Origin of the sequence: Photobacterium marinum (genome assembly GCF_000331515.1) — a bacterium.
In the GTDB taxonomy this organism is placed as follows: Bacteria; Pseudomonadota; Gammaproteobacteria; order Enterobacterales; family Vibrionaceae; genus Photobacterium; species Photobacterium marinum.
The window spans coordinates 57,672-115,342 of the sequence record NZ_AMZO01000021.1 but is presented as its reverse complement, the minus strand read 5'-3'; the positions used below and the strand labels follow the sequence as shown (position 1 = coordinate 115,342).

The following is a 57,671-nucleotide window of genomic DNA, read 5'->3' as shown; positions in this document are numbered from 1 at the left end:
ATGGTGCTGGCACTGTATGCTTTGCTGGAAACCAATGCCAGACCGACCGAACAGGAAATCCGTACTGCAATTTCCGGTAACCTGTGCCGCTGCACCGGCTACGGCATGATTGTCGAGGCAGCCCGGATTGCCGCGGAAAAAGGAGAGGGATTATGGTAGAGGTTTATCGCCCCGAAACTTTGGAGCAGGCGCTGGATAAGCTGGCTGTCGGAGAACATACCCTGTTCTCCGGCGGCACCGACCTGATGGTCAGGCATAGTGTCAGGCCGGGGATGAGCCCGACTTTTGACCGCGATGTGGTGTTCGTTGATGCAATTGATGAGCTAAAGCACATTACTGAAGCGGAGATTGAGCCGGAAGGCGAGGGCGCGCCTGACTGTGCACTGTTTATCGGTGCCGGAGTGACTCTGAGTGAAATTGAAAGTCATCCATTGGTTCCGGATGTGTTGCGTCAGGGCGTCGCCAAGATTGCCGCACCGGCTTTGAGAAACCGGGCCACTATGGCCGGGAATATCTGTAATGCCTCCCCGGCGGCTGACTCGCTGCCTGCACTGTACCTTCTGAACGCTCGCGTTGTGCTGTCGTCGCTTAAAGGCCAGCGTGAAATGGCTCTGGAAGATTTCATTATGGCACCGGGGCTGACTCAGTTACGTGCCGATGAAATGCTTACCCATGTGGTGATTCCAAAGCAGGATCTGCCAGAGAGTTTCTACCACAAAGTCGGTACGCGTGCTGCTAATGCGTTGACCAAAGTGTCTGTGGCCGGTCTGGCTAGAGTGGTAAAAGGTCGCACAGGTAAAGGCAAGGTGGTGGACTGGCGTGTAGCTTTCGGAGCCGTCGGCCCGACAATCGTACGTAGTCGCGAACTGGAATCACTGCTTGTCGGTCAGCCGACAGAAAAGCTGACGAAGCCGCGTTTCGTTGATGAAGTGGTGGGTATGTACAGCGAGATCATTCGCCCGATTGATGACCAACGCTCAACTGCCGATTACCGTCATCAGGCATCCATTAATTTGCTGCGTCGCTGGCTTAGCCAGTTAAGCATGCAATAGCTTTATCGTATCCTCTTGTTTCTTTTAAATATCTTTTGGGTTTGGGGGCTGTTTAGCCCCCGTTTTTTATATCGGCAATTAGCGTTTATCTTGAGGGCGCTTATTGGCGTTATTTTTTGAGTTTCGGTTATTGCGATTACCGCCGTTGCGCTTACTCTTCGGCACATAGTTCAGGATCGAAACAGGCACTTCTTTTCTTGGCGCAAAACCTTCAATTTCCTTACGCGTGATCAGGTGACCAAGACGGCTTTCGATTGCACAAAGGTTTTTGAAATCATCTTTTGATACGAACGAAATCGCTTCACCGGAAGCACCTGCACGACCTGTACGGCCAATTCGGTGAACATAGTCGTCAGCCGGGTAAGGCAGGTCGTAGTTAATCACACGGCTCAGGTTTTCGATATCAATACCGCGGGCAGCTACACCAGTTGCAACCAGCAAGTTAAGCTTGCCTGATTTAAAGTCTTCCAATAGCTGAGCGCGAACTGCCTGGCTACGGCCACTGTGGAAAGATTCAGCTTTAATACCTCGTTTTTCCAGCTGGCTGACCAGCTTAGCTGCACCATGCTTGGTTTCGATAAAGATCAGTGCCTGATCCCACTGATTCTCTTTGATCAGGTGGCTCAGCAGCGAAGATTTCTTATCTTTATCGACTGTGATCAACCATTGATCAATTTGAGGCTTAGCTTTGCTATCTGGTGTGATAGAAACTTCAACTGGGTTATAGATAGCCGTTTTTGCTAACGCGCGAACCTGTTTTGACAGCGTTGCTGAGAACAGCAGGTTCTGGCGATCTTCCGGTAAGCGCTCAATGATTTTGTTGATGTCTTCGATAAAGCCCATATCGAGCATTCGGTCGGCTTCATCAAGAACCAGCATTTCTACTTCTTCAAAATGAACTGCGCGTTGGGTGTACATATCCAGCAGACGTCCCGGCGTAGCAACCAGAATATCAACACCTTCAATTAGCTTTTGTTTTTGTTGCTTCGAGTCAACACCGCCGTACATTGCCAGAGAAGTCAGGTTCAGGTGCTTGCTGTATTTCGCAATATTATCTTCAACCTGAACAGCCAGTTCACGAGTAGGTGCAAGAACAAGCGCGCGAATACGTTTCTTGCGCTGAGTTTGACCTTCACGAAGCATTTCTAAAATTGGCAATACAAAGCTAGCGGTTTTACCTGTACCAGTTTGTGCTGCTGCGATCAGGTTTTTACCTGTTAACGCAACAGGAATTGCCTTCTCTTGAATTGGAGTCGGGGCTTTATAGCCAAGTTCATTTACAGCTTTTACGATTGGAGCGCTTAATCCAAGTTTGGAGAACGGCATGTAGAGTCTCAGGTTGGTAATGATACAAAACTGCTATAGCCGGCGGCGATAACAGAAGTAAGGTGGCGGATTCTATCACGATGGGAGCGAGAGGGGCAGGGGCTGTGATGCGGGATATTTAGTTTTGGTTATGAGGTTATGGTTTTGATGGCATACAAAAGATGCATGCTGAATGTCAGCTATTTGTGGTATTAATATTTAGTAATAAAAACCCATCCATGGGTTTTAATTGCTAAGGGTGATTATTTACTACTTATTGAGAGGATTCCCAGTTTATTTGGAACATCACTAAAGATATATCCCGTAGCAAATTCACCGTTTTCACCAAAAAAGTGTATTTTCAGGTCGCCATATCTACGGCCATCTTTGTTGGTCAAAATATATGAAAAGACACCGTTTTCATCAGTAACTAGATTATCGCAAGTTAGTTCTTCATATCCTGTCATTAGGCAAGCGGAACGTGGTGCATCAAATTGGATACTAATGTTACTTTTTTCAGCTTTAGGCTGAGCCTCTCCTATTTTTACCTCCGGAGTATAAAATATATCGCCATGATATGTTTTATTCCGTTGTCGGTTATGAAGCGCGTTATAACCTGAGAAAAATGTCGTATAAGCTTTGTCATCAAAGTGATGAAGCTTACTGCTTACAAGAACGTTGACGTATCCGGAGAAACCAATGACATTGTTTTTGTCATCACGCATAATTTGAATGACTTGACCTTGCTCATCTACTTGTTTTCTCACTGGATCATCGGTTTTAACGGAAGCAATTATGTTGCTACCACTGCCACTTAAATTGAGATGAACATAATCGCTAGACGATATCTCCCCGCTCTTATTTATGAACTTGTGAAAATAGCTAGGTAAATTAGATGTACTCATGGCCACATAGAAGCTAGGAGGAACATCCTCGATGTTTAGGTTAAAGTCAGTTCTCCTATCATCAAATTCGGCAGATATGACGGCACGGCCAATTTCTACACCATGAACTAAACCACTTTGGCTATCATCAACCATTGCGAAGCTGTCATCATCACTTGACCAGGAAACTTCATCCGAGATGTTTCTTTTTGTTCCATCGTTGAAGACGCCGGTTGCTATAAGTTGTAAGTTATAGCCTTTAACGACATTGTTGGCCTCATCAGACAATGAGGTAATAGTAATTTCATCCAAAGCAGTATCAGTAATTGTGACTGTTAATGGTTCACTTTCAATATCATGGTACTGTGCAGAGACTGTTGTACTACCTTCATTTATACCTTTGATAATACCGTTGTCCTCAACGGTAGCTACTGAGGTATTTTCAGTTGACCATATAACATCATGCGCTGATAGTTCACGCTCTGTAAGATCACTGAAGGTTCCGGTAACAGCCAATGGTTGAGTAAAGCCAGCAGGAATATTCAAATCACTTGATTCAGAGCTAATTCGAAGCTTAGTTACAACGGCATCTGTGACTGTGACTTCGACAGTATTGCTAGTAACACCGTGAAATTCAGCCTCGATTTTTGAGCGCCCTTTGTTAATTCCTTTTAAAACACCAGGTTGTATTTTCCTTGCAACAGCCCCCTCGCTGCTTGACCAGTGTAGAGCATCCCTTTGTAACTCTTGATGAGTATTGTCGCTGAATGTACCGGTTGCTACCATCGTTAGGGTAACGCCTTCAGGAAGGTTATTTGCATTACCTGATTTAGGTGTGATTTGTACATGTCTAATTTCAGCATCAGTCACCGTCACATCAATGGTGTTACTATCAATGCCATTAAACTGGGCCATTATGGCCGTCGTTCCTGCATTAACTCCTTTGAGTAGTCCTGCACTGGTTGTAGTTCCAACTCTTTGATCGGAGCTAATCCACTTAACTTGCTTTGAAACATCAAGTTTTGAGTAATCTTCGTAATAGGCTGTGGCGGTAAACTGCAAAGCAGATTGAAATGATATTTTAGGCTCTGAGATACCACTGATTGGTGAATAGGTTATATGTATTGAGGCAATTTCTTTTTTAATAGCATCTGTTGTTGTTATTGTGTTTGAGGTTGTTTGTTCTTGAGACGCTTCATTTAATGTTGGTGATACAGCACCATCTGATGATGAACCACCGTTACAACCAAATATAATTAATGAGCATAAAATGATAATTTTACGCAAGCAAAACTCCTTAATTAGTTAAATTTATTAGATTTATTTTTCGCCTGACTAGTTATTTAAATAACAAGGTAAAGGCTTGTGGAAAGTGTCACAATTGACCGAAGTGCAATTAGGCATTGTTTTTATTCTGTTTGCAAATGCGTTTCTGGTGGTTATTTGTGCGGTAAATTTTGGGGGAGTAATAAATGTTTTCTTAATATGCGCATCTCAAATGTTTTGAGTTCAAAGCAATATGGTGCTTTGGTATGTTCCAGTTTGATTTTTGTTGTTAATTAAAATGCGGTTTTACAGGGGAAGAGCATCTTGGCTATGCGTAAAAGTGCACATTTTTAATAATAATGCTCGATGACAGGTAGTTCTGTAAATTAATTTAATGATTAAAGCTCGAAATATATTGATGAATATATGTGCAGTTTTAACTATGAATTTATTTTGTTATTAACAATAATTAAAGCAAAAACGCGAACAGTATTTTAATGATTCTTGAATAGTGTCTGTTCTATATTTGAGCTCATTAGACTGATTATCAGCAATGCTGGAAGTTGTTGATTGAATTGTGAACGGCATATTGTGACTGAGATCTAACTTTGCCAGAACGAAAAGTGGCTTTCTGATATCGTTTGTTTGTTGGTTACTAGTGGTTGTGGCTGACGATTACACAGTACTGTGAATCGATAAAGGATGATATGTACTGGTTTCATGGAGAACGAGGAGAGCGGTTATGCGAGCGAAATTTCTGAAAACATTGTTAGTTCCGGTGTTTGTTACCGCTCTGGCGGCATGCTCTTCTAATCCGGTTATATACCATACTGAAGAACTCAGCCGGGACTATACCTATCTTGATATTAGCCAGAATGGCTCTTCATATATTGTTCAATCTCAGGTTGGCGGCGAACACCAAAGCATCTATAAAATTCTCGGATTTAAAGGTGAGCGTTTTACCATTTCGATTGAATCTCTTGATGGCGAGGCGATGCATTCTTTGGATGGTGACGGCTTTCGTGTCTTCAACTATTACTCGGATGAAGAGAAAAACATACGGGTAGAGGAGGTTGAAGTTACATCAATGGATACTTGGGTTACTTTTTCTCTCTATGCCCACCCTCAGGCAGAGTATAAACTGACTGTAACTAAGTTATAAATCAAAACTCGACAATTACAGCAAAGCTAATTAAATGAACATGAGAACTGTAGAGTCACTGAGGGGAATAATTTTTTCGGGTTATATCGAAAGCATTATATAACGGAAGATTCAAGTTAATTAAAAACGTCCGACTATTCATAATGAATGGTCGGACGTTTTTTTATTGGTTTTATTAAGCGTTACGCTGTTTCTTCGGCAAGGACAAGATTTTCTGCTGCTTCATCTTTCTCAGAAGACATCTTATCGATCATCAGAGCAATCACACCGTCACCGGTTACGTTACAGGCAGTACCAAAGCTGTCCTGAGCCAAGTGAAGCACAATTTGCAAGGCAATCATTTCTTCTGTGAAGCCCAGCATTGACCCCAGTAGGCCGACAGAAGCCATTACTGCACCGCCCGGTGCACCCGGTGCAGCTACCATTGTTACACCCAGCATAGCGATAAACGGTAGTGCTTCAAGCAGGCTTGGTACCGGGCCTGCGCCTGTCATGATGATTACTGCCACAGCAACGCTGGTGATACTGATCACTGAGCCTGACATGTGGATGTTGGCACACAGTGGCACGACAAAGTTAGCAATAGTGTTTGAAACGCCGTTACGTTTGGTTTGTTGTAGCGTAACCGGAATTGTAGCCGCAGAAGACATAGTGCCAACAGCAGTAAGGTAAGCTGGCATCATAGTACGCAGAATTTTCAGCGGAGATTGTTGCTGAACGATACCTGCGGTAATGAACTGGAAAGTCAGCCATACCCAGTGCATTGCGATAACTGCCAGCAGAACCAGGCTAAATGTTTGTAGTGTCGCGAATACTGTGCCTTTTACTGTCATGTCGGCAAACACGGCTGCAATGTAGAAAGGCAGAGATGGAATGATCACTTTGTTCAGGAACAGTTCGATGATGTCGCAGCCCTGGTTGCTGAATCGTCTTAGATCTTCTGAGCCTGTGTTCGATATACCTAGACCGAAAACGAAGGCAATGGTCAGCGCCGTCATAATGCTCATTAGTGGCGGGATCTTAAGTTCAAGGAACGGAGTCAGCACTGTTTTAGCTTCCGGCAAGGCACCTGCGCCGCTTAACAGCGTTGGATACAAAGTTTCCGCAACAGTGAAGGCAAGAAGACCAGCGCCCAGCGTTGATAAGTAAGATAAACCGACTGTTTTACCCAGTAGTTTTCCTGAGTTCTTAGGTAGGTTTGCGATTCCGCTGGTTACATAAAATAGAATTAGCAGAGGAATGGTAAACTTAATTAACTGGCTAACTAGTAATTTAATGGTAATTAAAAATTGAATTAATACCTCAGGAGCAAACATTCCCATTAGTATGCCAAAAAGAATTCCGGCGGCTAATTTAATAATTAAGTTCATTATATTCCCTCAAACTTGTTGTATATTCGTTTGTCTGAAATCAGCAGATTTCTGCAAAAAAACACCCGTCCCGGCCTCATATTGAATTCAGGCAGGCTTGAAATTTCAGCGTTCTGGCTGTCGTAATTAATTGCACGCAAAAAGGCGTACTAAAAAATATGTTGTGATTTGCTCAATAAAGTGAATCTGATTCAGTGATTAGGTGACTGAGTTTCCTTCTTTTTCTTTTAGTTAAACAGGTTGCATAAATTGTAAAGTGTCAGTTTATTCTGATCACCGGTAAAAGAATTCGCGGCATAAACCTTTGGCACCAAAATGAATTTCCCTTCCGGGGAAGTCAAAATAGGTTGTTACACGATTAATGCAACAAAAAATGCCAATATCATACAATTGAAGGTTGGTGGCTGAATATTTTCTAATTTAGAGGCTTTAAAGCGAATAAATTCCATAGCATGAGCAAATTATATGCAAAGAGTGCGTTATTTTGGGCTTTTAAAGCACTTAATGCTGAAAAGGTATAGATTGGGCGTTTTTGAACAATTTGTTTGTTTATTAATAAGTCTGATGATCTGGTCGTCTCAGAATGTGACGACTGATCGAGCAGTGAGCGACTATACTTCTCACCAACTGTCGACTCAGGACTAGCTGACTGTTTTTGTGAGCACTTCAGGGAAAATCACAAGGTGCTAGTTAGCACAAAGGCTGGAAATATATGTGTGTTTCAGCCCATGCCGCCTATGACTTACACATATAAGATTGTGCTGGAGTAGGTATTCACTCTACGGTTCAAAAGAAATATAAGGGGTAGAGATGGAATTGCTAGAAAGTTTCTTTGGCTTAATTGGTGATCTCACCTGGGGATGGGCATTGATACCATTTCTGGTTGTTTTAGGTCTTTTCTTCACTCTCGTCACAGGATTTGTTCAGTTTACCTTCTTTGGACGCATGTTCCGAGTTTTGTTAAACAAAAACCAAACCGCAGCCAAGGATGCTATTTCTGGCCGTGAAGCGCTCTTGCTGTCCGTTGGTGGGCGTGTCGGTGGCGGTAATATTGCCGGTGTGGCTGTCGCGATTACGCTTGGTGGGCCGGGGGCGGTTTTCTGGATGTGGGCAATTGCTCTGGTTGGTATGGCGACCAGTCTGGTGGAATGCTCTCTTGCCCAGTTATTTAAACGAAGAGAAGATGACGGATTTCGTGGTGGCCCGGCTCGAACCATCATTCATGGCTTGGGTAATGATTTCAGATGGTTGGCATATCTCTACACCGTGTGCTTGATTGCCTCTTTTGCTATCGGCTTTAATGCGTTTCAGGGAAATACTGTAGCAGGTGCAGCTCAGGACAGTATGGGTATTGAGCGTCTCTGGACTGGTATTGCTCTGGCTGTGGGGACCGGAATTATTATTTACGGTGGTATTAAACGTATTGCCAAAGTGGCTGATGTTATCGTTCCGATTATGGCGATTGGTTATGTAGCCATGGCTATAATTATTATTCTAATCAACATTACTGAAATCCCCGCAGTCATAGGGATGATTATTTCGAACGCGTTTGGTTGGGAAGAAGCCGTCGGTGGTGGTATGGGGGCGGCAATGGCGCAAGGTCTGCGCCGTGGCCTGTTTTCCAACGAGGCTGGTTTGGGCTCTGCGCCCAATGTAGCGGCAACAGCAGATGTTACTCATCCAGTAAGCCAGGGAATTACTCAATCACTCTCAGTCTTTATTGATACCATTTTGATTTGTAGTTGTACGGCTTTCATCATTCTACTTGGCGATGTGTATGTTCCAGGAGCCGAAGATATTGATGGTGTTGTACTGACTCAGCAATCGTTGGTTTCCCATGTCGGTAATTGGGCCCAGTATTTCCTGACCGTAGCAATTTTGCTCTTCTCAATTAGTTCGATCATCTATAACTACTACTTGGGGGAGAACGCCCTTACCTTCATGACCCACAGTAAGATTTCGCTGCATACACTTCGGATTATCGTGATTGGGATTGTTTTTCTCGGTGCTGTGGCCCCCGGCGCAACCGCGGTATTTTTCTTCTCGGATCCTATGATGGGAATACTGGCTATCGTTAACCTGTTGGCTTTACTTATGTTGTTCCCGACACTGATTCGGCTTCTTAAGGACTATAAGAAGAAGCTGAAAGAAGGGGCAGAGCATCCGGTATTCAATCCAGATGAGTTCCCTGATTTAGACATAGATCATGAAGCATGGAAATCAAAATAAAAGTCCACTTCATCGGAAGGATGTTTCTAACTAGGAATGGTCACGATAAATGAATACTTGATTTTTTTATGGGGTCAGCTTACGAGCTGGCCCTTTTTCTTTTCGAGATGAATTGATCTGACTAGCACCGAAAGTTCACTATCATGATTTTCAGATAGTCAGTATTTTTTCATGTCATGCTTTTCTATTTAAGATTGCTCTCATCAGGCAGTACTGCTTTTTGTCAGTAACCAGTTGAACACTGGCTCATATTAAAGGACAAATCCATGAGAAAAATTCCGAAGCTTGCTTTGTTAGGAGTCGCGTTGATGTCAGCACAACAGCCACAGGCAGCAGAGTATGCCGACACTATTATTACCAACGCGCTTGTTTATGCCGATAAAGAGGCTGATGCAATTGCTATTTCTGACGGCAAAATCATCTTTGTCGGTGACAGCAGAAGGGCAGGGGAGTATCGCACCTCAACAACTGAAGTTATCGACATGGAAGGGGCGATGGTGTTGCCGGGTTTTGTCGATAATCACAACCATGTGTTTGAAGCGGCTTCCGAAGTCGGTGGTAATTGCGAACTTAACGGCGATGCGACATTGGAAGAGCAGATATCGTACCTAAAACAATGTCGGAAGCAGGCTAAGGCAAATGAATGGGTAATGGGGTACGGCTTTACAATTGATTCAGTGCTTGATGAAGATAGTGAGCGTACACCGCTGGAAGTACTAGACGAGATTTTTCCGGATCAGCCGGTTGTATTGATGGAACAGACTTCTCACTCCATGTGGGTTAATTCGAAGGCGTTGAAGTTGGCTGGGATAAACAAAGATTCACCTGAACCTCAGGGCGGTAAGATCCTCAAAGATCGTGAAACCGGTCACTTAAACGGGATTCTGTTTGATAACGCGGGCGATCTTGTAATGGATCTGGCCTGGAACAGCCTGAAAGGGAAGTTTGATCAGAGCTATGACGGCCTGATGATCGGTCTCGAAGAAGCTGCTGCTCATGGTATTACCACGATCGGCGATGGCCGGATGTACTGGAAACGAGGCTGGTATGAGGTTTGGAAGGAAGCTCAGAAAAATGGTGAGCTGACAGCAAGGGTATCGCTGCGTCCATGGATTTATCCGCAGGATGGCCAGGTTTCGCAGCTTAAGTACCTAAAATCCATTCAGTCTCGTGATCCGGAATCACGATTGATTGTGGATCAGGTAAAGATGTACAGCGACGGGATCCTGATCAATGGTACGGCTAAAACATTGGCTCCTTACCTTTCAACGTATATTGAGGATGAACCATACGGAATTAACTATATTCCGCCTTCAGAGATGAAAAGCTGGCTGACGGAGCTGGATAAAATCGGCTATGGAGCCCATATACATGCTATCGGTGATGGTGGTATTCGCGAGTCGCTGAATGCTGTGGAATATGCTCGTCGGCAGGGATCAGATCGTGACTATACGTTGACACATGTAGAGATGGTTAACTCTAAGGATATCAGCCGATTTAAGCTTCTCGATGTGACTGCTGATTTTCAGGTTGGCTCTGATTATATAGCGCAGCATGACCATAGTTGGGCAGAGCCTTTCATCGGGGCAAAACGGGCTCGTTCTCTGATGCAGATAAGTAGAATTTATCAGGCTGGGGCGAATGTAAGCCTGAGCAGTGACTGGAACGTGCATGACATTAATCCATTGGTCGGTATTGCTAACAGCCTGAAAATGGGCAACACCGGGCTTCCGGGTGTTGAAGTGGCAATTGATGCTTATACAATTAATCCGGCGGTTAGCTTAGGGCTTGATGATATTATAGGTTCGATTGAGGTGGGTAAGTCTGCAGATTTGGTGGTGCTGGATAAAGACATCACTAAACTGAAACCGGAAGCAATCGCTAAAACTAATATTCTTATGACAATGCTACAGGGCGAGGTTGTCTTTGATGCTGATGATTAAGTTTCGTAACAAGAGCATCTGAATCACTGAAAGCGCCTAAGAACAGGCGCTTTCAGCTTATAATAGCGGATAGCGGATAGCGGATAGCGGATAGCGTGTAAGAGTAGTTGTAAGAGTTGTTGCTTAATGAATTACCCTAATTGCGACTGAGTATTGACGATTTCTTGCTTAAAATTGATTGTTAAAATACCCAAGACAAATGCACCAGCCGAACTTATATAAAAAGTAGATTGTAAAGTATCTATTCTCATCAATTGGACTGCGATTGGTGAAACAAATTGACCCAAGAAGTAACAACTAACAAAACCACTCATCAGTATTCCCCTGTTATTCAAATCGCTTCTGGAAGATATGGCCTTATTTATGGTTGGGAACGCGATACCTAAGCCGACACCTGTTAGTACTCCCCCGGTTATCATTACGGGCCAGTTTGAAGCGATCGCGATAAACAGGTGGCCTAGTGAGTAGTTAATGAATGCCAGGGCTATCAACTGGTACTCAGTATAGCGACGAAACAGCTTAGCCATTTGCATCGAAGCAATGGCGGAAGCAATACTAAACAGCGCAAGTGTAACGCCAGTTTGAGTTGGTGATGCGTTAAGTACATTAGTGACTATAAATGAGTACATTACAGGAATCTGATAGAACAGAAACATGCTGATAAAGCCCAAAAGATAGAATGGTATTATTGACTTCCAAGTGTCACTATCTACCGAAACCTTATGGCTTTCGACTGTTTTATTGGTATCTGGTATGAAGAAAATAGCGAGAATTAGAACAACTATTGCCAGTAAGTAGATAGAGAATGGCATTCGCCAATTGAGTTGAGCTAGGTAGCCACCAATGCCAACAAAAATCACGCCACCAAGATTCATCGCTGTCGCTTGATATGAAAGAAGTTTGGATGTCCCGTATCCCGAGCTCAGATCTGAAATAAGTGTTGAGCTTACCGTCATGATGAGAGAAACCGACACGCCTAATATAAATCGACCCAGCAACAAAAGTTGGAGCGAATCCATCCACAGTCCGGTACTACCTGCGGCGCCATATAGAGCTAGGGCAATAACCAGCAGCCATTTCTTGGCAATTGAATTCATTAGTTTTCCAGCCAACGGAGCTGTTACCACTACAGCTAAAGAGGGCATTGTCAGTAGCATAGCTACAAGCTCTGAATTATGAAATTGCTGATTGATAAGAGATAAAGAAGGGCCAATTAGTGCGCCTGCCATAATTGTCAGTGCGCTTGAAGAAAGAAGGACAAAAATGGTTGTGAATTTCGGAAGCTTATTCGATGTCATTTTCACTCAAATAGTTAAAGGTGAATATTGACAGGGATCTTATATTTAACTCAAAATGGCAACAATATTCATAACTTGGACACTTCGTTCATGAAATGGAACGTTAATGACATGCCAATATTTTTGGCTGTAGTTGATGCTGGGGGAATCTCGGCGGCATCAAGAGGGCTGAATGTTGCTAAATCAACCATTAGCAGGAGCATCACTAGGCTTGAAGAAGATTTGTCTATACGACTGTTGGAACGAAACTCTCGTCAGCTAAGGCTGACTAAAGAAGGGGAAACTTTTTATCAGCACTGTCAGTTGTTACAGGAACAAATTGAGTTAACACAAGCATCTATGCTTGGCTTTCACCATGAACCACAAGGTAAGCTGACGATATCAATGCCTGCTGGTTTTTGTCTTCAGTTTATCCAGCCTAAGCTTGCTGAATTCGCTGAAAGGTATCCACATATAAATCTGGAATTGAAAGTGTCGGGCAGGGCGGTGGATTTGTATTCAAGCTCGATAGATCTGGCAATTCAAATCGGCCCGCTGCCCGATTCAGATTTAATTGCCACTAAGCTGATTGATTCCCCTTTAATTTGGGTGACATCTGAAGGGTATTATCAGGATAATCGAGATGAGCTTTGCGATAAAAACCTAACGATTGAATTGCTAAAAAAGCACTCAAAATTGATGTTAGACAGTAAGATTCACAGCAATTTACATTTTCTATATGAAGGGAAAAAGGAAGCTATGTTTACCCCGCCGCATTGTAGTTGCGACGATTCAGTTGCTATTAGAACGGCTGTCTGTTCAGGTTTTGGGGTGTCACTGATCCCACTGTTTCTGGTTGAAAAAGACATTAGTCGGGGCGTGCTGAAGCAGATAGGTTGTAGTTTCAAGGTTACCCCTAATAGTTCACTTTATGCCGTTTATCCAAGTAAAAAATATTTATCTCAAAAGACCAAAGTGTTCCTCGACTTTCTAAAAACTGCAATAAAAAGTGATTAGATACTTTGTTTCACGTATAAGCAAAAACAGCATGAGCTGAGTTTGTATCTGTCAGTAACTGCTGTTTTCTTGAGTTAGATGTTATCTGAATCCATGATGTTTTTTTAAAGCTTCAATCAAAGCTTTTCCAGATTTTGTTTGTACAAGGCCGGGCTTCCAGATGAGTTCAACTCTACGGCTGATCTGGCTTTGTTCAAAATCCGTTATTAAATGGATTAGCTCTTGGTTTTCCAATTTTTGTTGAATGACATCCTTCGGCAGATAGGCATAGCCGATACCGCTACAAAGAATACCGACCAGTGTTGATAGTTCACTGAAACAGGCATAGCTTGGGCTGTATCCGACATCATTGTCTTCAGCTACTTCCCCACGAGTCCATATGAGCTCGCGGTATTCACTGAGGTCGTTGGTGCTGATTATTTCCAATTTACTTAATGGGTGCTGGTGGCCGACAACCAGTATTTCCTGATAAGCGCCCAGGCGAGTGTATTCGTAGCTATTGTAATGTAGTGTCGAGTGTTCACTCACCAGTACAATATCAATCTCTTCATTAACCAGTAATTCCATCAGTGCACTACGGTCATCCGTAATAACCTCCAGATTTATAGTTTTCTCTGCCAATATCGATGCCAGTGGTGCCTGGACACATGTCTGGGGAATATAGTTATCAATACCAATCCGAAGCGAGACAGGTTCATTGTGTGATAGTGTTTCAGCACATGATGAAAGCTTCTCTGCCTGACTGACGGTATGAATAATCATCGGGAGCAGGATTTCACCATCAGTACTGAGTGAGGTTTTGTTTCCGCTTCGCTCGAATAATGTCACACCCATATCAATTTCAAGATCTGAAATCCATTGACTGACTTGAGATTGCCGTTTACCCATCACGCGTGCAGCTGCGGAAATAGAGCCCAGCTGGTTTGCTAAAACAAAGGCTTTCAGGTGTTGGATATTCATTTGTTAGTGCTTCTCTAACGGATGATTCAATGGCAGATAGAAAGATTGTATATGAATTAACGCAGAGTCTGAAATTTACCCTAGGTAACCAATTTGTCCTGTAATCTTAATTATCAGCGATAATTTAATGGTGCTGAAAAGTTATTTATTTCTGAAAATGTGAGCTGAACGACTTCTATTTTACGCTTCCGATAAGTCGCTGGGAGTATTTTGCGTGCTGCTTCACTGTTTTTTTGCTTGGTAAATTTATACTGAGAATTAAATCAATACATAAACAAAACAACCAATAACAGGAAATAACAATGAAAAAGAACCTAATTGCGATTGCAATGGGGAGCTTAATCACACTTTCTGCCCCTTTTTATTCCATTGCTGATAGTAATCCGGCAGTACATGCTCAGGTCGAATACAGCCAGTTTGTTACAAAACGTCAGGTTGTTGATCAATTACTGGCGGATGCGGTAAAAGCTTTTAAATCGCCGGCCCGAGTGTCTCATGCTGGCTTTACGGCAAAGATGCCAAGCAATATGGAAATGGTAACCGCTCGTTTGTTGGAAGCGTATCAGCTGGAACCGTATCGCACCGATCTACTTATGTCTGCGGCTAACGCTCAGATATATAACAAGAATGTTGATCGGGCCATTGAACTTTTTGAACAGGTGCTGACAGTAGCCCCGGATGATTTAGATGCGCATTCATACCTGGCTGTATGGCAAAAATTCAAGGGCAATGATAAAGCATCACAAAAGCACATGGAGAAAATTTACGCCCTGAATAAAGGGCGCGAGTCGGATTTGAAGCGTATCTTCAGCACGGTTGACCGTGTTCTGTCTACGCCGTTAAAGGAAAAGGCCGGTCAGTCTTTGGGTGATAATGGTGCAATTGTAACGCTGGGATATGCGTTAAACCCTGATGGCTCAATGCATGATATTTTAATTAAGCGTCTGGAAACGACTCTGGAAATGGCGAAAGCAAATCCGAAGGCATTTATTGTTTTGACTGGCGGAGTGCCACAAAATCATAAAACAGAAGGTAAGTTGATGGCTGATTGGTTAATTCAGCATGGCATCAGCGCAGACCGAATTATTGAAGAGAACTACGCGACAAGCACAGTAGGTAATGCACTTTACAGTAGCTATGCACTTGCACGGCATAATATTAAGCATGCGACCATTATTAGCTCGGCAAGCCATGTTCGCCGTGGTCAAACGTTATTTGAAATCGCAAGCTGGCAAACTGGTCCTCAAAATATCACATTCGATACAGTGGCGTATCCGGATAAGCCGTTAGATGAACTAAAGCAGGCCAGCGATAAAGAAATTTTAGGTATTTACCGTGATGCATTGAGAACCTACGGTCTGTGGAGTTACCGTTCTTACCCATTGGAATCTCGTTAATACCACTTTCCCAAGAAAGCACACATTCAACAATAAAAGGCATAAACTAAGGTTTATGCCTTTTTGTCTTAACTCTTTTTACTGAAGGTAGATATACTTACCTGCAGATTTAAGTATTATTCAACACGGTATTTGGCAATAACATCTTCGTTCAGCTCAATCCCCAGTCCTGGGCTGTCCGGCACTGGCACAAAACCGTCTTCAAACGGTAGTCGGTTTGCTACCAAATCGGTAAATAACGGGCTGTCACTCTGTGAATATTCCATTAAGGTGCCATGCTCGCAGGCCGCAAGAAAATGTACGGAGGCAGCCAGCAGAATACCTGTGCTGAAGCCATGCGGTACAAGGCGCGTGCCGTGCATCTGTGCCATGTCGTAGATCTTCTTCATTTCAGTAATTCCGCCGCAGCGTGTGATATCCGGCTGAACGATATCGGCGTGAGATTTTTCAAGGAAGTCACTGAATTCAAATCGGGTTGTGAGGGATTCACCACCTGCAATCTTCTGCGATACCTTACCCGACAGCTTAGCGTAGCTGGTCAGGCAGTCAGCCAGAACCGGCTCTTCTACCCAGTTAAGGTTGAATTCTTCCATGCGTCGGCACATTTCCAGTGCGTGACCACAGGTTCCCCATTTAGAAGCCAGATCGATTTGAACTTCAATATCATCGCCCACTTCTTCGCGAACATTGCGGACGATCTCAACGTCAACTTCCGGATCATCACCGAATACACCGCCGCCGAACTTAATACTAGTGAAGCCCTGCTCAACAAGTTTACGGGCGATATCTCTGTTATCTTCCGGACGGTCAGCCGGAATGAAGGTACCGTATGCACGGATCTTGTCCCGGTATTTACCGCCAAGCAGGGTGTGAGTTGGTACGTTGTAGTGTTTACCGGCAATATCCCATAACGCGATGTCGATGGCGCTGATAGCATGGATACCAGCACCACGACGGCCCATGTAGTTTGATGCCCAGTACATCTTGTTCCAAAGACGTTCAATTTCCAGCGGGTTTTCACCGATGAGTAGTGATTTCAGCCCATAGCAGTACAGGTTTGAATTCGGGGTTTCAATGCAGGCTTTCACAACAGATGGTGATGAGTCTGCTTCACCTATGCCGATAATGCCGCTATCGGTGATAACTTTTACGATGACGGCATCTTCACCCCAGGTGCAGGTTTTTTCTGCGCTTGGTACACGGAGGTGGATAACTTCAATATCAGTGATTTTCATTTATTATTTTCCAAAGTTATGGCCTGACAGGAATTTCTTAAGACCCAGAATGCAAAGGATCAGGACCACGATGAAAGGTGCGGCAGTAAGGGTTACTGCTGTTTTTAAAGTTGATAGCGATGCGTTGATATACAGCATTGCAAGAGGCAGTAGGCTCAGCATGATGCACCAGAATAGACGTAGTGCACGAGTCGGATCCTGGCCTTGTTTCAAGCCCTGAGTACTTACGGCTGCAACGGTATAGGCGGTAGCATCCAAGTGAGAAGCAAGGAATACCATCATCAGCAGGAAGTAGAAGACAGAAAGTACAGTGCCCATTGGTAGGTTTGCTATCAGTTGTGCGATTGCAAGATCACCGCTGACGCTGGTAAGAATTTCTGGTGAATTGATAACACCGGAGTTGAACATATCTACGGCGTAGCCACTTAAACTGCCGAAGAAGAACCAGCAACCTGCACAACCACCGGCTATCAGGCCGAAGATCACCTGGCGGATAGTGCGTCCTTTTGAAATACGGGTAACGAAGATTGAAACGCCCGGGGTGTAAGTGATCCAGTACAGCCAGTAGAAGACAGTCCAGTCTTTGTTGAACGTGCCGTTATTCGTTACGTCAGTAAACAGGCTCATTTCAACAAAGTTTGACAGGCTCAGGCCCAGTGAGTTGACGAAGAAGTCAACGATGAAAGAGGTATCGCCGAGGCAAAGAACAATCAGGCCAAACACAAAGGTCATGCCACAGGCCATATGAGCGATTTTCTGCAAACCTTCGCTAATACCGATGTAAGAGCTCAGTGTGAAGGTCAGGGTGACAAATGCCAGTAATACTGCCTTAAGCAGGAAAGTATTCTCAATATTAAAGAGTGAAGCAAAGCCTGTCGATACGGTGCCGATTGTTACTGTCGTCGTCAGGATAAGACCACCGAAAGTGGCAAATAAAAAGGTTAAATCCAGTGCGCGGCCAATCAGTCGGCTGATGTTACTGTTTTCATCAAGGCCCAGAATAGAAGCCACCAATGATGACAGATTCAATCCTTTAGACTTGTTTACATGGAAATGGTAAGCCATTGCAATTGATGCCAATGCATAAATTGCCCAAGGTGTAATTCCCCAGTGAAAAAAGACATAAGAAAGGCTGCTACGCAAAGATTCATTGCTCTGAGCCGGAATATTAAGGCCGATACCATTGTAGTAATATGCCCATTCCATGAATGCCCAATACATAGTTGCAGAACCTAGACCAGCGCAAATAAACATGAACAGCCAGCTCATGTCTGAATATTCTGCTTTGCCTTCGCCAAGTTTAATTGAACCAAACTTACTGCTGCCAACAAATAAAACAATACACACGGCTAGAAAGCCAAACAGTTGTACCATGGAACCAATGTTATTGGTTAAGCCATGAAACAAACCTTTAGCGACTTCCTGAGACTTGTCCGGGTATTGCATGAGTAATGCAATCGTTGCAAAAACAAAGACCAGACTTATCGTTATTAACGTTTTGTCGTTCTTTGCTGCGGGATTTTCATCCGGCAGTAGTACATCCACCTCATTCAACATTTTATACCTCATATAAATACACGTTATGGATACGGTGAGTTTTTCGTCGAAGTGGATTTTCATGCAGGTGAAACGTATGATGAAGCAATTAAATATTATTGACCTATAACGTTTTATTATGGATAGCCTTTCAAACAGTACCCATTCATCACGAGTGCCCCATCTTTCCTGGTTTATGGCTTTTAAAGCTGTCGCAGACAGGCAGAGTTTTACGTTAGCAAGTCGTGATTTACATCTCACTCAGCCAGCTATTAGTCAACAAGTTTCAAAGCTTGAGTCTTTATTAAAAACTAAACTATTTTTTAGAACTTCAAGAAAAGTAGTAATGACAGAAGATGGAAAGCGGTTATATGAGAAAATAGAAATGCCGTTTAATACGTTGCTGAATATCGTTGATGAGTTTAATGAAAAATCGAATACCTATAATTTGAATATTGAAACAGAACCTGTGTTTAGCCGTTTATTTATTAGTAAAGGTTTACCAGAGTATTTAAATAGGCATGATTATGTTTTAGTGCGACAGGTATTAACAACCCACCATTTAGATTTCTTACCAGAAACAGAACTTGCGGTTAAATGGGGAGATGGTCTCTGGGATGGCTTTGATGCGCAATTCTTGTTTGGGTTGAATTATGTCCCTGTTTGTTCACCGCTATATGCTGAAGAAAATCACTTAGCTTCTGCAGCTGATCTTAGTAAAGCACTGTTGATCCATGAGCGGGATGCGACTGACTGGAAATATTGGCACAAGCATTATCCGATACAGGGGCTGGATATAAAACAAGGTCATGTAGCTGGGGATTCAGATGTTGTTATGTCAATGGCAATCGCCGGACTTGGTGTTGCTTTATGTGGTTATGAATTGGTGAAAGAGCATATAGAGAATAACAGCCTGATTATGCCTTTCCCTGATCTTAGAGTCAGGCATCACAGGGCGTACTACATTCTTACCAGGAAAAATACTCAGCTTACGAAAGAAGCGGTCAGCTTTATTAAGTTTCTTCACCAGTTGGTAATTAATCAGGTGAACTGAATCAGGTCTTATTCGGTAGCGGCAAATGTAGGGAGCCATCCACCGGGAGGCGACAGGTCAAGCCGTTCTTTAGTGACCGATGCTCGTCCGGAGAGTTGGTAGCGCTTTCCTTTATATGCCCATACTCTCAAGTCAGCCCATAAGGGCATGTAATCATTGATTATCAGCTCGGATTTCTCAGCAATGTGTTGGGCGACATAATCCTGCTTTTTGCTAATCAGCTGTTGCAGGCGATGTTTACCTACTTCATTGCGATTGAGTATGCCAAGGCTGGCGTGACCATGTGTGGGTTTAAAAACGTATTCGCTTTTGTGTTCAGCTAACTGACTGAGGTTATCTTCATCTAGCAGGTAAGTTTTAGGAATATGTCTGCTTAATATCGTCCGTTCATTGCTTTTGATAGCCAATATTTCATCCCAATCTGGGCGTGATAGAAACTGAAGTAACTGTTTGTCACTGCGGGTGATATAGCTGAATGGGTTGGGGGCGATATAAACATTACCTTTGTTGTACGCCTTTACTAATGGCTGAAGCTCCTTGCTTTGCCATAAAAAATCTGTTGAGCGATTAATAACAAAATCAGTTGGTTTGCCGTTTGTTGTTAATCTTTCTCTGTCCTGTTGAAGTGATTCCGGACTTTCAATGTCGGTTTCCCAACCGGCTTCTCGTCCGATAGTTGCCATTAGTTGATGCTCTACAGAGAATTTTCCGTGGTTTAGTGAAGCTGCATCGTCGAGAATTAGCATCATTCCATCAGGTTTTTGGTCGAAAAAAGTATCAGTTTCTGCTTTGAGCATATTCAGAATAATTCGGCACAATTCAGAATAAGGCGGGGGAGGGATGATATGGTTGTTATTGTCATGATTAACCAGCACATTCTGGTAGTAAATGCTGTTGAGTAATCCGGCAAACAGGAAGCCGGAACCATTGTCATTAAATTCTATCAGCTGCCATCTTTCTGGGTGTTCAGGTGGTATATGGATATCCCATGCGCTGAAAAAGCAGGTTTCATGACGCCGAATTGCGGAAATTCCCTGATTGTTGTTGAGCATATAGCTCACCCACTCAGAACGGGTAGTGACCTGTTCAAAGACCTCAATAAAGTGGTCTATCTCATTCAGAATTTCTGCGGGAATGATTTGGTGGCTGGCAACGATTGAGAAATCATCGGGTATTCCTGCATCATGAATTTGCTGTCGAAACAGCTCTGTCTGTGCAGACATGGTGAGGCCTTTTCTGGTCTTAACTGACGTAATTATGAGTGTAGCAATCAGGCAGACAATTTATATTCGGAGTCTGGCTGCGGTTTAATGCTTTTAATGTCATGTAGTTAAATCATTTTCTCACTACTGATAGTTATCAATTTGATAGTGAAAATATTATTTTGATAGATAAATTACTTTAATTGAGAAGCAATCTTATTTAACTCGCCGAGTACTTGTTTATTCCTTTAATCAATCTAAAAACTGCTATTGATTCAGATCTCATTTCTTTGTCGATTTCTGACAGTGCTCACGAATCTGGTTTCTTATTCAATTGGCTGACAAGTTTGGCGCAATAGTTGCCTTTTTAGTTCCTAAGAATTTTTTAAAAACTTCTTCATTACCTCTGATTTCTTAAAGAGAAGCATGAATTTAAGAATAAGTAGGATTCTAAAAAGGTAAGAAAAATGATTGAACACTACTTAAAGCCGGACTCTACCGCCGAAGCTCTCGACTTAATGCGGCAGCATGCAGGTATCGCAACTTGGTTTGCTGGTGGTTCCAAGGTGAATGCCGCGCCGACTAAAACCGAAAAGACCGTTGCCATCTCTCTGGACAACCTGGCTTTCGATAAAATTGAAAAGCACGGCGATGCGCTTCACATTGGTGCCATGTGCCGTCTGCAAACACTAATTGATCATGAATTGGTGCCGGTTGCGCTGAAGCAGTCTTCTGCTTTTGTCTATTCCCGCCACGTTCGTAATCAGGCCACTTTAGGTGGTGAGATTGCAGCTCGTCAGGAGGAAGCACTTTTAGTACCAAGCCTGATGGCGCTGAAAGCGAAAGTGGTTCTGGCTGATGGTCGTGAGTGCGACGTAGAAGATTATATTGAAGCTGAACATCGTGACCTGATTGCCAAGGTGATTATTCCTGATGTGAACCTTGCCTGTATCGGTTACAACATTGCCCGTTCTGCCGCTGGTCTGGCTATCGTTACTGCTGCTGTGTCTATCGCAAAAGACGGCAGTAAGGTGATTGCGCTGGATGGCGTTTCTCCTTTGCATAACGACTCGGCCCGTCCTGTTCGCCTGCGTGATGTCGAATGCCAGGATCTTAAAGGTGAGCTGCTGGAACAGGCAGTTGCTGAAGCGATCCACCCAGTTGCCGATCTTCGCGGCAGCGTTGAATACAAGCGTTACATCGCCGGGGTCGTTGTGACAGACCTATTGGCAGAATGCCAGCACATGGCAGAGGAGGCATAACCATGACAATTCAATTCACCCTCAACGGCCGCCCTCAGACTTTAGAATGTCGTCTTGGCGACGATGTGCAGAAACTGCTGCACGGTATGGGACTGCATTCTGTCCGCAACAGTGATGACGGTTTCGGCTTTGCTGGCTCAGACGTCATCCTATTCAACGGTACGCTGGTTAACGCATCGCTGTTGATTGCCGCTCAGCTTGAAGGTGCGGAAGTTCGCACTGCTGAATCACTGGGTGAGTGGAACCAGTTGAGCCTTGTTCAGCAGGCCATGATTGATGTGGGTGTGGTTCAGTCAGGTTATAACGATCCTGCGCTTGCACTTATTCTGACTCATCTGCTTGAAAACAACCCTCAGCCAAATCGTGAAGAAATCGACGACGCAATATCAGGTTTGTTCAGCCGTGATGCCGGTTATCAGCAGTTCTATGAAGTGGTTGAACTGGCTTCAAAACGTTTGGCTGACCCTGAATACCATCAGCAGTTTGCACCTGAATTCCGTGACGACCTGACTATTGTTGGTAAGAACTGTCCGAAGATTGATTCGGCGAAAATGGTTCAGGCTAAACCTTGTTATGTAGAAGACCGCATTCCAGCCAATGCTTGCGTGATTAAAATGCTGCGCAGCCCGCACCCACATGCTTGGATCAAACATCTGGACGTCAGCAACGCTGAAGCTCTGCCTGGTGTAGTTTCAGTTATTACTCACAAGAACTGCCCGGATGTACCTTACACTCCAGGTGGTCAGAGTGCGCCTGAACCTTCTCCGCTGGACCGTCGCATGTTCGGTCAGAAACTGCGTCACGTAGGTGATCGTGTGGCTGCGGTTGTGGCTGAAAGCCCAGAAATTGCCGAGCAGGCACTGAAGCTGATTGATGTTGAGTATGACGTGCTTAAGCCTGTCATGACCATCGATGAAGCCATGGCTGAAGATGCGCCAATCATCCACAACGAGCCAATCGAATACGGTGTTGGTGCGCCGGATGATCTGGAAGAGCAGAACAAAAATGCCGACCCACGTGAAGGCAAGATTATCGTTAACTTCCCGATTGGCTGTTTCCCTCGCAAGAACATTGCTGCCAGTGTTCGCGGTCACATCGGTGATCTAGCAAAAGGCTTTGACGAAGCGGATGTGGTTATCGAGCGTACTTACGAGTCTAAGCAGGTACAGCAACTGCCAGTTGAAACTCACATTTGTTACAGCTACATGGACGGCGAACGCCTGGTAATGCATGACTCAACTCAGGTGCCATGGCACGTACGTCGTCAGGTTGCCAAAATCATCGGCGTGAAGCAGAACAAAGTTCACATCGTTAAAGAGCGCGTCGGCGGCGGCTACGGTTCTAAGCAGGATATTCTGTTGGAAGACGTGTGTGCCTGGGCAACCTGGACCACTGGCCGTCCTGTGTACTTCCACCATACCCGCGAAGAAGAATTCATCAGTAACTCTTCCCGTCACGTTGCTAAAGTAACCGTGAAGCTGGGTGCGAAGAAAGACGGTACGCTGACTGCTATCGACATGGAATTCCGTGCCAATACCGGTCCTTACGGTAACCACGCGCTGACAGTACCAAGTAATGGTCCTGCGTTGTCGCTACCTCTATACCCATGTGACAACGTTGATTTTCGTGTAACAACTTACTACTCAAACATCTGTCCGACTGGTGCTTACCAGGGTTACGGCGCACCGAAAGGTAACTTTGCTCTGACCATGGCAATGGCAGAACTGGCCGATGAGCTGGGTCTCGATCATCTGGATATGGTTGAGAAGAACCGTGTTGTAGAAGGACAAGAACTGAAGATCCTGGCTGCAATCGGTGAAGGTAAGATGCCTACCAGTGCACCGAAGGTTCACAGCTGTGCCCTTGAAGGCATTTTGCGTGAAGGTCGCAAACTGATTGAATGGGATTCGCCTAAGTCGGCAGAAGGTGACTGGAAAGTTGGCCGTGGTGTTGCCATCATTCAGCAAAAATCCGGTATCCCTGATATCGACCAGGCAAACTGTAGCATCAAGATGACTTCTGACGGAACTTTCATTGTTCATTCTGGTGCTGCGGATATCGGTACCGGTCTGGATACTGTGATCAACAAGCTGACTGCAGAAGTGCTTTGCTGCCCGATGGAAGAGATCACCATTCATTCTGGTGATACCGACCATGCGCCATTCGATAAAGGTGCATACGCATCATCTGGTACTTGTTTCTCCGGTAATGCTGCGAAGCGTGCGGCTGAAGCAATGCGCGAGAAGATCCTGAAGTGCGGTGCCGAGATGCTGGATGAGCCGGTAGAAGATGTTGAAATCGTTGCGCCAGGCATGGTTAAAGGTAAGCAAGGCGAAGTCAGCTACGCTGAAATCGCGCATAAAGCAGAAAGCGGAACAGGCTGGGGACAGCTGCTGGCTTCTGGTTGCTTTACTACACCTGAGTTTGCATTCCCGTACGGTGCGAACTTCGCTGAAGTGGCTGTGAACACCCGTACCGGTGAAATCAGACTGGACAAGTTCCACGCTCTGCTTGACTGTGGTACGCCGGTGAACCCTGATTTGGCTCTGGGCCAGATCTACGGTGCCAGCATGCGAGCTATCGGTCACAGCCTGACAGAGGAACTTGTTTATGACGATAACGGTATACCTCTGACTCGTGACCTGAAGAGTTACGGCGCGCCTATGATTGGCGATATACCTCGCGACTTCCGTGCAGTTCTGGTTCCAAGTGATGACCCTGTGGGCCCATACGGTGCCAAGTCGATTTCTGAAATCGGCGTGAACGGCGCGGCGCCTGCGATTGCCAGTGCAATTCATGATGCTTGTGGTGTCTGGATTCGAGACTGGCACTTCACTCCGGAGAAGGTACTTCGCGGACTGAATAAGCTCTAAGTAATACGAGAAACGGTCATTTCCACGGGGATAGGAAATGGCCGTTTTCTTTAGATAACGAGTGAGCTGTCATAGCTTGGCCTGTTGAGACTGAAACTACTTCAGTCGAGGTGAATAGGGTAAGGCAGCATCTGGCTTGATGTCAGGTGAAAAGGCCCTTGGGGATTTTGGCTAGGTTATCGATTCTATACTCGTCCCATCTTTCCACGGGGATGCTGCATATCTGTGTATGCAAGCTGCATTGCAGACAGAAGCGGATCCGGGAAGTGCAAAGAAACGGATGGTATTGAAATGAAACTCTTTTATAAAGTTGAAGATAAGCCGCCCGTAGGGGCATCCATTTTACTTGCCTTACAACACATGCTTGCTGCTATGGGGGCGATTATTGCTGTCCCTCTGGTAGTCGGTAGCGCCATTGGTCTGCCAACAGATCAGATGGTCATACTGGTTAATGCTGCATTGATGGTATCCGGTGTGGTGACCATTATTCAGTGTAAAGGGGTCGGTCCGGTCGGCATTCGTTTACCTGTGGTAATGGGTACCAGTTTTACCTTTGTGGCGATCTCTATCTCCATCGGCCTTGATGCCGGGGTGTCCGGTATTTTCGGAGCTTCGCTGGTCGGTTCGATGGTGATGATCATCGGCAGTCGTTTTATGCCGCAGATCCGCAAGCTGTTCCCGCCTGTGGTATCAGGCACTGTAGTCGTACTGATTGGTCTGACTATCTTACCGGTTTCCGTTGACTGGTTTGCCGGTGGCTTTGTCGGACAGGATGGTTATGGTGAGTTAAGTAACCTGATGCTGGGTACGTTGGTGCTTGTGGTGGTCATTGTGCTGTCACAGGTCGGCAAAGGGATTATCTCCGCCGCTGCTATCGTGATTGGTATGATTGTCGGCTATATCGTAGCAATGTTCATGGGTATCGTTGATTTTTCTCCGGTACACAACGCCGCTTATTTCGCTTTACCGGAAATTATGCCGTTCGGCCTGAGTTTTACGGTTAGCGGAATTATCGGAATGTCGATTGCCTATCTGGTTACCATCATGGAATCAACCGGCGATTTCCTTGCCCTGAGTGATGCGACCCATACCAAGCTGACAGGTAAGAAACTCTCGAAAGGGATCCTGTGTGACGGTATCGGTAGTGCGCTGGCTTCCATCTTTGGCGCTACACCGTTTTCATCCTTCAGCCAGAACGTCGGTATTGTTTCAATTACCGGTGTCGCAAGCCGCCACGTTGTTGCTGTTACCGGGGTGATCATGCTGCTGGCCGGTATGTTCCCTAAACTCGGCGGTATTGTGGTTACCATTCCTTCGCCTGTACTGGGCGGTGCCGGACTGGTAATGTTCGCCATGATCATTTCTGCCGGTATCGGCATCCTTTCCCGCATCAACTTTACTAAACGTAACATGTTAATTATTGCCGTCGGCGTTGCTTCCGGTATGGCGGTAACTGTGCGTCCTGAAATTCTGGCTTCACTGCCTGATTCTATGCAGGTTGTCATGGGTTCAGGTATCACAACCGGCTCTCTGGTTGCCCTTGTGCTCAATACCGTGCTTGGCATCAACCGTGCCGATGAAGCCGAAAGTGCCGAAGAGAAACGTCAGGCTTTGGAAGAACAAATTAAAGAGTGCGAGGCATGTAACCGCGCACTGGAAGAGGAGGAGAAGCTCGCTCGTCAGCAGGAGCAAGCTGAGCTTGAGCGTAGCTGACAGTAAATAGAATCAGAAGAACAGAGCAAGCACGATTTACGCTTATATAGAGAGCGATTAAGTACTCCAATACAGAATCAGATAAAAGGTCAGTACCGGACCTGTTCATGACGTCCCCCTACAGGTTTCATGAAGGAAAAGCAGGTTGAAGTACAAGGACATCAAACGAGGTAATTATGGAATATTCCCAATCAATCAAAGCGATCCGAGCATCTATTCTGGATATTGCCCATGTGGTCGATAAGCCGGAAGACATCGAGAAAAATATTCGCTTTATCGAAGATGGTTTGCTGCTGGTTGAAAATGGCCGTATTGAGTGGGTCGGCCCATGGAGCGAAGGAAAGGACAGGGTTCCACCGTCTGTTCGTGTGCGCAGTTATCCGGGCAAAATGGTGATGCCTGGTTTTATCGATACTCACATTCACTATCCGCAGGCCGAAATGGTCGGCGCTTACGGTGAGCAGTTGCTGGAATGGCTGAATAACTACACCTTCCCGACAGAAGCCCGTTACAAAGACAAAGATTATTCCCGTGAAATGTCGACCTTCTTCATTAAGCAGCTGTTGAGAAACGGTACAACAACTGCGCTGGTATTCGGTACGGTTCATCCAGAATCTGTCGATGCCCTGTTTGAAGAAGCAGAAAAAATCAATATGCGGATGATTGCCGGTAAGGTCATGATGGACCGTAACGCACCGGAATATCTGCTGGATACACCTGAAGTCGGTTACAACCAGACTAAAGAGCTGATTGAAAAATGGCATAAGCGCGGCCGTTTGCTGTATGCCATCACACCGCGTTTTGCACCAACTTCTACACCAGAGCAGCTGGCGATGGCCGGTAAGCTGAAAGAAGAGTATCCGGACACTTACGTTCATACCCACCTGTGTGAGAACAAAAATGAAATTGCCTGGGTGAAGGAGCTTTACCCTGAGCAGGATGGCTACCTTGACGTTTACCACCATCATGGCCTGACCGGGTCAAAGAGCGTGTTCGCTCACTGTATTCACCTTGAAGACAAAGAGTGGGATTGCCTGCAAGAAACTGATTCGGCAATTGCTTTCTGTCCGACCTCCAACCTGTACCTGGGTAGTGGCCTGTTTAAGCTTCAGGAAGCCTGGAAGCGCAAGGTAAAAGTCGGTATGGGTACCGACATCGGCGCTGGTACGACCTTTAATATGCTGCAAACCCTTAACGAAGCCTATAAAGTTATGCAGCTTCAGCAGCACCGTTTGTCTGCTTTTGAAGCGTTTTACCTGGCGACCCTGGGGGCGGCGAAATCACTGTCACTGGATCATCTGATCGGTAACTTTGAGGTTGGTAAAGAGGCTGATTTCGTGATTATCGACCCATGTTCAACACCATTACAGCAATTGCGCTATGACAGCTCGAAAGATCTGGCAGAGAAGCTGTTTATGTTGATGACATTGGGTGATGACCGCAGCATCTACCGGACCTACGTTGACGGTCGCCTGGTTTACGAGCGCGGCTAATACTTTGTCATAAAACAAGTTTTGTAATCATAGCTACACAAGAAACACGTAAAGAAGTATTAGGGGTAATTAATTTTACGTTGAGAGGAAGCTCAACATCTTTGTAAGGGCTGTGGAGAGTATTCAGCCGACAGTAAGTCACTTTGCTCTCCCGGCTCATGACTCACAAGGAACTATAATCATGTCAGAAAATAGTACAATTCAAAGCGACACCGCCACGATAACAACAGAAGCACAACCACAAGGCGGGCTAGATGGGTTTTTCAAGATTTCAGCACGCGGCAGTACCGTTCGGCAGGAGATGGTGGCAGGTTTAACCACTTTTCTTGCGATGGTTTATTCGGTGATTGTTGTGCCGAGCATGTTGGGTGCGGCAGGCTTTAACCAGGGCGCTGTTTTCATTGCAACCTGTCTGGTTGCGGCTTTCGGTTCACTTCTGATGGGCCTTTGGGCCAAACTACCGATGGCTATCGGCTGTGCGATTTCACTTACCGCGTTCACCGCATTCAGCCTTGTTTTGGGGCAGGGCATCAGCATTCCTGTTGCTTTAGGCGCTGTCTTCCTGATGGGTATCCTTTTTACCGCAATTACTGTAACCGGTGTTCGTCAGTGGATACTGACTAACCTGCCATTCGGTATCGCACATGGTACTGGTATTGGTATCGGTCTGTTCCTGCTTTTGATTGCAGCGAACGGTGTTGGTCTGGTGGTGAAAAACCCTTATGCAGGTCTGCCTGTGACTCTGGGTGAGTTTACTTCTCTGCCTGTTCTTATGTCACTGATTGGTCTTGCTGCTATTTTCGGTCTTGAGAAACGCCGCGTGCCTGGCGGTATTCTGCTGGTCATTGTTGCTATTTCAATTTTTGGTCTGATTTTCGACCCGAATGTGACATATCAAGGCTTGTTCGCTATGCCTTCATTCGGTGCGGAAGGTGAGTCTCTGCTTGGCACAATGGATATTATGGGCGCATTGAATCCGGTTGTTATTCCTAGTGTACTAGCACTGGTTATGACTGCGATCTTTGATGCGACAGGTACTATCCGCGCTGTTGCCGGTCAGGCGAACCTGTTGGATAAAGACGGCCAGATCATCAATGGTGGTAAGGCTCTGACTGCTGACTCAGTGAGTAGTATTTTCTCTGGCTTTGTTGGTGGTGCACCAGCTGCGGTATACATCGAATCTGCTGCCGGTACGGCTGCAGGTGGTAAAACAGGCCTGACAGCAACCGTTGTTGGCGGTTTGTTCCTGCTGATGTTGTTCTTATCACCTATCAGCTACTTGGTTCCAGCTTACGCGACAGCACCTGCACTGATGTATGTTGGTCTACTGATGCTTAGCAATGTCAGCAAGCTGGATATGGCTGATTCTGTAGATGCACTTTCAGGTCTGGTTTGTGCGGTATTTATCGTTCTGACCGGTAACATCGTAACCGGTATTATGCTGGGCTTCAGCTCACTGGTGATTGGCCGTGTGATTTCCGGTGAATGGAAACGCCTGAATGCCGGTACTGTGATTATTGCTATTGTTCTGGTTGCCTTCTACGCTGGTGGCTGGGCAATTTAATACTGAGTGATGGGAGTGACTTAAGCTCTTAATTACCAGTGTAATAAACAAATGCGAGAGCCTTTTGGCTCTCGCATTTTTTTTATGAAGTTTGGTATTAATTTCCCTTTGCCAGCCAATCAGCAATAAAGGCAGCCACAGCTTCCGGTTTATTCAGATCCAGTTGCGGTAGCGTACAATCATCCGGGCAGTTACCGTCAGTTGCAAAAGCAATAATGTGGGAATCCTGCGGATACAGCAGGGGTTTGCCATAGCTCGGGCGGTGGATTTCAATCTTCTCAAATGGCTGGTCACGAAAACCTTCAACCAAAATCAAATCAAGCTGGCTGTGGTCGAACTGCTTGAGGCAGGCTTGCAGCTCAGGCTCATCCCGGTCCGGTTCCGGATATTCGAAATACAGCATGTGCCTTTCTTTTGTCGCCATCAGGGTTTGCGCACAGCCTGCATGGCGAAGTCGGTAGCTGTCTTTTCCCGGAGTATCCGGATCAATACTGTGGTGGCTGTGTTTGAGTAGCCCAACACGTATGCCGAGTTGTTTAAGCTGCGGAATAACCTGTTCCAGCAGAGTTGTCTTACCTGAGCCGCTGTAACCGGCAAAACCAATAATCGGAGTCATTGCGATCTGTCATTTGTTCAGTTTTTTCTGATCCTAATGGAAATTCAGGGCTTCGTCATTGGTTGTATGTTTCAGGTCATCAGGGTGTACCATTTGTACATGAAACTTAAATGTCTTTGTTTGTGGAGGTATTGGTTATGGTTCAGTTATCAGCAATTCAGGCGGATATCACCAGCCTTGATGTTGATGCAATCGTGAATGCCGCTAATAACTCTCTGCTTGGTGGTGGAGGTGTAGACGGCGCAATTCATCGTGCAGCAGGGCCGGAACTTTTGGCTGAGTGTAGAACATTGGGTGGTTGTGAAACTGGGGAGGCGAAGTTAACGGAAGGGTATAGCCTGCCTGCAAAATACGTCATTCATACCGTTGGTCCAGTTTGGCACGGTGGGAATCACAATGAAGAAGCGTTGTTAGCTAGCTGTTATCGCCAGTCGTTAATGTTGGCAAAACAGGCTGGTGTTAAGACTGTCGCTTTCCCTTGTATCAGCACTGGCGTATATCATTTCCCGAAACACCTGGCTGCTGAAATTGCAGTTTCGACTGTCAAAGAAGTGCTTTCAAATGATGACCAAATAGAGCAAATAACCTTTGTTTGCTTTGGTTCGGACGATTATCAAACCTATATTCGTTTGCTTGAATAACAAGTGGATCTGGCTCAAGTATCAATAGTGAGCTTGAGCCAGTTTTTTACCCTTATGTGGCAGAAGCCGTCTACAGTTATTGTGTAGTTCATCCTTATCTGTTATCACCGACTTGAGTGTAGATGAAACTACATTTTTAACCGCTACTCCGAAGCCAGAATCATTGACAGGATGTCTGCATTCATGACTTTGGATTACACCAATAATCAGCATCAGGGAGAGTGCAATGTGGGCGACATTGGATTTTGAAGCATCCGGATTATCCGACCAGTCTTACCCGATTGAAGTAGGTTACTCCTTACCCGACGGTAGTGGCCACAGTCTGTTAATTAACCCTCTTACCGCAAGCGATGTTTGGCAATACTGGGATGATTATGCCGAACAGGAAATTCATCAAATCTCCCGTCAGGAATTACAACAGAATGGTCAGCAGGTTGTTGATGTCTGCCGCCATCTCAATTCGGTATTAGGACAGTTCGAATACGTCTTCTGTGACAGCCAGTGGGATTTATTCTGGCTTGGTCGTTTGTACCATGCTGCCAGGATGCGCCCATCTTTCATGCTGACAGAAATCGGGCATTGGCTGATGCAGGAAAACGGTATTGAGCGTGCGCGATTCCAACTGGCTCTGGAAGAGCAGGGTCCGGTAAAACACCGGGCCATGCATGATGCACAGCAGATCCGCTTGGCAATTACACAGTTGATGGGTTAAGCATGACCCAGTTAGACCGTTGGCAATTATTGTATTCAGAACCGCTGGTATAACCTGACATTCAATACGCGAAATTTAATCCATAATTCATTATATTACGTGCATCTTGTCTGAATGATTATGTCTGGCGGTTTTCTTGAAATCTGAATTATTTGCCCCTTCTAATCAGGCCGAGCTATCTAATATAGTACGGTTTGCCGTCTTTAATGTGTCTATGTCTGCACCTGAAGCAGGCAAAATCCTTAAGCAGACCGTCAGTTCGGATGATGCCCGTTTAACCCGTCTTGCCGCAATAATCCGTCATGTTCGCCCTGATGTGCTGATGTTGTGTGAATTTGATCATCCTGGTGACGGTGGAGATGATGGCGCGCTGGAAAATTTCTGTCGTAATTATCTGGAAAACCCAGAACAAAAACAGGATGCTATTTTCTATCCTTATCGCTATTGCCCGCCAACCAATACCGGTTTGCTGAGCCCTTGTGATTTGGATGGTGATGGTGAGCTGACTTTACCCGGTGATGGGCTGGGTTTTGGCGAACATCACGGTCACTTTGGATTTGTCATTCTTTCTTGTTATCCGATTGCTGAATCACAGATCCGCAGTTGGCAGCATTTGTTGTGGAAAGACTTTCCGAACAACCTCATCCCTGAAGACTATTATTCAGAACAAGCCAGAACAGTGCTCCGGCTTTCATCCAAAAATCATGTTGTGGTTCCTGTCGAGGTTGACCAACAGACGGTTCATTTAGTCTGTTGTCATCCGACGCCGCCAGTTTTTGATGGTGATGAAAAGCGTAATGCCAGACGAAATCATGATGAGCTTAAATTGATTGCTGAGATCATTGATGGCGCTCCACATCTTGTTGATGATAAAGGTCAGCCTGGCGGTTTGGATAGCCAGGCAAAGTTTGTAGTGATGGGCGATCTTAATGCTGACATGCAAGATGGTGACGGTATGAAGTCCGCCATTCGTGAACTGCTACTGCACCGCAAAATCAACCGTCTTGTCAGTGCCGGACCACAAACGCCGAAAAGTCTGGGGGGACGTTTCCATATTCCCTGGCAACAGCGAAGAGGCCGGGCGACGGAATGGACTCATATCTCTGGCTTACGGCTGGATTATGTTCTGCCTTCCGCCGATTTGCAGGTAGAGAATGCAGGCGTTTTCTGGCCGGATAAGAAAGACCCGCTGCGATCCCTGATCACCGATGAGAAAGGGCGTTGCCGCCCTCAAGCCGGTTCTGACCATCGCTTGGTGTGGGTAGATATCAAGTTTTAGTCCGAATTAAAGTTTAGCTAAATCCATCACGCTAACTTGATGACTTAATCAATTGGTTCTGTTGGAGATCCTGACCTATCTTTATCCCGAAGGGAAAACAAACGGATAGGGAGCCAGTGATGCCAGATAAACAGAAAGAACTCGGCGGTGAAGGGCTGCGTGGTCAGATAGCAGGAACAACGGGCTTGTGTACTGTCGGTAAAACGGGAACCGGACTGACTTACCGTGGCTATGATATTTCGGACTTGGCAAAGCATGCCGAGTTTGAGGAAGTGGCTTACCTGCTTCTTAAAGGAAAATTGCCGACGCGTACAGAGCTGGCAAGCTATAAAGAGAAGCTGATTTCTTACCGTGGTTTACCCATGGCACTAAAAGTCGTGCTTGAACAGATCCCGGCTGATGCGCATCCGATGGATGTACTACGCACAGGGTGCTCAATGCTCGGTAACCTGGAGCAGGAACATGGTTTCGGGGAGGAGTATGATAAAGCCGACCGCCTGTTGGCACTGCTGCCTGCCATCATTTGTTACTGGTATCGCTACAGTCATGACGGTGTGCGAATAGAAACCTATTGCGATCAGGACAGTATCGGAGGTTATTTCCTTAAAATGCTGACCGGTGAAACACCTTCAGAACTTCATAAGCAAGTGATGCATTGCTCTCTGATCTTGTATGCCGAACATGAATTCAATGCTTCGACTTTTGCCGCCAGGGTGTGTGCTTCGACCTTATCAGATCTCTACTCCTGTATCACTGCGGCTATCGGAACATTGCGCGGGCCGCTTCATGGTGGGGCCAATGAGGCCGCAATGGCGATGATAGAAAATTGGCAGAGTGCAGATGAAGCAGAGGCCGGGATCATGGCAATGCTGGCAAATAAAGATAAAATCATGGGCTTCGGACACGCCATTTACAGGGAATCTGATCCTAGAAATGCACTGATAAAAAAATGGTCTGAGAAGTTGGCTCAGGAGGCCGATGATGCGGTGCTGTACGATATCTCAGTTCGGGTTGAGCAGGTAATGAAACGCGAAAAGAACCTGTTTTGTAACGCCGACTTTTTCCACGCATCGGCTTACCATTTCATGAAAATACCGACCAAATTGTTTACACCGATTTTTGTCATGAGCCGGGTAACTGGATGGGCTGCGCATGTGTTTGAACAGCGCGATCATAACAGAATCATCAGGCCAAGTGCCGAGTATAATGGTCCTGAACATCAGGACTGGTTGCCGATAGATGAGCGTCACTAGGTCATTGATTGATGACTGATTCCGTTAGTAGGACGGTTCAAGAAGGCTGGTTTGATATCCCGGACGGGCGGTTGTTTTGGTCGCCTCATCTTATTTCGCAAGCTGAGGCTGACAGTTACTTCCAACGACTTTCGGAGGAACTTAACTGGCGGCAGGAAACCATTCGGATGTTTGGCAGGGATGTTCTTCAGCCTCGTTTGCAGGCTTGGTGCGGGGACGCGGTTTATACCTATTCAGGGCTGACCATGGAGCCTCAATCATGGACGCCCACGTTGCTGGCTATTAAAGCGGCCTGTGAAAAGGTGAGTGAAGTTCGGTTTAATTCAGTATTAGCGAACCTGTACCGTGGCGGGCAGGATTATATGGGCTGGCATCGGGACAATGAGCCGGAGCTCGGGGTGCAACCTGTTATTGCATCGGTCAGTCTTGGAGAATCACGACGATTTATCCTTAAGCATATGGAGACTAAGCAAAAGCTGGAGTTTAATCTTGAGTCCGGTTCTCTATTAGTGATGGCCGGAAATACTCAGCAATGTTGGGTGCATTCAGTACCTAAAACGCGCAAGCCAAAAGCCGGACGGATCAACCTGACATTTCGACTTATTTTGTAACCTGTTTTCCACTAAAGAAAAATTAACAAAACTCTGACTTTTTATACGCCTCCTGCTGGTGGCATTTTTATGCCTGTAAGGCGTATAGTGTATGAAATTTATGGTTTAGTCAGTACAGAAGGGAGTACATGATGAAGTTATTGCAGGCAGGGTTTCCGTTAATCATCTCTTTACTGGTTAGTCCGGCGTTTGCCGTTTCGACCTCAGCTAACGTCCCTTCAACTGAAAGCGCTTCTGCTGCTCCCAGATCAGCAGTGCTGACTTCCTACCAGCAGGATGCCGAGTTAATCCGCCAGACATATGAAAGCCAGTTATTCACTTTGCCTGCTTTTAAGATGGGCCATTATGGATTACGCATGTATCGTCAGACACAGGACGATAAGTATGAAGCGGCAATATGGTCTGACATGGCACGCGTTGCCAGCCGACTAAACCATTTCGCGACAGAAGTTCATACCCCTGAGCAGATTCAGGTATATACCGAAAAGCGCGCTCAGAAATACAGACAGAAAACCGATGATCGCAGCAAATTAAGGTACTCGGTTACTAAGTCAAAACCTGAGTATTTTTATCTTGGCGTTGATTTGCTGGGCTCAATGGCAAGAGCCAATGAATATGGCCTCAAACACCGTGATGACGAAAAGCTTCGTCAGATTATTCGCCGTTATGATTTTTCAGATTATGCTTCGGATCCGGACATGATCCGAGCTTGGGCGGCACAGCTGGCCAATCAGGTTTATTGGTTGCGACAACTTGGTGAGCAGGATGTGGTGGGTGAATTCATTAAGGCATTTCGTGCCACTTATCCGGATACACAGGATGCTTCTTTGAGTGATAAACAGTTCATGAATAAAATCTATGGCCTGACTCATATCATTTTTGCCGCTTCTGAGTATTACCAAAAGCCGGTTAATGAGCACGAGTTTAAATGGATTTACGACTATTACCGCGCCAATATTGATGCCATTTTAGAACGTACTAAAGAAGATGTGATTGCCGAAGTCGGGATTAATTTCCTGTTGGCCGGGTTAGATAATGATCCCGTGGTGGACAAAACACGTGCCGCAATTCAGAAGGCGATTGATCGCAAAGCGGGGATGGTGCCATCGGTTGATGGAGAAACCGAACTGCGCGATGGAGAGCACCGTAATGTCCTGTCTATTATGTTGCTTGACTGGCGAGGCGCGAAAGCCGTGCCGACAGTGAGTAAACAGCCACACATTTTCGATTCGATACCTTATGGTTTGATTGCGAAGTAGTTACGACGTCATTAGGCGATTAAGCTTGTAACAAAAAGCCCTTCCCTGAATAAACAGGGAAGGGCTTGTTATATCATTCGGCATCTTGATGGGGTTTATCTGCCGGGCTAAAGGCTAAATCGCCTCGAAATATTTTCCTTCGATACTGGTAACTGTAAATGTTTTCACTGTCATACTTGATGACCAGTGATCCGGTTTCCAACCGGCTTTGATTTTTAGGTGACGGATAAAATCGTGCGGTTTCGGCAGTTGCTCCCATACCTGAGGCAAAAACAGCGCCTGGCCATAATTGTCTGAAAGAATGACTCCCACTTTGTTGTTGCTCAGGTAGTCCAGTAACTCCTGTTCTGAACGTACTTCCAGTACTGCAGGTTCAGACAGAACAGAGACTTCGATCATCAGGTGATCCAGCTGTTCTTCTGTGAGCGGCATAAAACGCCGATCCTGGTAGGCACTGGCAATGGCTTTATTGTGAACTTCTAACACTAATGGTGTGTGGGCATTAATTGATCCCAGGCATCCCTGCAATTCCTCGTGTACTGTTAGGGTTACAAAGCAAGCTCCTGGTTCAAGCAGTTTCTTCCCGTAAAGATCCAGCTGCGGTGATTTAGGACCTTCTTCAGAGAAGTGACCTCGAATTGCCTCTCTGGCAATATCCAGCAGCTGGGTTAATTCCCCTTTATTCAGGTTCTGAGATGAGGTAACTGACATATCCGACAACTCTCTCCTTATCTCCGGCTGTATCTCCGGAGTTTTTCTGTTCTACACGTTTCAATTGGTAATCCCTTTCTTTGGCAAGCAGAAGCAATGTATTGATACCGGTTGAGCCGCATGCTTGCTCAGGTTTCAGGGTCGGTTCAAAGTGTTCTATTAAAGAGCAGGTTTGTTGATCCAAAGTCTGAGCTTCGGTGTAAGAGTGGTAATGGCTGAGATCACTGCTGATAACAAGCAGGGTGTTTTCATCTTGCCACACTGAATTAATGATTCTGGCGACAGTTTTCGGTGATACGTCACTGGTCAGAATAGGTAGCAGAGTAAATTCGTTTAAACAGCGCTGCAAAAAAGGGAGCTGAACTTCCAGGCAGTGTTCAAAAGCATGTGCCTGATCTGAAACTTCAATATCATCTATTTTACGGAGTATTTCAACACTTTGTGTATCGATAGGAATCTGCCCTAATGGCGTGGCGAAATAATCAACGCCGGGCAGGGCACACCCTTGGAAAAAATAGCGGTGGCTGGGACCAATTAGAATGACACGTTTGATCCTGTCAGCTTGTTGTTTAAGGTAACTATAGGCACGGGAGGCTATTTCCCCCGAATAGATATAGCCGGCGTGCGGAACTATCAATGCGCGAATTTTTCCCGGTGATTCTGCTGCTGGGTTTAGCCAGTTATCAAGTTGAGATTGCAAGAATTCCGGGGACTTATCATAAAAGCTTCCCGCGACAGCTGGTGGACGAATGTTCATAGAAATCACACGCTTATTTCTGACAATACTATAGTTAGTATAGGTATTAATTAACCGGGCGAGACGTTTTATGCAGCAGCCTCCAAGTGTGTTTAAAACGGAATACTGGCATCGTCTTGAGGATGGTAGGGTAATATGTGATCTCTGCCCTCGGCACTGCCGTTTGCGAGAAGGTAAGCGCGGGGCTTGCTTTATTCGTCAGGCACTTGACGGGGAAATTGTGCTGACAAGTTACGGCCGCTCAAGTGGTTTCTGCATTGATCCTATTGAGAAAAAGCCACTTAACCACTTCTATCCGGGGAGCTCGGTGCTTTCATTTGGTACTGCAGGGTGCAACCTGAGCTGTAAGTTTTGCCAGAACTGGAGCATCAGTAAATCCCGTGAAATAGACACCTTAGGTGAGGTGGCGTTGCCACAGCAGATAGCCAGTTCTGCGCAGCGGTATGGTTGCGAGAGTATTGCGTTTACTTATAACGACCCTGTGATATTTATGGAATACGCAGTTGATACGGCTCAGGCTTGTCATGAACTTGGTATCAACAGTGTGGCTGTAACTGCCGGATATATATGCGATAAACCAAGAGTCGAGTTTTTCCGTCATATGGACGCTGCCAATGTCGACTTAAAGGCGTTTACTGAACGTTTCTACCATAAGATTTGCAGCGGCCATTTAGCGCCGGTGCTGGATACCTTGCTTTATTTAAAACATGAAACGGATGTCTGGTTTGAAATCACGACTTTGTTAATTCCAGATGAGAATGACAGTAATGCAGAGCTGGATGAACTGACTCGTTGGGTTTATGACAATCTTGGTCCGGATGTACCTATTCACTTTAGTGCCTTCCACCCAGACTTCAAAATGCTGGATAAGCCACGAACACCGCCCGAAACAGTTAAAAGAGCCAGGGATATAGCACTGAAAAACGGGCTGAACTATGCCTATGTTGGCAATATTTTTGATGAAAGCGGAGATAGTACATACTGTCCGTCTTGCCACAAAAAAGTGCTGTCCCGAGACTGGTATCAGTTGGGAGAGCGATTCCTTACTGATGACGGAGCTTGCATGCATTGTGGCTATCAGATAGCCGGGCGTTTTAATGCCAGCAAAGTTGGCTTTGGTCGCAAAAGAATTCCGGTCAGGATTGCTTAATCTTCCATCGCCAGATTTGAGTATCCTGCTTGGGGGCTTGTATTGCAGTAGCGCTTTCCATTATCTTAGCGAGGATTTGAACCTGATTAAGTGAATGGAATTTTATGTCTGACATGACCATCGAACAGCTTTCTGGCTACAAAAACCTGGTGATCACTCAACCTCATTGTCCTTTCTGTGTGAAAGCGAAGAAGATCCTTGATGATCGTGGTACAGAGTACACCACGTTAGTGCTGGGCAAAGATCTACCGAAAACCACCATGGTAGATTTCATTGAGCAAGTGACAGGCAATACTGTTCGTACTGTACCGCAGATTTTCCTGGACGGTCAGTATATTGGTGGCCATGACGATTTGGTTGCGTTTCTGGAGCGTCAGGTCGATGATTCTGAATTCAGCGACTTTGAGTTATAAGAAGCCTTTGCAACTATATAATTTGCTTAAAGTGTGATTTCACTCGAGTTGAAGAGATAAAAAGATGAGCCCTGGCTCATCTTTTTTTGTTTGTGTCAGGGTAAATTTGATATGAGCCTTGTTGTTTATTTCAGGCTGTTGATTTTACAGAGAAAGGAGGCCGTTTTCATCAGCTAAAGCCAAGCCTAATAAAGATGTATTTATCATATCTTATTGTTAATCATTGGCTTTTTACTATTCTGAAATATAAGGCAATACAATAACTACAACATGGAACGGTTGTGCCTTGATGAGCCATTAAGGGGGGCAAAGATGCTATCTGGAAAGAAGTTTTTGCTGATTGATGACTGCAATACCGCAATTTCATTGATGCGGTCGATGCTCAATATGTCAGGTATTTCAAATGATAATATTGATAGTACCATGGACAGCATGAAGGCCATCCGTCTTCTGGCGAATCATAGTTACGATATCGTCATTTGTGACTACAACATGCGTCATCATATTGATGGTGGGCTGATTTTCGATGAAGTGATCCAGCGGAAATTGCTCCCCAGTGATGGTGTGTTCATTTGTGTTACCGGGGATAACACTCAGCAGGTGGTTTCTCACTTTATTGAGTTGGAACCTGACGATTACCTCATAAAGCCCTTCAGTGCAGCCATTTTCATTGAACGTATTGAGATGGTAACAAGGCGAAAATCTGCGCTTTACCCCCTGCTATTGGCCCTTGATAACAAAGACTATCGAACTGCAATTGGTTTGTGTAAGCGTTACAGGGATGAACTGCCGAAATATAAAGGTTATATCGACCGGATTAACGGTGACTGTCTGTTGCGTTCTGAGCAGCATGAGGAAGCCCGGCAGTTTTATGAAGAAGCCTGTAAAAACAATGATCACTTATGGCCGAGAATTGGGTTTGGTCAGGCATTAAAAGGCCTCGGAAAGCTCAAAGAGGCTGAGGCGGTTTTCGAAGAGATCCTGGCAAAACACCCGAAACAACCATTAGCCAGGAAACATCTGGCGGGTTGTCTTATCGAAGGTGACCGCATCCCTGAAGCATTAGAGCAGTTTAAGCTTTTGCATAAAGTGAATTCAGCTAATCCTATGCGTGAGCTGATTATTGCCAACTTATATGCGGCATTACAGCAGCATGAAAAAGCGGCGATTGGCTATCAGCGGTTTACGGCTAAAGTAACTGGCACTAACCGCTACAGTAGTGGCGCTGCCGGTAATGTAGCCGTATCTCTGATGCTGGCCAGTCTCTATACCAGTAATAATGATGAACATACGGATTTGCTCAAAGAAGCCAGGCACAATCTGCATGAACACAACAGTAATATAGAAACCGAAAAAGAGAGATATGAAAGTGAAGTTAGCGGCTTGACCAGCGTCGCGATACTAGCGTGCCTTCATGGTGAAATTGAAGACTGCTTCAGTATCGTGAACCGTATAGACCTGCAGAAAAAGCCTGTTGATGATTATTACACAGCACTGAATGTTGCCCGCCTTTATGGTTTTTGTGGAATGCCGGACAAATATGAGCAGACGATGCAAACGGCCAGAAAGCTATGTGCCAGAGCTGATGATGCTATTTTGATTCAGTCCCAGGTTAAGTTGATGGAAGCGTGTCATGCCGAGATTAACCACAGGTTGAAAGAGGGGAGTGCGCTGGTAGAAAAAGCGTTTGAACTACGAAGTAATAATCAGGCCAGAGAAGCAATTGAATACGCGTATCGTGCTTTTCATATGGTGCCTTACCATTACAAATTGTGCTTTTTGATCCTGGAACTGACTGCGCTAGCAACCCCTTCTTTTTTAAAAGCCAGTGAAATTAAGGAAATTATTTCGTCCTGCAACTGGGTTTTTCAAAATGATACACGTCCTGACGGCGATCAGCTGGAAAGGGCAAAAGAGCTATATCGAGTAGCGCTGGCCAGAGTTGAAAAAATGGCAAAAGCACCGGCGATGGTCTGAATCTGTTACTGTCGAAGACAACAAAAAGCCGCAGCCTCTTAGAAAGAGGCTGCGGCTTTTTTACTTATAGTAGTGAATTAAATCAGTTAGCCATTTTTGCTTGTAGTGCAGACTTAACGCTTTGCAGTCGGCTTAGTGCCAGAACAATAACGCAAGGCAGGAACCAGCTGGCATGGGCATTATAAAGAGGCAGAGACTGCTCCAGGGTTGCGCTCATGCTTTCTGGCATCTGGCCCAGGATGCTTAGTGCGTCAATTCCACCGAAAACAAAAGCTGTGACGACCATAGCAACAAAGGTAAAAGATAACGAGCGTTTAGCCGGGAACACAAAGGCTGCCAGTACAAGGGCAATCGCAACTGGGCACAGAACCAGGATCGCCGGAAGGCTGACTTTCAAGATCTGCTCAAGGCCAAAGTTAGCGATAACACCAGTCAGAACCACTACGATAGTTGCCGTCATTGAAAATGGGGCACTGAAGCTTTGCTTGTAGTACTCGGCACACGCATTTGTCAGGCCGACTGTTGTTGTCAGACAAGCCATAACGATGATGGCGGCAAGCAACCATTGGCCGTAAGCACCAAACTCACCGGCAACATAACGCGTCAGGATTTCACCACCGTTAGCTGCATTGGCCGCAACTGGCGTTGATGTTGCACCGACATAACCCATCGCAAGGTAACAACCTGACATCAGTACGGCATAGATAACTGCAACTTTAAATGAAGTATTCGCTACATCTTTTGGTTCTGTGACGCCTTTGCTTCCGATTGCCTGGATGATTACCCAGCCAAAGCCAACTGCGGCGATTGCATCCATGGTCATGTAGCCTTGGATCAGGCCATTTGTCATCGCATTGCTTTGATAATCTGCCGTTGGTGCCTGTGGCATGCCCAGTGGTGAGAAGATAGCGGCACAAGCCAGAGCAAGCAGCATCAGGATAAGCATTGGTGTCATTATTTTGCCGATGTAATCGACCAGACGGCCCGGTTTAAATGCCAGCAGCAGAGTGACAGCCGAAAACGCAATGGAAAACAGCATCAGGTGATCGCTGCTTGCAAAAGGCTTCACGCCCATTTCGTAAGCAACAGTAACTGCGCGAGGCATACCAAATGCCGGGCCGATAGCGGTAAACAGCAATACCCAGAAAGTGCTTCCCATCCAGTTTGGCAGCGGACGAGTCAGATTTTGGCTGCTGCTGATTCGGCCTAATACGATCAGCGTGAATGTCGGCAGACCTACTGCGGTGATCAGAAACCCAGCCATTGCCGGAAATAAATTGGTTCCTGCTTCCAGTCCCAAAGAAGGTGGAAAGATCAGATTACCAGCTCCAAGAAAGAGCGCGAATGTCATTAAGCCAGTGGCAAATAAATCTTGTTTTTTCACTGCACATGTCCTGTCTGTTATTTTCGGGACCGTCAGTTAGGCTGAAGAGAAGAAAGATGAAGGGAAAGCGTATCCTCCGTCAGCCTGGCTGACGGAAGTAATACCGCCAGCCTAGTTAATAATCACTAGAATAATGGCGATAATAATGTTTGTTGCGCGCGATACAGCACTCGTGAGCACTTCAGGCAAAGTAGCAAATTGTGAGTCTGTATAAGTTTGCATAAGTAAAACTTTAGTAATTTGTATTGGCAACACAGTCAACATATAAGCAATTTAGTTGGTTGTAAATAGTTTTCTAGAGATAAATTTCATTATTTTCTGTAATAACATTATTTTTATTCTTATCAGTGGTTCTGCCGTCGTCCTAAGCCGTATCATTTTTGAACTGTTTCTCGTACCTGCCTAATGCCTTCTTTTTATTTGAATTTAAACCAGTGGTGACAAAAAGCCGATTGATAAATTAAAAACAGTGCTCACGACCTCTACTTCTCATTTTGAGCTGATGCCGGGCACGAAAAAGGGGGGGGGGCAGGCAAGTCTGAGATGAATGCACTCGCACAACCGGAATTGGGTAAAAAAGACGGTGGTTAATCCCCGTTTTGTGACGCTGATTAGAAAGGAAGCCAGAGACGGCTTCCTTTTTCTTTTGGTTGGTTGTTGCTGTGGTAAATTGCGGCTTTGATAAGTGAAGTCTTAAAAAAGAGAAGAAAATTACATGCTTAAAGGGATCCATCACGCAGCGATTATTTGTTCTGACTATCAGAAGTCGAAACACTTCTACGTCGATATTCTGGGGTTAGCGATCATCGCCGAAAACTATCGTGAAGCCAGAGATTCATTCAAGCTGGATTTGCAGTTACCTGATGGCAGTCAGGTTGAGTTGTTTTCATTTCCATCACCGCCGCCAAGGCCTAGTTTTCCGGAGGCTCAGGGCTTAAGGCATCTGGCATTTACTGTCTCGTCGGTTGAAGCTTTCGTTGAATACCTTCATACACAGGGTGTGGTGGTTGAGCCGATTCGGGTTGATGAGTATACAGGAAGGAAATTCACTTTCTTTCAAGATCCTGACGGTTTGCCTCTGGAGCTTTATGAGGGCTGAAACTCAGACTGGCCATAGGGCTGCAAAATAATTCTCTAAATGTTGCCGAAATGCAGACCTTTGTTGTGCTGTAAGACTTCCGCCTTCCATTACGCTTTATATAAAACGAAATGATTCAGGGTGACAGCGTGAAGGTTGCTTTTTTTGGTGAGTGCATGATCGAGCTCAGCGGTCTGCCGTTGCAACGCACCTTTGGGGGCGATACGTTGAATACTGCGTTATATCTGTCTCGACTTGGTCAAAACCGGGGGATCGAAGTCAGTTACGCAACGGCGTTAGGCATAGATCATATTAGCCACGAAATGTTGGAATCGTGGAAAGCGGAAAATATTGATACTAGCCTGGTTCGCCGGCTGGACGAAAAACTGCCGGGGTTGTATCTGGTGGAGACCGAGCCTAACGGTGACCGCCACATACATTACTGGCGCAACGACAGTGCCGCAAAGTTCTATTTTTCGGTCGACTATACTCCGCTGGAAAGCGCGATTGATCAACACAAAATTGATGTGCTTTATATCAGTGGAATCAGTCTGGCAATACTGGCGGAAGAGTCAAAGGCAATTTTGATTACTCTGTTAGAGAAACATAAATCGAACGGCGGTAAACTGATATTTAATAATAATTTTCGCCCTCAGTTGTGGACAACGAGGCAAGCGAAATACTGGTACTCCCAGATTGTACCCTATACAGATATTGTCCTTAGCAGCGAAGAGGATGAGAGTCTGGTCTGGGGGGAACACGATGTTGCTTCTTTGTATCAGCAGGCAGGCTGTAATGAGGTTGTGATACAGCGGGGCAGAGCAGGTTGTAAAGTCTACTCTGGTTTGCAAAGCGCGCAACCTGAATGTTTTCAGATAACGGCAAACCAACCTGAAAGGGTGGTTGATATTTGTGCCTGTGGAGATGCATTTGCTGCCGGTTATCTGGCTGCAAGGCTGACAGACGGTACAGAAGGTGCAGCAGCAGAATTGGGCCATCAATTGGCTTCTATTGTTATCCAGTATCCGGGAGCAATTATCCCTCCCGGAGCGATGAAAGCATTAACGTAAGGAACAAAAGGCAATGCCACAAACATTGTTAGAAAAATTAAAAAAATTCAAAGTTGTGCCTGTTATTCAGATTGATGATGTTGAGCAGGCGGTGCCATTGGCGAAAACACTGGTTGAGAATGGATTGCCTGTGGCTGAAGTCACATTCAGGACCGAAGCGGCAGAGGAAGCTATCCGCAAGATGCGTGAAGCCTATCCGGATATGTGTATCGGTGCCGGCACCGTGTTGAATTCCGGACAGGTAGATCGTGCAAAGGATGCCGGTGCAGAGTTTATTGTGGCACCAGGGCTTAATCCAAATACTGTGCGTTATTGTCAGCAGCAAGGAATTGCGATGGTTCCGGGAGTGAACAATCCAAGCCAGATTGAGCAGGCAATGGAACTGGGACTTACCTTCCTTAAGTTTTTCCCGGCTGAGGCTTCCGGCGGTATCAATATGATCAAGGCGCTTTTGGCTCCTTACGTAGATGTTGAAATGATGCCGACAGGCGGTATCAGCAAGTCCAATGTCGGAGCTTATCTTGCGACAGATCGTGTTGCCTGTTGTGGTGGTACATGGATGGTGGCTCCAGCCCTCATTAATGCCGGTGACTGGGAAGAGATCGGTCGACTGGTCAGAGAAGCGGTAGAGCTGGTGAATCAGTAAATAGACTCGAAATCTAGGATTTAAACAGCTTCTGTTTGCAAAGCCATTGGGAAAATCTGATGGCTTTTTGCCTTGTGGGCTTAACGGCACAAAAACTTTCTCAGGCGTGAGAATTCAGGTTGTCATCAGATAAAGCAGATTGAATAGACAAAATTGATGGAATTTATCAGTGACATTGGAGACTTATGTTTGTAATTTGCCCAATCTTAGAGAACTATAAAGAATAAAAAGTGTGCACTAAGTTATTATAAATAGACCTATTGCACATTAATTCAGCAAGTAATGCTGATTACTTTAATTTGCTGTTGACTAAGGCTGACCAATCCGTAGAATGCACCACGTACCGAGACAGAACAGTCTTTCTCAGGTAACTCAGAGGCGCGTTGGCAGAGTGGCTATGCAGCGGATTGCAAATCCGTGGACCTCGGTTCGACTCCGGGACGCGCCTCCATTCTACAAAGAATTTTTGATATTGATTATGTCAGTATCAACGCAAGAATTGCGTGCCCTGGTGGTGGAATTGGTAGACACAAGGGATTTAAAATCCCTCGACGTTCGCGTTGTGCCGGTTCAAGTCCGGCCCGGGGCACCATCTATTCGAAAGGCTTACCGAAAGGTAAGCCTTTTTTCGTTTCTGCTATCGAAGCTCCTTTCAAAACAACTGAAAAATCAGTGTCTTCCGTATTTTCCGTTTTCCCTTCTCCTTGTCGGATTGACTATCTCTGTGTAATGTTAAATTAATGTAACCATTTCATGGCAAGGACTGGCAATGAAATTGAATTGCGATATGGGAGAAAGCTTTGGTGCCTGGCAGATGGGGCACGATCAGGCTGTGATGCCATGGATTGATATGGCGAATATCGCCTGTGGCTTTCATGCATCAGATCCCAATGTCATGGCGCAGACTGTCTCATGGGCGCTTTCCCATCAGGTTGAAATAGGTGCTCATCCTGGTTACGACGATAAGCCCGGATTCGGTCGCCGTAGTATTCCTCATGCTATGACCGAAATTACTCAGCTGGTGGCTTATCAGGCTGGCGCATTAGATGCGATATGCCAGCTACAGGGTGGGCATATCCGCTATATCAAACCTCATGGCGCACTTTATAACGACATGATGTCGAGAGAAGACATTTTTGAAGCAACAGTTAAAGCTGTTGCCGGTTTGAATCAGCGTCGCCATATTGCACTTAAATTGATGATCCAGGCTCAGACCGATAACGACCTTTTCAGGCAAATAGCTGAGTATTACCGGGTCGGGCTTTTATATGAAGCATTTGCTGATCGTGCTTATGACGAGTCAGGATTACTGGTTCCACGCACTCAGCCGGGAGCGGTTTATCAAGATGTTGAACAGATTAAAGAGCAGGTTATAAATTTAGCTGAGGGGCAGGTTACGACAATTCAGGGAAATAAGCTTAACCTTGCTGCCGATACGGTTTGTGTTCACGGTGATAATGAGCATTCGATACTGACTATCGAAGCGCTGCATAAGGTGCTTCATCCATGATACGTGTCGAGCCCGTTTCTGAAACCTGCATGATTGTGTATTTGGGTGAGCAGATTGATACCAGCCTGACACCGCAGATAAACCTGCTGGCAAGGTATCTAAAGCAAGGTTTCGCGGAGTCTCTGATTGAAGTCATTCCTTCATATACATCTCTTTTTATTCAATATCACCCTCGTCTTATTACGTATCAGGTTTTGTCTGATGCGATCATGCAGTTTGCATCTATGCTCGACAGTAAGAAGAGAAAACGTCGTACGCGAGAGGGGAAACTGATCACCTTGCCGGTTTATTATGATCCTGATGTCGGCCCGGACTTATTGCATGTTGCCCGTGAACATAACCTGGAAATTGAACAGGTGATAGCCTGTCATGCTCAGAAAACCTATACCGTCTGCGCGGTTGGTTTTGCGCCGGGGTTTGCCTTTCTCGCCTCGGTTGAGCCTGAAATTGCCACGCCTCGCCATGCCGAGCCCAGGATGAAAATTCCAGCAGGCAGTGTTGGTATTGCCAATGAGCAGACCGCGGTGTATCCGGCAGAATCGCCCGGTGGTTGGCAAATTATTGGTAATTGCCCGACACCCTTGTTTTCGCCTGAGAGTAAACCAATGTCGCCGTTTAACGTCGGTGACAGAGTGAAGTTTGAGGCTATATGCAGGCGGGAATTTGAAGATCTCGGAGGAAGCGTTTGGCCACACTGGAAGTAATACAGCCGGGAATGTTGAGCTTGATCCAGGATACAGGGCGATTGGGAGTCGGTGCGCAAGGGCTGAGCCAGGGAGGTGCTGTCGATCTGCATGCCTACTGTTGGGCTAATCACCTGTTAGGCAATGATATGAATTGTCCGCAGATTGAAATCACGCTCGGGCAGGCCTGTTTCAAAGCACATGGAGACATGCTTTGTGCGATTACCGGTGCGGATATGAATCTGACGGTAGATGGCAAGCCTCAGGTTTGCTGGCAAAGCTTTTTACTTAGAAATGGGCAAGTACTGAAGTTTAATTTACCACGTTATGGTGTTCGTGCTTATCTGGCTGTCCATGGTGGCTTTTCTGTTCCTGAAGTGTTAGGGAGTGCTTCAACGGTTGTCCGAAACGGTATCGGTGGAGTGGCACAGGGTACACCATTGCAGCAAGGTGACTGCTTGAAGGCGATAAATTTCAACGGTGCAAAATTCAAGTTATTCTCAACACCGGCGCGGTTTATTCCGGACTATCAGCAAGGGCTTCAACTCAGAGTTATTGAGTCATGCCAGGCAGACAGTTTTTCAGATTCAGCTAAGCAATCCTTTTATAGCGGCACATTTAAAGTCACCCAACAAACGGATCGAATGGGATGTCGACTTGAAGGTCCGGAAGTCACTGGCCACATTGATGGTGTTATTTCTGAGGGGATAGCCTATGGAGCTATCCAGATCCCGCCTAATGGTCAGCCCATAGTATTGCTTAACGATCGGCAGACGTTAGGCGGTTATCCCAAATTAGGGTGTGTTGCCCGAATAGATGTGTCGAGGCTGGCTCAGGCGAGACCAGGTCAGCAAGTTCGTTTTCTAAAAGGTGATTTGCAGGAGTTACAAGAGGAATGGCTGACCTTTTCCCGCTTTTTTGGATTGCCGTTTTAGTTGCCTGAACGAAACCGTGAACAGGAGTAAGAATGTATATTTTTGGCTATGGAAGTCTTATTAACCATCAATCGCGTAAGCTGACAGGCCAAACAGGTGAGGCGTTACCGGCTAAGGTCAGTGGGTTGGTTCGTTCATGGGGAAAGGTTGATGGCACTTATAAAATCGCGCCTTTGGTTGCTGTTGAAGGGCATGGCGTATGTAACGGTGTACTTGTTCCAATACAGGGCATTGTTTTGAAGGATTTTGATCGCAGGGAAAAAGGCTATCGGCGTATTGAGCTGGATCCGACAAGCTTAATTGTTGAAGGCTGCGACATGCCAAATGTGCCTGTTTGGGCGTATGTTCGATCTGATGTTGAGCCACCTTGTCAGGTAAAACCAATAATGCAGACCTATGTTGATACTGTTCTAGCCGGTTGTTTCTCTATTTCACAGCAATTTGCCAAAACATTTGTTGAAACAACCAGTGGCTGGCATCATCCTCTGTTTGATGATCGTCAACAACCCAGATACGGGAATTATGTTGGTGTTTCTGAGAATAAGCAGGCATTGATCGACAGTTTAGTCACGGATATACGCCGTGACGTCAGTGGTATACAGAGAGATGGCAAAACCGAATAAGAAAGGGCCGACAAAGACGGTCGATATATTTTGTAGTGGGTGTAAAAGTCAGCTGTTTAAATATCGGAAAGGTGGCAAAGGGGCGTTGGTTAAGTGCTTTAAAGAAAGGATTAGTCGTGACTACACAAATGAGCATTGTATTTGCCCTGAGTGTCAGGCTGTTTTTGCAAGAGAAACTCTGGTGAGAGGAACGCCTGCTTATAAGATTATTGGTGGTAAAGCTTATATGAAGTAGTCGTGTTTTGTTTTAGTTCAAAGGATCAGCGAATTAGCAAGCCTAATTGATTTTGGCCAGCTGGTTCGGGCACTTTATATTACTCTTGGTTAATAATGCTTGCAGGTTGAGAAGCTTACGTTTATACGTGGCTTTAACCAGCTGATAGTCGACGTCAGGGGCAAACCACATCACCAGCTTTCGGTCATGCTTGCGTACTTGTTCAACTCGAAACGCATTTAGTCGGCCAAAACGGGTTTTGATCTTTTCTTTTCCCTTTACTTCAAAAAAGTAATGGTCCACATCATTCGTGTCCTGCAACTTAAAGTTGAATGATGTTTTACCTTCGATAAGGTTGTGTCTTATCTGGCTGCCAACAGCATCTCCATCCATGATGGGAATGTCTGTACTGCTGAAATTAGCGGTTGCTCCGTTGTAATTGATTACTGAGCGGCTTCCTTCTTCACTGAAGGTTGCTGAGGCTGAGCCAGCCAGAAGCCCGGTGATTTGACGTGAAAATGATTGGGTCAGAAACGAATTTCGCTTTTCTGACCAATAAACTCGGCTCTGTTGTTTTAGTTTGCTTTTGGCGACGACAATGTCGACTTTACTGTAGGAGTAAATGTCCACATTTTTATCTTGCCATCTGAGTGTTCGGGTCAGATACCCAATTTTTTGCTGGCTGAGATAGATATCGTATGTAAAGGCCTTGGTGCACTGGTGAAAAGCCAGTGACGGATTGGCGTAAATAGATGTTGAATAAAGTAAGGCACTGATACCAGAAACGATTGTTGTGAATAGATTTTTCACTGTGCCTCCGTACAGTCTCGCTCCATCATTATTACGTTAGCAGTGGTAAAGAGATCACGCAAAAGTCATTGCTATTGAGTGGGAACTGTCGACGTGATGGCAGGCTGCTGAACAGCCTGCGTTACATGAACTTATTTCAGCAGGCGCTTGAGGATTTTTCCGGTTGCTGTCATTGGCAATGAATCAACAACCTCAACCTGGCGAGGGTACTTGAAGTCAGCCAGTCGTTCACGTCCCCAGGCAACAAATTCTTTCGGTGTTGTTTGGGCTTCATCTTTCATGATGATAAAGGCTTTCACTTCTTCACCGTAAGTTTTATGCGGGATACCGACAACCGCCACCATGTGAACATCCTGGTGGGTCATGAAGGTTTCTTCGATATCACGCGGATAGATGTTATAGCCGCCGCGAATGATCACTTCTTTCAGGCGGTCGACGACGAAAACATATCCGTCCTCATCCATTTTGACGATATCGCCGGTATGCAACCAGCCATCCACAATGGTTTTTGCTGTTTCTTCTGGTTTGCGGTAGTAGCCTTTCATTACATTATGGCCACGGATCAACAGCTCACCTTCTTTGCCTCGTGGCTGGGTCTTTCCTTTATCATCGACCACTTTCATGGTGACGCCGGGTAAAGGCTGGCCGATACTACCCGGTTTGCGTTCGTATTCAAGGTGATTAAATGCTGCCACCGGTGAAGACTCCGACAGGCCATAACCTTCAATTACTGGCACATTCAATTTTTCTTCAAACTGTTTCAGGATTTCAACCGGCATTGAGGCTCCACCTGAAATAGCCACTTTCAGGTTTGCGGCGATATCTTCAATAAAGTCACCGCCATGTTTTTCAGCAAACGCAAGCAGGCCGATGAACATGGTCGGTACGCCGGCTAAGTGAGTCACTTTATGCTGATGCATCTGTTGCAATACGGTTTTGGGTACAAAACGCGGGATCAGAACCAGAGCACTGCCAGCAAGAATCGAGGTGTTCATGATCAGCGACTGACCAAAAGTATGGAACAGAGGCAGGATAGCAATACTGACATCTGTACCTTTCTGATTAGTCAGAGCCTGACATGCCTGAGCGTTGCACAACATGTTACTCTGACTCAGCTCTGCGCCTTTCGCGCGGCCAGTTGTGCCGGAGGTGTAGAGTATTACACAGGTATCCTCTGCTTTACGGTAAATTGCATCAAAGTGATTTTCTTCAGTTTGTAACCACTGGTTAAAGCTATGGGCTTCCTGCGAAGCCGGAGATTCATTGCCTTCGGTTTCAATCAGGATGAAATGCTGGCAGCTTTCTGTGTCACTGAATCCCTGATAGCCGTATTCACCACATGGAAGGGCACTGTTGCCCTGATAGCAAATCAGAGCGACAGCATCGGAATCATCAAGATGATAGGCAACTTCAGGGCCTTTCAGCATGACATTGAGCGGAACAGTGACGGCCCCGACCTTCTGAATAGCATAGTAACCGATAACAAAATCAGGTGTATTGGGGCAGGAGATAGCCACTTTGTCATCTGGCTTGATGCCCAGCCTGACAAGTTGATTTGCCACGCGGTTAACCCTCTTATTCAGCTCACTGTAGCTGATGGTTTGATCGTGGAAGATGAGGGCTGTGTCATTACCGCGAAAAGTGGCATTACGTTCCAGGTTCGTAGCAAGGTTGTACATAGTATTCAGTTCTTATCTTTGTGATGAATGGCACCATGAATTGATAATAGCGAAGCCATTAATGTGGTTTTCACGATAAAAATATTAAAGTTTTTTTTCAATATAAATAATTATTTTTTAAAGGGAAATTATTTAGATTGTTGTACTGGGAAAAAGACAAACGAACACTTAAAAATTAACACACTGATTTTATGGTTAATTTGAAAAATTTGTTTGAAAGGTAATTGTGACTGTTTGATTGCGGAAATTTGACGATTTGCTTACTCACTCCTATTTTTTGTTACTGGGTTTAACTGAGAGAGGTCAACTGTAATGAAGAGAATGAATTCATCATATCGTCTACAGATCATCAAAGAAGTCGCAACCAGACGCCGCTTGTCAGAGCGCGGTGATCCTATGGCCTGCCACATATCTCAGTTACTCGATGAACGAAACCATAAGTTAGAGATCCCGGACAAGCAATTTAACGGCTGTCATTATGACGAGAATGTCGGCGGCTGGGTGAGTAATTTCTGGGATACTAAGTAATCCCCAAAGGTGACCGACAAAGTATCTATTGTTTGATTCAACTTCTGTTTGATTCAACTTCGGGCTTTACCCGGAAAGTGAAACAAGAGCCAACAAAAATAGTCTGCTACCTCTGTTGGCTCTTGCTTTGTTCTGATTTAAAACAGAGGGCCGTATAATTTTGATATCAACGGGTGCGAACACTGGAACAAAATGAACGACTGAGGTACATTGCCCCGTCAATGTTATATTAGGTCGACCAATGAACTACGTAGAGCTGGATAGTTATTCCCGCAAGTGGATTTTCACCCACGCCTCCATGCCTGTCGAGGCAGCCGATTTAGAGCAGATTAAACCCTTGACTCAAGCCCGTTCCGCGCAGCTATGGCGTGAGCATATCAGTAGCCAGAGCCCTGACGCAGATCATTTTGAAAAGGGTGACTGGGCTTTTGATAAAAACATTTGGTCTGAAGCTGTTGACTGGCAGCAAGCCTGGGACTGTGATGAAAACGATCTTCCTTCAGAAATCTCTGAAATCATTGACTGGGAAGACAACACCACGGTTTATTTCTGTTACGAGAAATACAATATCATTGAAACCAAGTGGGGTGTTTTCAAACGTAATTGGAAGAACTTTTTGTTCTTTGATGATGGCCCGATGCTGATTGGCCGTAAGAAAAAGCAGGTACTTTGGTTTAGTTCAAACGGTACTTTTAAACACGCTAACCGCGGCTAAAGTTGTTGCAGAATACCCGCGTATTCCCATTTAACAGGCTCCGGTAGCAAAAGAAATTTCAGATAACGTCTTCCTCTCCGGAAGACGTTATTTTGGGTAGTTTCCATCTGATTCAGTTGAATTGGTTATATTCACTTATTTGTCCCTTTCCTGAAAGCTTGGCATCGTACATTGCTTCATCAGCCTGTTTTATGACTTCTTCTGCATCAAGCGCATTATCAGCCGATACATAGTAACAGCCGATGCTGGCATTAAGTTGCAGCTGCAACTTTCCAAGGTGCAGTGGTTCTCTGATTTTTGACAACAGCCTTGCGCTTGTTTGTCTGGCATCTTCTGCACTTTTAACCGGATTCAGAACAGCAACGAATTCATCCCCGGCTAACCTGGCTATGATATCGCTGTCTCTCAGTGTGTGACGAAGTCGTTCTGCAATGACTTTAAGCGCCTTGTCTCCGGTTTGATGGTCATGGCTATCATTGACTGATTTAAAGTCGTCCAGATCAATGAAGAGGACTGCCATTTGTGAATGTGTGTTTTTTAACTGCGTAAGTTGCTGTGTTAATTCTGTATGCAATTTACTGCGGTTGGGTAGCTCGGTCAGCATGTCATGAGTGGCAAGGTATTCCAGTTGTTCAATTTTCTCTTCTGATGATTTATCAGCCAGTAGCCATGAAAACATCAGATAGATGAAAACGCTGCTGAGAAGAAACAAGCCAATCATCAGAAGCAGGCTTAGCTTGAAATGATTAAATTGCATTTGCTTTAGTGCTATAAGCGAAACAGCAATCCTTAGTTGTCCAATTTGCTCTCCTTTCATATCAATAGGCACAAACATGTAGAGCATTTGAGATCCAAACACATAACTTTGCTGAGCAAGTTTTGTCTCTTCATCTTTTGAAGGGAAGATAAAAGTGATTTTCTCATTTTTATATTGGCTGAATTTTTGCTGGTTGAGCGTGTTTAGCTCCACGCGGGCAATTAGAGGATCTGCTTTGAAGGCCGAGAGAATTTCCGTTGCTTCGATACGGTCGTTAAACAGAATTGCGGCGTCCAGGTTTCGTCCGACGCCATTGGCCAGCACTTTAGTCCGACTTATTAGATGTTCTTGCTCAATGCTTAAATACACCTGATGAGTGATGAATTTAATAGTGATAAAGGCAAGCATGATGAAACTCATTACAGCGATGGTGAGCCGCATATTCAGCGGCAGGCGGTTGGCCCATTTAGTCATGAATGCCTCCTTTCTGAACGTCATGATGCAGAGAGATTCTTAGCAATTGTGAACTGACAGTCAGGCGTCCCCTGTCTACATTATCAAGCCCGATCACTGGCTTTACCTGATTGTTTATCGATCTCAGTTCGATCATTCCTCCCTGTTTAGTAAAGCCTTTGTTACTGCTTACTGTCAGTACTTTTTCATACTGAGGGATTCGTTGCAGTTTGCGCATTTTTCGCTCTGTGAGGTATAGGATCTCACAACGGTTGCTTGCCTCACTTAGGTTCTTCAGTGAGATAAAGCTAGATGCATATCCGGGAATGCCTTTGTTTTGAACTAAGTTCTCTAGCGTAACTGTGACGCTGTCTCTGCCTAGGCAGCAAAAGCGAATGTCTGTCAGTTTGTTCGGCCAGTGCACAAAGTTTGCAAAGTGATGGATATAGACCGCTTTAATTTTATAGTCTGCAAAATTGGTGGAATCGGGTAATGCGGCTTCTGTTTTTGCAATAGCGAAGATAAATAAGCAGCTAACAAGTTGAGTCACCCATATCCGTAGTCGCCCCCGAGATCGAAAAGCCTCAGACTTACTGTCAACAAAACGTTTATGACTGAACTGTTTATGATCCAACATTGCCAGGTACTGAAACATCATTCTCATAAGAAGTCCCATGATGCTCGAAGGTAAGCCGTTTCTTCAATTTTGGCTTTCCCTGGTTGATCTTCATATTGTTCTTTACCAAGAGCATCAATAATCAGCTCAACTTTTGGCCAGTCGGGTTTTTCCTGCCATGCAAGCCGAACATCAAATGTGCTGACGGATGGGGCATCAAAAGGTTTGTGGCCATTTTTGAATGTCACACCGGAGTTTACTGCGCTCTTGTATCGGTACCATAAATCCAGTTGCCATGCTTGTGTGATATCCCATTGAGAGAATACAGAAACAAAATGGTTTGGTTGATATTTATATTTTGCCGGATAGCCCCCGAATGTATCGGTGTCGCAGTACTTCAGGCCTTGGCAGTCAGGTTCGGTATTGATGAAGCTGTAGCTTGTTTGTATACGTAAATTGCTCAGTGGCTGCCAGTGGAAAGCCGTTTCAAATCCGACACTTTCTGCGTTCAGTTGATTCGTGTAATGAGAAGACTGAACAAACAGTCCGCCAGGTACGGTTACACCATCTCGACAGGAGCCGAAGGAGCAATAAAGGTAAGGCTCATCAAGCATCCTTAAGTGTTTATAACGGCTGTAAAAGACAGTGCTGTCGATACTCAGTGATGGTGAATGTGTGTAACGATGGCCCAAATCCCAGGTAATAACAGATTCATTTTCCATTTCTTCATTCCCGAAAGTGAATTTAAGCACCGGGAATCTGCCCGTTTGAGTTGGTGAGATTGGCTGAGCGGTGTCTGTAAAAATATAATGATCTGTTACTGAATCAACCACAGAAGGTGTAACGACAGCACGGCCGGCACCTGCCCACCATTGATGTAGGGGAGAATAGGAATAAAGAACCCTTGCCTGCGGTTGCAGTTCGGTACTGTGATTCAGGGTGAAGTGTTCTATCTTGGTACCCAAGGTTGTCGTAATGGTGTCACTAAGTGTGGATTCCAGCTGCAAATAGGCATTGTAGATGGTGTCAGTGCCCTTTGGTTCTCTGGTTACGCGCCCCCATAACGGAAGTGTGTCATTTTTTCCTGTTGGATAAGAAGCATTATGTCGGTGAACCAGACGGATACCCGCTCCTGAGGTCAGCTCATGTACTGAGTTGAAGCGATTTCTGAGCAATCCCTCAAAATCTATAGTATAAAACTTACCGTTTGATGAGGGTTCAGTGCTGGAGTTGGCATCTGCCCACAGGCTGACTTCATAATCGGTTTGATTATGCTGTTTAGTGACATCCATACTGATGTAACCACCGTAGGAATAATCATCAAATTGTTCTGGTTGCAGGTAGAAATAATTTAATTTCTTATTCAGGCCAACGGTTAACCAGTCATGGGATGATTTATTATGGTAGCCACCGGATTCGAAGATAATTTGTGTGTCAGAGTTGAAGTAGTCGACCCTGATTCCACCGCGATAGTTTTCCCACTGGTCGTCGTTAAAAAAGTAGTAGTCTGACTTCAGTCCCTTGGCGAAGACTCTTGCTGTTGTTGTTTCTGACAGTGTCATACCATAACGGTAATTGATTTCGCGGTAGTTGTGTTCACCAGCACTGATTTCAAGATAATTGCCAAGTGTATCCCGGCTGTGCTTTGTGATGATATTGACCACGCCGTTTGCAGCATTACCACCCCACATCGTACCGGCAGTTCCGCGTATAATTTCAATACGTTCGATATCTTCAAGGACGGTATCGACGGTATCCCAAAAAGTGCCGGACATCAGTGGGCTGAAAACGGTACGACCATCGATCATCACTAATAGTTTGTTAAACAGAACTTCATTTAGCCCCCGTAATGAAACCTGCCAGTTAAACTCACTGATTTTTGTCACCTGTACACCGGGTGCCAATGCGAGAGCCTCGGCAATAGAGCGTACGCCGCTACGTCGGATCTGTTCATCGCTGATGACATAAACTGCACCGGGAACTGATGACAATGACTGCTCTTTTTTAGCTGCGGTAGTTACCGTGATTTGCGTTGCAGACAGATCTTCAAGGCTCATCGCCATTAAAGTATCAAGATCATTAGATTTCACTGATGCTGAAAATAATAAAGGCATCAATGTGAAATATGTCATTAGGCTTTGGATTAGGCCAGAATTTAATTTAACTTGTTCTTTCAAAACGTTTTATCGGGAATGCTGTAATCTGTATTGATATAGAGCAATAGTAACAACAATCCTAAAAAAGTGAATTATTTCATTGGCTTGGAATTGATGTCTGTTTTTGTTGTTTTTATTTGTGGGTGGAATTATTTGTGTTCAGTTTTGTTTTTAGGGAATGGGGTAATTAGGGTATTTTTCTCACTATTGATTAAGCTTATACAAATAGAGGTGTGAACCGGAAATGTATTTATTAAATCAATAAAAAAGGGTCAAATTTAACCTCAGATAAGAGCGAGCAGAAAATGGTCAATTGCTTTAGGGAATAGAATTATTTCGAATAAGAAAAATATTTCAATAAACAGGTATTATTAATGTCTTAATGATGCCATTAGTTGTCTGATTTTTTGGGTACCTACCGCCATGTTGCTACTGGAAGAATGAACGGAGCTACCAGATGAAATGAAAGGTTGGTGTAGTGGCTCACCTAGTGTGACAAAGATTCTGGCTCCAAGGTTGCCGGTTCGTATCTCCAGTGGCAGCGAAGAGGCTTCGAGTACGCCCATTTGCCGAGGATGAAGTTGACTGCCGCTGACATAGACATTACCGGAGCGAACATAAATAAAGCCAGATGTCAGATT

The 57,671-nt window shown here is 45.2% G+C and carries 50 protein-coding genes and 2 tRNA genes (2 of these 52 cut by a window edge); 34 read left to right on the top strand and 18 right to left on the bottom strand.

The window, feature by feature from the left end:
* Positions 1-159: the 3' end of a (2Fe-2S)-binding protein gene (locus C942_RS14840; RefSeq protein ID WP_007467006.1), read on the top strand. Its footprint begins 312 nt before the window's first position; the window shows 159 of its 471 coding nt (coding positions 313-471); its start codon lies beyond the left edge, outside the window; the stop codon is at positions 157-159.
* The gene (locus C942_RS14835) at positions 153-1,052 is read left to right on the top strand and encodes an FAD binding domain-containing protein (RefSeq protein WP_007467004.1); all 900 of its coding nucleotides are present in this window, start codon (positions 153-155) and stop codon (positions 1,050-1,052) included. Before C942_RS14840 ends, C942_RS14835 begins: the two co-directional genes overlap by 7 nt.
* Positions 1,053-1,130: 78 nt before the next feature.
* Here C942_RS14835 and C942_RS14830 read toward each other — a convergent pair whose 3' ends face one another.
* The gene (locus C942_RS14830; protein ID WP_007467002.1) at positions 1,131-2,378 is read right to left on the bottom strand and encodes a DEAD/DEAH box helicase; all 1,248 of its coding nucleotides are present in this window, start codon (positions 2,376-2,378) and stop codon (positions 1,131-1,133) included.
* 242 nt (positions 2,379-2,620) lie between these two features.
* The gene (locus C942_RS14825) at positions 2,621-4,528 is read right to left on the bottom strand and encodes an Ig-like domain-containing protein (RefSeq protein WP_007467000.1); all 1,908 of its coding nucleotides are present in this window, start codon (positions 4,526-4,528) and stop codon (positions 2,621-2,623) included.
* Between the two features lie 721 nt (positions 4,529-5,249).
* Between C942_RS14825 and C942_RS14820 the strand changes: the two genes are divergently transcribed.
* Entirely contained in the window at positions 5,250-5,669 is a 420-nt protein-coding gene (locus tag C942_RS14820) for a hypothetical protein (protein ID WP_007466998.1), read from the top strand.
* A 182-nt stretch (positions 5,670-5,851) separates the two neighbouring features.
* Here the strand turns inward: C942_RS14820 and C942_RS14815 are convergent, their stop codons facing one another.
* Positions 5,852-7,039 carry a dicarboxylate/amino acid:cation symporter gene (locus C942_RS14815; protein ID WP_007466996.1) on the bottom strand — a complete coding sequence of 396 codons (1,188 nt, stop codon included), beginning with the start codon at positions 7,037-7,039 and terminating at the stop codon, positions 5,852-5,854.
* 810 nt (positions 7,040-7,849) lie between these two features.
* On the opposite strand from C942_RS14815, the gene C942_RS14810 reads away from it, so the two are divergent.
* Positions 7,850-9,268, top strand: a complete 1,419-nt coding sequence (locus tag C942_RS14810) for an alanine/glycine:cation symporter family protein (RefSeq protein WP_007466994.1) — start codon at positions 7,850-7,852, stop codon at positions 9,266-9,268.
* Positions 9,269-9,534: 266 nt separating this feature from the next.
* The gene (locus tag C942_RS14805) at positions 9,535-11,211 is read left to right on the top strand and encodes an amidohydrolase (RefSeq protein ID WP_036800350.1); all 1,677 of its coding nucleotides are present in this window, start codon (positions 9,535-9,537) and stop codon (positions 11,209-11,211) included.
* Positions 11,212-11,342: 131 nt separating this feature from the next.
* On the opposite strand, the gene C942_RS14800 is transcribed toward C942_RS14805, so the two are convergent.
* A complete protein-coding gene (locus tag C942_RS14800; RefSeq protein WP_007466990.1) occupies positions 11,343-12,509 on the bottom strand; it encodes an MFS transporter in 1,167 nt (388 codons plus the stop codon).
* 90 nt (positions 12,510-12,599) lie between these two features.
* Between C942_RS14800 and C942_RS14795 the strand changes: the two genes are divergently transcribed.
* A complete protein-coding gene (locus C942_RS14795; RefSeq protein ID WP_007466988.1) occupies positions 12,600-13,505 on the top strand; it encodes a LysR family transcriptional regulator in 906 nt (301 codons plus the stop codon).
* 81 nt (positions 13,506-13,586) lie between these two features.
* Here C942_RS14795 and C942_RS14790 read toward each other — a convergent pair whose 3' ends face one another.
* Positions 13,587-14,465 (bottom strand): LysR family transcriptional regulator, encoded by an 879-nt coding sequence (locus C942_RS14790; RefSeq protein WP_007466987.1) that lies wholly within the window; start codon positions 14,463-14,465, stop codon positions 13,587-13,589.
* Positions 14,466-14,767: 302 nt separating this feature from the next.
* Between C942_RS14790 and C942_RS14785 the strand changes: the two genes are divergently transcribed.
* Positions 14,768-15,862 (top strand): YdcF family protein, encoded by a 1,095-nt coding sequence (locus C942_RS14785; protein ID WP_007466984.1) that lies wholly within the window; start codon positions 14,768-14,770, stop codon positions 15,860-15,862.
* A gap of 116 nt (positions 15,863-15,978) precedes the next feature.
* Here C942_RS14785 and C942_RS14780 read toward each other — a convergent pair whose 3' ends face one another.
* Both C942_RS14780 and C942_RS14775 read right to left on the bottom strand, forming a co-directional pair.
* Positions 15,979-17,097, bottom strand: coding sequence for a mandelate racemase/muconate lactonizing enzyme family protein (locus C942_RS14780; RefSeq protein ID WP_007466982.1), 1,119 nt, complete (start codon positions 17,095-17,097; stop codon positions 15,979-15,981).
* Between the two features lie 3 nt (positions 17,098-17,100).
* Positions 17,101-18,654 (bottom strand): BCCT family transporter, encoded by a 1,554-nt coding sequence (locus C942_RS14775; protein WP_007466980.1) that lies wholly within the window; start codon positions 18,652-18,654, stop codon positions 17,101-17,103.
* Positions 18,655-18,772: 118 nt separating this feature from the next.
* On the opposite strand from C942_RS14775, the gene C942_RS14770 reads away from it, so the two are divergent.
* A complete protein-coding gene (locus C942_RS14770) occupies positions 18,773-19,687 on the top strand; it encodes a LysR family transcriptional regulator (RefSeq protein ID WP_007466978.1) in 915 nt (304 codons plus the stop codon).
* An 8-nt stretch (positions 19,688-19,695) separates the two neighbouring features.
* Here the strand turns inward: C942_RS14770 and C942_RS14765 are convergent, their stop codons facing one another.
* Positions 19,696-20,910 (bottom strand): hypothetical protein, encoded by a 1,215-nt coding sequence (locus C942_RS14765; RefSeq protein WP_007466976.1) that lies wholly within the window; start codon positions 20,908-20,910, stop codon positions 19,696-19,698.
* A gap of 446 nt (positions 20,911-21,356) precedes the next feature.
* Here C942_RS14765 and ygfM point away from each other — a divergent pair, with 446 nt between their 5' ends.
* From ygfM to C942_RS14740, 5 genes are all read left to right on the top strand, one after another.
* Positions 21,357-22,151, top strand: coding sequence for a molybdopterin-dependent oxidoreductase FAD-binding subunit (gene ygfM, locus C942_RS14760; protein ID WP_007466974.1), 795 nt, complete (start codon positions 21,357-21,359; stop codon positions 22,149-22,151).
* A gap of 2 nt (positions 22,152-22,153) precedes the next feature.
* Entirely contained in the window at positions 22,154-25,024 is a 2,871-nt protein-coding gene (locus C942_RS14755; RefSeq protein ID WP_007466971.1) for a molybdopterin-dependent oxidoreductase Mo/Fe-S-binding subunit, read from the top strand.
* 291 nt (positions 25,025-25,315) lie between these two features.
* Positions 25,316-26,737, top strand: a complete 1,422-nt coding sequence (locus C942_RS14750) for a solute carrier family 23 protein (protein WP_007466969.1) — start codon at positions 25,316-25,318, stop codon at positions 26,735-26,737.
* Between the two features lie 176 nt (positions 26,738-26,913).
* Positions 26,914-28,230 (top strand): guanine deaminase, encoded by a 1,317-nt coding sequence (gene guaD / locus C942_RS14745; RefSeq protein WP_007466967.1) that lies wholly within the window; start codon positions 26,914-26,916, stop codon positions 28,228-28,230.
* Between the two features lie 181 nt (positions 28,231-28,411).
* Positions 28,412-29,794, top strand: a complete 1,383-nt coding sequence (locus tag C942_RS14740) for an NCS2 family permease (protein ID WP_007466965.1) — start codon at positions 28,412-28,414, stop codon at positions 29,792-29,794.
* Between the two features lie 97 nt (positions 29,795-29,891).
* On the opposite strand, the gene mobB is transcribed toward C942_RS14740, so the two are convergent.
* Entirely contained in the window at positions 29,892-30,410 is a 519-nt protein-coding gene (gene mobB / locus C942_RS14735; RefSeq protein ID WP_007466963.1) for a molybdopterin-guanine dinucleotide biosynthesis protein B, read from the bottom strand.
* A 110-nt stretch (positions 30,411-30,520) separates the two neighbouring features.
* On the opposite strand from mobB, the gene C942_RS14730 reads away from it, so the two are divergent.
* The 6 genes from C942_RS14730 to C942_RS14705 all read left to right on the top strand — a co-directional run bounded on the left by C942_RS14730 (position 30,521) and on the right by C942_RS14705 (position 36,165).
* A complete protein-coding gene (locus C942_RS14730; RefSeq protein ID WP_198287496.1) occupies positions 30,521-31,051 on the top strand; it encodes an O-acetyl-ADP-ribose deacetylase in 531 nt (176 codons plus the stop codon).
* Positions 31,052-31,277: 226 nt separating this feature from the next.
* Positions 31,278-31,763: a hypothetical protein gene (locus C942_RS14725; RefSeq protein ID WP_007466958.1), complete on the top strand. Its 486-nt coding sequence runs from the start codon at positions 31,278-31,280 to the stop codon at positions 31,761-31,763.
* A gap of 214 nt (positions 31,764-31,977) precedes the next feature.
* On the top strand, positions 31,978-33,042 hold the full coding sequence (locus C942_RS14720; protein ID WP_007466957.1) for an endonuclease/exonuclease/phosphatase family protein: 1,065 nt from the start codon (positions 31,978-31,980) through the stop codon (positions 33,040-33,042).
* 119 nt (positions 33,043-33,161) lie between these two features.
* Positions 33,162-34,295 (top strand): bifunctional 2-methylcitrate synthase/citrate synthase, encoded by a 1,134-nt coding sequence (gene prpC / locus C942_RS14715; RefSeq protein ID WP_007466955.1) that lies wholly within the window; start codon positions 33,162-33,164, stop codon positions 34,293-34,295.
* An 11-nt stretch (positions 34,296-34,306) separates the two neighbouring features.
* Positions 34,307-34,906, top strand: coding sequence for an alpha-ketoglutarate-dependent dioxygenase AlkB family protein (locus C942_RS14710; protein ID WP_036800342.1), 600 nt, complete (start codon positions 34,307-34,309; stop codon positions 34,904-34,906).
* A 131-nt stretch (positions 34,907-35,037) separates the two neighbouring features.
* A complete protein-coding gene (locus C942_RS14705; protein ID WP_007466951.1) occupies positions 35,038-36,165 on the top strand; it encodes a DUF3541 domain-containing protein in 1,128 nt (375 codons plus the stop codon).
* Positions 36,166-36,279: 114 nt separating this feature from the next.
* Here the strand turns inward: C942_RS14705 and amrA are convergent, their stop codons facing one another.
* Together amrA and amrB are read right to left on the bottom strand one after the other, a co-directional pair.
* Positions 36,280-36,876: an AmmeMemoRadiSam system protein A gene (gene amrA, locus C942_RS14700; RefSeq protein ID WP_007466948.1), complete on the bottom strand. Its 597-nt coding sequence runs from the start codon at positions 36,874-36,876 to the stop codon at positions 36,280-36,282.
* The gene (gene amrB / locus C942_RS14695) at positions 36,845-37,633 is read right to left on the bottom strand and encodes an AmmeMemoRadiSam system protein B (protein ID WP_036800338.1); all 789 of its coding nucleotides are present in this window, start codon (positions 37,631-37,633) and stop codon (positions 36,845-36,847) included. The genes amrA and amrB overlap by 32 nt, the downstream gene beginning before the upstream one ends.
* A gap of 70 nt (positions 37,634-37,703) precedes the next feature.
* Between amrB and amrS the strand changes: the two genes are divergently transcribed.
* From amrS to C942_RS14680, 3 genes are all read left to right on the top strand, one after another.
* The gene (amrS, locus tag C942_RS14690) at positions 37,704-38,783 is read left to right on the top strand and encodes an AmmeMemoRadiSam system radical SAM enzyme (protein WP_007466941.1); all 1,080 of its coding nucleotides are present in this window, start codon (positions 37,704-37,706) and stop codon (positions 38,781-38,783) included.
* A gap of 104 nt (positions 38,784-38,887) precedes the next feature.
* The gene (locus C942_RS14685; protein ID WP_007466939.1) at positions 38,888-39,196 is read left to right on the top strand and encodes a glutaredoxin domain-containing protein; all 309 of its coding nucleotides are present in this window, start codon (positions 38,888-38,890) and stop codon (positions 39,194-39,196) included.
* Between the two features lie 312 nt (positions 39,197-39,508).
* On the top strand, positions 39,509-41,173 hold the full coding sequence (locus C942_RS14680; protein ID WP_007466936.1) for a tetratricopeptide repeat-containing response regulator: 1,665 nt from the start codon (positions 39,509-39,511) through the stop codon (positions 41,171-41,173).
* A gap of 82 nt (positions 41,174-41,255) precedes the next feature.
* Here C942_RS14680 and brnQ read toward each other — a convergent pair whose 3' ends face one another.
* Entirely contained in the window at positions 41,256-42,557 is a 1,302-nt protein-coding gene (gene brnQ, locus C942_RS14675) for a branched-chain amino acid transport system II carrier protein (protein WP_007466934.1), read from the bottom strand.
* A 715-nt stretch (positions 42,558-43,272) separates the two neighbouring features.
* On the opposite strand from brnQ, the gene gloA2 reads away from it, so the two are divergent.
* The 10 genes from gloA2 to C942_RS14625 all read left to right on the top strand — a co-directional run bounded on the left by gloA2 (position 43,273) and on the right by C942_RS14625 (position 49,337).
* Entirely contained in the window at positions 43,273-43,656 is a 384-nt protein-coding gene (gloA2, locus tag C942_RS14670) for an SMU1112c/YaeR family gloxylase I-like metalloprotein (RefSeq protein WP_007466932.1), read from the top strand.
* A 110-nt stretch (positions 43,657-43,766) separates the two neighbouring features.
* Complete coding sequence (locus C942_RS14665) at positions 43,767-44,705, top strand: sugar kinase (RefSeq protein WP_007466930.1); 939 nt, start codon at positions 43,767-43,769, stop codon at positions 44,703-44,705.
* 13 nt (positions 44,706-44,718) lie between these two features.
* Positions 44,719-45,351 (top strand): bifunctional 4-hydroxy-2-oxoglutarate aldolase/2-dehydro-3-deoxy-phosphogluconate aldolase, encoded by a 633-nt coding sequence (locus tag C942_RS14660; protein ID WP_007466927.1) that lies wholly within the window; start codon positions 44,719-44,721, stop codon positions 45,349-45,351.
* 377 nt (positions 45,352-45,728) lie between these two features.
* A tRNA-Cys gene (locus tag C942_RS14655) sits at positions 45,729-45,802 on the top strand.
* A gap of 54 nt (positions 45,803-45,856) precedes the next feature.
* Positions 45,857-45,943, top strand: a tRNA-Leu gene (locus tag C942_RS14650).
* 177 nt (positions 45,944-46,120) lie between these two features.
* Positions 46,121-46,861 carry a 5-oxoprolinase subunit PxpA gene (locus C942_RS14645; RefSeq protein WP_007466925.1) on the top strand — a complete coding sequence of 247 codons (741 nt, stop codon included), beginning with the start codon at positions 46,121-46,123 and terminating at the stop codon, positions 46,859-46,861.
* Positions 46,858-47,565 carry a 5-oxoprolinase subunit PxpB gene (gene pxpB / locus C942_RS14640; RefSeq protein ID WP_007466923.1) on the top strand — a complete coding sequence of 236 codons (708 nt, stop codon included), beginning with the start codon at positions 46,858-46,860 and terminating at the stop codon, positions 47,563-47,565. Before C942_RS14645 ends, pxpB begins: the two co-directional genes overlap by 4 nt.
* A gap of 11 nt (positions 47,566-47,576) precedes the next feature.
* Entirely contained in the window at positions 47,577-48,479 is a 903-nt protein-coding gene (locus C942_RS14635; protein ID WP_051035834.1) for a 5-oxoprolinase subunit C family protein, read from the top strand.
* A 32-nt stretch (positions 48,480-48,511) separates the two neighbouring features.
* A complete protein-coding gene (locus tag C942_RS14630) occupies positions 48,512-49,102 on the top strand; it encodes a gamma-glutamylcyclotransferase family protein (protein ID WP_007466919.1) in 591 nt (196 codons plus the stop codon).
* The gene (locus tag C942_RS14625) at positions 49,086-49,337 is read left to right on the top strand and encodes a hypothetical protein (RefSeq protein ID WP_036800331.1); all 252 of its coding nucleotides are present in this window, start codon (positions 49,086-49,088) and stop codon (positions 49,335-49,337) included. Before C942_RS14630 ends, C942_RS14625 begins: the two co-directional genes overlap by 17 nt.
* A 42-nt stretch (positions 49,338-49,379) precedes the next feature.
* Here C942_RS14625 and C942_RS14620 read toward each other — a convergent pair whose 3' ends face one another.
* Entirely contained in the window at positions 49,380-50,126 is a 747-nt protein-coding gene (locus C942_RS14620; RefSeq protein WP_007466915.1) for a DUF3108 domain-containing protein, read from the bottom strand.
* Positions 50,127-50,257: 131 nt separating this feature from the next.
* Positions 50,258-51,805, bottom strand: a complete 1,548-nt coding sequence (locus C942_RS14615) for a long-chain-fatty-acid--CoA ligase (RefSeq protein WP_007466913.1) — start codon at positions 51,803-51,805, stop codon at positions 50,258-50,260.
* A gap of 312 nt (positions 51,806-52,117) precedes the next feature.
* Between C942_RS14615 and C942_RS14610 the strand changes: the two genes are divergently transcribed.
* Both C942_RS14610 and C942_RS14605 read left to right on the top strand, forming a co-directional pair.
* A complete protein-coding gene (locus C942_RS14610; protein ID WP_007466911.1) occupies positions 52,118-52,333 on the top strand; it encodes a hypothetical protein in 216 nt (71 codons plus the stop codon).
* A gap of 241 nt (positions 52,334-52,574) precedes the next feature.
* Entirely contained in the window at positions 52,575-53,048 is a 474-nt protein-coding gene (locus tag C942_RS14605) for a DUF2947 domain-containing protein (RefSeq protein ID WP_007466909.1), read from the top strand.
* A 112-nt stretch (positions 53,049-53,160) separates the two neighbouring features.
* On the opposite strand, the gene C942_RS24415 is transcribed toward C942_RS14605, so the two are convergent.
* The 4 genes from C942_RS24415 to C942_RS14585 form a co-directional block, all read right to left on the bottom strand.
* Positions 53,161-54,213, bottom strand: a complete 1,053-nt coding sequence (locus C942_RS24415; RefSeq protein ID WP_198287495.1) for a diguanylate cyclase domain-containing protein — start codon at positions 54,211-54,213, stop codon at positions 53,161-53,163.
* A 58-nt stretch (positions 54,214-54,271) separates the two neighbouring features.
* On the bottom strand, positions 54,272-54,922 hold the full coding sequence (locus C942_RS14595) for a YfiR family protein (RefSeq protein WP_007466905.1): 651 nt from the start codon (positions 54,920-54,922) through the stop codon (positions 54,272-54,274).
* Positions 54,919-56,988, bottom strand: coding sequence for a TonB-dependent receptor plug domain-containing protein (locus C942_RS14590; RefSeq protein WP_007466903.1), 2,070 nt, complete (start codon positions 56,986-56,988; stop codon positions 54,919-54,921). Before C942_RS14590 ends, C942_RS14595 begins: the two co-directional genes overlap by 4 nt.
* Before the next feature lie 413 nt (positions 56,989-57,401).
* Positions 57,402-57,671 carry the end of a pirin family protein gene (locus C942_RS14585; RefSeq protein ID WP_007466901.1) on the bottom strand. Its footprint extends 561 nt past the window's final position, so only the last 270 of its 831 coding nucleotides appear in the window; the start codon falls outside the window, past its right edge — the gene reads right to left on this strand; the stop codon is at positions 57,402-57,404.

Excerpts from the sequence above, each read along its gene's own strand:
- amrB (WP_036800338.1), bottom strand. The coding sequence starts at position 37,633 with ATGAACATTCGTCCACCAGCTGTCGCGGGAAGCTTTTATGATAAGTCC.
- C942_RS14705 (WP_007466951.1), top strand. The coding sequence starts at position 35,038 with ATGAAGTTATTGCAGGCAGGGTTTCCGTTAATCATCTCTTTACTGGTT.
- C942_RS14805 (WP_036800350.1), top strand. The coding sequence starts at position 9,535 with ATGAGAAAAATTCCGAAGCTTGCTTTGTTAGGAGTCGCGTTGATGTCA.
- C942_RS14815 (WP_007466996.1), bottom strand. The coding sequence starts at position 7,039 with ATGAACTTAATTATTAAATTAGCCGCCGGAATTCTTTTTGGCATACTA.
- C942_RS14830 (WP_007467002.1), bottom strand. The coding sequence starts at position 2,378 with ATGCCGTTCTCCAAACTTGGATTAAGCGCTCCAATCGTAAAAGCTGTA.
- C942_RS14785 (WP_007466984.1), top strand. The coding sequence starts at position 14,768 with ATGAAAAAGAACCTAATTGCGATTGCAATGGGGAGCTTAATCACACTT.
- C942_RS14635 (WP_051035834.1), top strand. The coding sequence starts at position 47,577 with ATGTTGAGCTTGATCCAGGATACAGGGCGATTGGGAGTCGGTGCGCAA.
- guaD (WP_007466967.1), top strand. The coding sequence starts at position 26,914 with ATGGAATATTCCCAATCAATCAAAGCGATCCGAGCATCTATTCTGGAT.
- pxpB (WP_007466923.1), top strand. The coding sequence starts at position 46,858 with ATGATACGTGTCGAGCCCGTTTCTGAAACCTGCATGATTGTGTATTTG.
- C942_RS14720 (WP_007466957.1), top strand. The coding sequence starts at position 31,978 with ATGTCTGCACCTGAAGCAGGCAAAATCCTTAAGCAGACCGTCAGTTCG.
- C942_RS14820 (WP_007466998.1), top strand. The coding sequence starts at position 5,250 with ATGCGAGCGAAATTTCTGAAAACATTGTTAGTTCCGGTGTTTGTTACC.
- C942_RS14835 (WP_007467004.1), top strand. The coding sequence starts at position 153 with ATGGTAGAGGTTTATCGCCCCGAAACTTTGGAGCAGGCGCTGGATAAG.
- C942_RS14775 (WP_007466980.1), bottom strand. The coding sequence starts at position 18,654 with ATGTTGAATGAGGTGGATGTACTACTGCCGGATGAAAATCCCGCAGCA.
- C942_RS14630 (WP_007466919.1), top strand. The coding sequence starts at position 48,512 with ATGTATATTTTTGGCTATGGAAGTCTTATTAACCATCAATCGCGTAAG.
- C942_RS14810 (WP_007466994.1), top strand. The coding sequence starts at position 7,850 with ATGGAATTGCTAGAAAGTTTCTTTGGCTTAATTGGTGATCTCACCTGG.
- C942_RS14795 (WP_007466988.1), top strand. The coding sequence starts at position 12,600 with ATGAAATGGAACGTTAATGACATGCCAATATTTTTGGCTGTAGTTGAT.
- C942_RS14645 (WP_007466925.1), top strand. The coding sequence starts at position 46,121 with ATGAAATTGAATTGCGATATGGGAGAAAGCTTTGGTGCCTGGCAGATG.
- C942_RS14660 (WP_007466927.1), top strand. The coding sequence starts at position 44,719 with ATGCCACAAACATTGTTAGAAAAATTAAAAAAATTCAAAGTTGTGCCT.
- C942_RS14725 (WP_007466958.1), top strand. The coding sequence starts at position 31,278 with ATGTGGGCGACATTGGATTTTGAAGCATCCGGATTATCCGACCAGTCT.
- C942_RS14590 (WP_007466903.1), bottom strand. The coding sequence starts at position 56,988 with ATGCCTTTATTATTTTCAGCATCAGTGAAATCTAATGATCTTGATACT.
- C942_RS14680 (WP_007466936.1), top strand. The coding sequence starts at position 39,509 with ATGCTATCTGGAAAGAAGTTTTTGCTGATTGATGACTGCAATACCGCA.
- C942_RS14770 (WP_007466978.1), top strand. The coding sequence starts at position 18,773 with ATGGATAGCCTTTCAAACAGTACCCATTCATCACGAGTGCCCCATCTT.
- C942_RS14710 (WP_036800342.1), top strand. The coding sequence starts at position 34,307 with ATGACTGATTCCGTTAGTAGGACGGTTCAAGAAGGCTGGTTTGATATC.
- C942_RS14755 (WP_007466971.1), top strand. The coding sequence starts at position 22,154 with ATGACAATTCAATTCACCCTCAACGGCCGCCCTCAGACTTTAGAATGT.
- C942_RS14740 (WP_007466965.1), top strand. The coding sequence starts at position 28,412 with ATGTCAGAAAATAGTACAATTCAAAGCGACACCGCCACGATAACAACA.
- C942_RS14615 (WP_007466913.1), bottom strand. The coding sequence starts at position 51,805 with ATGTACAACCTTGCTACGAACCTGGAACGTAATGCCACTTTTCGCGGT.
- C942_RS14625 (WP_036800331.1), top strand. The coding sequence starts at position 49,086 with ATGGCAAAACCGAATAAGAAAGGGCCGACAAAGACGGTCGATATATTT.
- C942_RS14750 (WP_007466969.1), top strand. The coding sequence starts at position 25,316 with ATGAAACTCTTTTATAAAGTTGAAGATAAGCCGCCCGTAGGGGCATCC.
- C942_RS14610 (WP_007466911.1), top strand. The coding sequence starts at position 52,118 with ATGAAGAGAATGAATTCATCATATCGTCTACAGATCATCAAAGAAGTC.
- C942_RS14595 (WP_007466905.1), bottom strand. The coding sequence starts at position 54,922 with ATGAGAATGATGTTTCAGTACCTGGCAATGTTGGATCATAAACAGTTC.
- C942_RS14685 (WP_007466939.1), top strand. The coding sequence starts at position 38,888 with ATGTCTGACATGACCATCGAACAGCTTTCTGGCTACAAAAACCTGGTG.
- C942_RS14605 (WP_007466909.1), top strand. The coding sequence starts at position 52,575 with ATGAACTACGTAGAGCTGGATAGTTATTCCCGCAAGTGGATTTTCACC.
- C942_RS14765 (WP_007466976.1), bottom strand. The coding sequence starts at position 20,910 with ATGTCTGCACAGACAGAGCTGTTTCGACAGCAAATTCATGATGCAGGA.
- C942_RS14780 (WP_007466982.1), bottom strand. The coding sequence starts at position 17,097 with ATGAAAATCACTGATATTGAAGTTATCCACCTCCGTGTACCAAGCGCA.
- C942_RS14665 (WP_007466930.1), top strand. The coding sequence starts at position 43,767 with ATGATTCAGGGTGACAGCGTGAAGGTTGCTTTTTTTGGTGAGTGCATG.
- amrA (WP_007466948.1), bottom strand. The coding sequence starts at position 36,876 with ATGTCAGTTACCTCATCTCAGAACCTGAATAAAGGGGAATTAACCCAG.
- C942_RS14730 (WP_198287496.1), top strand. The coding sequence starts at position 30,521 with ATGTCTTTGTTTGTGGAGGTATTGGTTATGGTTCAGTTATCAGCAATT.
- mobB (WP_007466963.1), bottom strand. The coding sequence starts at position 30,410 with ATGACTCCGATTATTGGTTTTGCCGGTTACAGCGGCTCAGGTAAGACA.
- C942_RS14800 (WP_007466990.1), bottom strand. The coding sequence starts at position 12,509 with ATGACATCGAATAAGCTTCCGAAATTCACAACCATTTTTGTCCTTCTT.
- prpC (WP_007466955.1), top strand. The coding sequence starts at position 33,162 with ATGCCAGATAAACAGAAAGAACTCGGCGGTGAAGGGCTGCGTGGTCAG.
- C942_RS24415 (WP_198287495.1), bottom strand. The coding sequence starts at position 54,213 with ATGCTTGCCTTTATCACTATTAAATTCATCACTCATCAGGTGTATTTA.
- amrS (WP_007466941.1), top strand. The coding sequence starts at position 37,704 with ATGCAGCAGCCTCCAAGTGTGTTTAAAACGGAATACTGGCATCGTCTT.
- C942_RS14790 (WP_007466987.1), bottom strand. The coding sequence starts at position 14,465 with ATGAATATCCAACACCTGAAAGCCTTTGTTTTAGCAAACCAGCTGGGC.
- ygfM (WP_007466974.1), top strand. The coding sequence starts at position 21,357 with ATGATTGAACACTACTTAAAGCCGGACTCTACCGCCGAAGCTCTCGAC.
- gloA2 (WP_007466932.1), top strand. The coding sequence starts at position 43,273 with ATGCTTAAAGGGATCCATCACGCAGCGATTATTTGTTCTGACTATCAG.